Raw genomic sequence first — 55954 nt, forward strand, 5'->3', positions numbered from 1 at the left:
TCCAGCGCTGCCGCGACCCCCATCGCAAGGAGATGACATGAGGTTGGGACGGATCGGGGGCGTGGTCTCTGCCATCGCTCTCGCCGCGACCATGACGGCCTGTGGCTCCAGCCAGAAGACGGTCGACGCCGAGGCCTCCGCGTCCTCCGCCGCCGGCGGCGCCGGGGCGCTGATCGGCGTGACGATGCCGACCAAGTCGTCGGAGCGCTGGATCCACGACGGCGACAACGTCAAGTCGGCGCTGGAGAAGCTGGGCTACAAGGTCGACCTCCAGTACGCGGAGAACGACATCCCCACCCAGGCCAACCAGATCGAGAACCAGATCACCAAGGGCGCCAAGCTCCTGATCATCGCCTCGATCGACGGCACCGCGATCACCTCGCAGCTCCAGCAGGCCGCTGACAACAAGATCCCGGTCATCGCCTACGACCGGCTGATCCGCAACAGCCCCAACGTGGACTACTACGCCACCTTCGACAACTTCAAGGTCGGCGTGCAGCAGGCCACCTCGCTGCTCAAGGGCCTCGGCGTCGAGGACGGCAAGAAGGGCCCGTTCAACGTCGAGCTGTTCGGCGGCTCCCCCGACGACAACAACGCCACGTTCTTCTGGAACGGCGCCATGTCGGTGCTCCAGCCGAAGATCGACGACGGCACCATCGTCGTGAAGAGCAAGCAGACCGACTTCAAGCAGGCCGCCATCCTGCGCTGGGACCCGGCGACGGCCCAGAAGCGCATGGAGGACATCCTCACCAGCACCTACGGCAGCGCCAAGGTCGACGGCGTGCTCTCGCCGTACGACGGTCTGTCCATCGGCATCCTGTCGGCGCTCAAGAGCTCCGGCTACGGCACCAGCGGCCAGCCCTACCCGATCGTGACCGGCCAGGACGCCGAGCTCGCCTCGGTCAAGTCCATCATCGCCGACGAGCAGTACTCCACGATCTTCAAGGACACCCGCAAGCTCGCCGAGCAGACGGTGAAGATGGCCGACGCCGTGCTGAAGGGCGGCCAGCCCGAGGTCAACAACACCAAGGACTACGACAACGGCAACAAGGTCGTCCCGTCGTACCTGCTCGACCCGGTGATCGTCGACAAGTCCAACTACAAGGAGATCATCGTCGGCGGCAACTACTACACCGAGGACCAGCTCCAGTAAGGGCCCTGCCCCCGGGGACCGCGCGTCCCCGGGGGCTTCCCTGAGCTGAGCGAGGGGCATATGACCGAGCACATCTTGCGGATGGTCGGGATCACCAAGACCTTCCCCGGCGTCAAGGCGCTCCAGGACGTCAACCTGTCCGTCCGGCGGGGCGAGATCCACGCCATCTGCGGCGAGAACGGCGCCGGCAAGTCGACGCTGATGAAGGTGCTGTCCGGGGTCTACCCGCACGGCACGTACGAGGGCGAGATCGTCTTCGAGGGCGAGCGGGTCGAGTTCGGCGGCATCCGCGACAGCGAGCACGCCGGCATCGTCATCATCCACCAGGAGCTGGCACTCAGCCCGCAGCTGTCGATCGCGGAGAACATCTTCCTCGGCAACGAGCGCGCCAAGCGCGGGATCATCGACTGGAACCGCACCAACTACGAGGCCGCCGCGCTGATGAAGCGGGTCGGCCTGCGCGAGAACCCGACCACCCCGATCTACGACATCGGCGTGGGCAAGCAGCAGCTCGTGGAGATCGCCAAGGCGCTGTCGAAGGAGGTCAAGCTCCTCATCCTCGACGAGCCGACCGCGGCGCTCAACGACGACGACTCCGCGCACCTGCTGGACCTGCTGCGCGGCCTGCGGGAGGAGGGCATCACCTGTGTGATCATCTCCCACAAGCTCAACGAGGTCACCGCGATCGCCGACTCCGTCACGATCATCCGCGACGGCCGCACGATCGAGACGCTCGACATGGCGACCGACGACGTGACCGAGGACCGCATCATCTCGGGCATGGTCGGCCGCGCGCTGGACAACCGCTTCCCGCCGCACGAGCCGTCGATCGGCGAGGAGGTGCTGCGCATCGAGGACTGGACCGTCCACAGCCCGAGCCAGCCCGGCCGCAAGGTCGTCGACGGCGCCGGGCTCACCGTGCGCCGCGGCGAGATCGTGGGCCTGGCCGGGCTGATGGGCGCCGGCCGCACCGAGCTGGCGATGAGCGTCTTCGGGCGGACCTACGGGGTCAACATCTCCGGCAGGATCTTCAAGGACGGCAAGCCGGTCGTGATCCGCAACGTCCAGGACGCGATCAGGCACGGCATCGCGTACGCGACCGAGGACCGCAAGCGGTACGGCCTCAACCTCATCGACGACATCAAGCGCAACATCAGCGCGGCCGGGCTCAAGGGCCTGGCCAGGCGAGGCTGGGTCAACGAGAACGAGGAGTACAAGGTCGCCGAGGGCTTCCACAAGAGCATGAACATCAAGGCGCCCACCGTGAACAGCGTGGTCGGAAAGCTGAGCGGCGGGAACCAGCAGAAGGTCGTGCTCTCCAAGTGGATCCTCACCGAGCCGGACGTGCTGATCCTCGACGAGCCCACCCGCGGCATCGACGTCGGTGCCAAGTACGAGATCTACACGATCATCAACCGCCTCGCCGACCAGGGCAAGGCCGTGCTGGTGATCTCCAGTGAGTTGCCTGAGCTGCTCGGCCTGTGCGACCGCATCTACACGCTTTCCGAGGGTCGCATCACCGGGGAGGTGGCGCGCGAGGACGCCACCCAGGAACGGCTCATGTACCTCATGACCAAGGGACAGGAGAAGCTCTCATGAGCAGCATCACGCCCGCGGACGTGCCCGCCGGCACGGCTACCGGCGCGAAGGGCGTCGACGGGGAAGGACCACGCCGGCCGGGCAGGGTGTCGCTCGGCGGGGTGTCGCTGAACCTGCGCTCCAGCGGCATCTACATCGCGTTCGCGCTCATCATCGTGCTGTTCTCGGTGCTCACCGACGGCGCGCTGCTGCAGCCGCAGAACATCTCGAACATCATCGTCCAGAACTCCTACGTCCTGATCCTCGCGATCGGGATGATCCTCGTCATCATCGCCGGGCACATCGACCTGTCGGTCGGCTCGGTGGTGGCCGTGACCGGAGCGCTGGCCGCCGTGCTCATGGTCAACATGGGCGTGGCCTGGCCGCTCGCCCTGCTGATCACGCTGGTCGCGGGCGCGCTCATCGGCGCGTGGCAGGGCTACTGGATCGCCTACTTCGGCATCCCGGCGTTCATCGTGACGCTGGCCGGCATGCTGCTGTTCCGGGCGCTGACCCTCACGGTGCTGGGCAACCAGGGCATCGGCCCGTTCCCCGACCAGGTCCGCACCCTGGCCAACGGCTTCACCAACGGCTACCTCGGCAACATCGGCCTCGGCCCGCTCGGCGGCGCCGACCTGTTCAGCCTGCTGATCGGCCTGATCGCGATCGCCGGCATGGTGATCTCCCAGCTCCGCACCCGCAACGCCCGCAAGGGCTACGGCCAGTCCGTCGAGCCGATGGCCCTGTTCGCGCTCAAGATGACGGCCGGCGCCGCGGTGATCCTCTTCCTGGTCGTGCAGCTCGCCAGGTTCAAGAACCTGCCGTGGGTGCTCGTGCTGCTCGCGGTGCTGGTGCTCGGCTACTCGATGCTGGCCGGCCGCACGGTCTTCGGCCGCCAGATCTACGCCATCGGCGGCAACCTCCAGGCGGCGGTCATGTCCGGCGTCAAGGTCAAGTCGGTCGTCTTCTGGATCTTCGTCAACATGGGCGTGCTGTCGGCGATCGCCGGCATCATCTTCGCCGGCCGGCTCAACCAGGCCGGTCCGACGGCGGGCAACAGCTTCGAGCTGGACGCCATCGCGGCGGCGTTCATCGGCGGCGCGGCCGTGCAGGGCGGCGTCGGCAAGGTGGCCGGCGCGATCACCGGCGGCCTGATCATGGCGGTCATCAACAACGGCATGTCGCTGATCGGCTCGCCCAGCGAGCGGGTCATGCTCGTCAAGGGCGCGGTGCTCCTGGCGGCGGTCGCGTTCGACGTCTGGACCAAGCGCCGGGCGGGCGGAACGCGCTGAGCACGACCCTGTCCGTGATCTTGTCCGCGACCCCGAGCGCCAGCGAGAGGAGACGCCCGTGACGGCATCCAAGCGCCGTCTGCCGGTCATGGCCGACGTGGCCAAGGAGGCGGGCGTGTCGCACCAGACGGTGTCCCGGGTGCTCAACGACCATCCGAACGTCCGGGCCGACACCCGGGCGCGGGTGGAGGCGGCGATCACCCGGCTGGGCTACCGGCGCAACCTGGTCGCCCGCGCCCTGGTGACCAAGCGGTCGCGGACGCTCGGCGTGGTGAGCTTCGACACCACGCTGTACGGCCCGGCCAGCACGGTGTACGGCATCGAGCAGGCGGCGCGGACCGCGGGCTACTTCGTCAGCATCGTGAGCCTGAAGTCGATCGACGCGGCCAGCGTCCGCGACGCCATCGACTACCTGGCCGAGCAGGGCGTGGACGGGGTCGTGGTGGTCGCGCCGCAGCGCTCGGCCGCCCAGGCGCTGGAGAGCCTGCCGTCCGGGATGCCGGCGGTCGCGGTCGAGGGCGGCTCGCACCGGGACGACATCCCGGTGGTCTGCATCGACCAGGCCGAGGGCGCCAGGCTCGCCACCCGCCACCTGCTGGAGCTGGGCCACGAGACCGTCTGGCACGTCAGCGGCCCGTCCGACTGGCTGGAGACCGAGGGCCGGCTGGCGGGCTGGCGGACCGCTCTGGCGGAGGCGGGCCGGCCCGCGCCCGAGCCGCTGACCGGCGACTGGAGCCCGCGGGCCGGCTACGAGGCGGGGCGCAGCCTCGCCGCGATGGACGGCGTCACCGCGGTCTTCGCGGCCAACGACCAGATGGCGCTCGGGGTGCTGCGCGCCCTCAGCGAAGGGGGCGTGCGGGTGCCGGAGCAGATCAGCGTGGTGGGCTTCGACGACATCCCGGAGTCGGAGTTCTTCTCGCCGCCGTTGACCACGGTCAGGCAGGACTTCGACGTGGTGGGCCGGCACTGCATCGAGGTGCTGCTGCGGCAGGTCGAAGGCGGGCGCGGCGCGCGCGGGCGCCTGGTCGTGCCGCCCCGCCTGGTGGTGCGTTCCAGCACGGCCCGCGCACGCGGACGTTCTGCCGGTAGATGATGGGCATGCCACCGGAATTCCCCCTGGAGAGCAATGTGAACGCTAACACTTATGTGGTAGGAGTCGACTTCGGCACGCTGTCCGGACGCGCGGTCGTCGTCCGGGTCGGCGACGGCGCGGAGCTCGGCAGCGCCGTCCACGAGTACGCCCACCGCGTCATCGAGCGCGAGCTGCCCGGCTCCGGTGTGCGGCTCGGCCCCGACTGGGCGCTGCAGGCGCCGCAGGACTGGCTGGAGGTGCTGAAGAGCGCGGTGCCCGCCGCGCTCGCCGCCGCCGGCGTGCCCGCCGAGCAGGTCGTCGGCATCGGCACCGACTTCACCGCCTGCACCGTGCTGCCGGCCACGGCCGACGGCACGCCGCTCTGCGTCGAGACCCCCGAGCTGCCGCACGCCTGGCCCAAGCTGTGGAAGCACCACGCCGCCCAGCCGCACGCCGACCGCATCAACGAGCTGGCCGCGCGCCGCGGCGAGAGCTGGCTGCCGCGCTACGGCGGCAAGATCTCCTCCGAGTGGGAGTTCGCCAAGGCGTTGCAGGTCCTGGAGGAGGCCCCCGACGTCTACGCGCGGGCCGAGCGCTGGATCGAGGCCGCCGACTGGATCATCTGGCAGCTCACCGGCGTCGAGAGCCGCAACATCTGCACCGCCGGCTACAAGGGCGTCTTCCAGGACGGCGCCTACCCGTCGAAGGAGTTCCTCGCCGAGCTCAACCCCGGCTTCGCCGGGTTCGTGGACAAGCTCGCCACCGGAAAGGTCGGCGCCGACGAGAACGGCGTCACGCTCGCCCCGCTCGGCGGCCTGGCCGGCCGGCTGGGCGCCGAGGCGGCCGGCTGGACCGGCCTGCCCGAGGGCATCGCGGTCGCCGTCGGCAACGTGGACGCGCATGTCACGGCCGCCGCCGCGGACGCCGTGCGTCCCGGCCAGATGGTCGCCATCATGGGCACCTCCACCTGCCACATCATGCCCAGCGACCGGCTCGCCGAGGTGCCCGGCATGTGCGGCGTCGTCCGCGACGGCATCGTCCCCGGCCTGTGGGGCTACGAGGCGGGACAGTCGGCGGTCGGCGACATCTTCGCCTGGTACGTCGACAGCTGCGGCCTCGGCCACGAGGAGCTGACCGCGCTCGCCGAGAAGCAGAAGGTCGGTGAGCACGGCCTGGTGGCGCTCGACTGGTTCGGCGGCAACCGCTCGGTGCTCGTGGACCACAACCTCTCCGGCGTCATCGTCGGCCAGACCCTGGCCACGCGGCCGGAGGACGTCTACCGCGCGCTCATCGAGTCCACCGCGTACGGCGCCCGCATGATCGTCGAGACGTTCGAGCGGGCCGGCGTGCCGGTCGAGGAGTTCGTCGTCGCCGGCGGGCTGCTGAAGAACCCCTTCCTCATGCAGATCTACGCCGACGTGCTGCGCCGGCCGCTGTCGGTGATCGGCTCCGACCAGGGGCCCGCGCTCGGCTCGGCCATCCACGCCGCGGTCGCCGCCGGCGCCTACCCGGGCATCGAGGAGGCGGCGGCGGCCATGGGCAAGCGGACCGAGGCGGCGTACACGCCGGACCCGGACCGCGCCGACGCCTACGACCGGCTCTACGCCGAGTACCGCAGGCTCCACGACTTCTTCGGAGACGGCCGCATGCTCCACACGCTGCGCGCCATCAGGAACGAGGCCCAGGCATGACCGACCCCCGCAAAGTAGTCGCCGAGCTGCACGCCGAGCTCGTGCGTTACGACCTCGTCGTGTGGACGGCCGGCAACGTCTCCGGCCGCGTCCCCGGCGAGGACCTGTTCGTCATCAAGCCCTCCGGCGTCTCCTACGACGAGCTGACCCCGGAGAACATGGTGGTGTGCGACCTCGACGGCAACCTGGTCGAGGGCGAGCACGCCCCCTCCAGCGACACCGCCGCGCACGCCTACGTCTACCGCAACATGCCCGAGGTCGGCGGCGTCGTGCACACCCACTCGACGTACGCCTCGGCCTGGGCCGCCCGCGGCGAGGCGATCCCGTGCGTGCTCACCGCCATGGCCGACGAGTTCGGCGGCGAGATCCCCGTCGGCCCGTTCGCGCTGATCGGCGACGACTCGATCGGGCAGGGCATCGTCGAGACGCTCAAGGGCCACCGCTCCAAGGCGGTCCTCATGCAGAACCACGGCGTGTTCACCATCGGCAAGGACGCCAAGGCGGCGGTGAAGGCCGCCGTGATGTGCGAGGACGTGGCCCGTACCGTGCACGTGGCCCGCCAGCTCGGCGACCCCCTGCCCATCGCCCAGGACGACATCGACCGCCTGTACGACCGTTACCAGAACGTCTACGGACAGAGGAGCCCGCGTTGAAGATCTGGTTTCTGACCGGCAGCCAGGGGCTGTACGGCGAGGACACGCTCCGCCAGGTGGCCGAGCAGTCCCAGCGCATCGCCGAGCAGCTGCCCGTCCCGGTCGAGTGGAAGCCCGTGCTCACGGACGCCGCCGCGATCCGGCGCGTGATGCTGGAGGCCAACGCGGACGACTCGTGCGCCGGCGTGATCGCCTGGATGCACACCTTCTCCCCGGCCAAGATGTGGATCGCCGGGCTCGACGCGCTGCGCAAGCCGCTGCTGCACCTGCACACCCAGGCCAATGTCGAGCTCCCGTGGAGCACCATCGACATGGACTTCATGAACCTCAACCAGGCCGCGCACGGCGACCGCGAGTTCGGGTTCGTGCAGACCCGGCTCGGCGTGCCGCGCAAGACCGTGGCCGGGCACGTCAGCGACCCGGCCGTGGGCGGGCGCATCGAGGCGTGGGCGCGCGCCGCCACGGGCCTCGCCGAGGTGCGCCAGCTCAAGCTGGTGCGGTTCGGCGACAACATGCGCGACGTGGCCGTCACCGAGGGCGACAAGGTCGAGGCGCAGCTGCGCTTCGGCGTCTCGGTCAACACCTACGGCGTCAACGACCTGGTGGAGGCCGTGGACGCGGCCTCCGACGCGGACGTGGCCGCGCTGGTCAAGGAGTACGAGGAGCAGTACCGGGTGGTCCCCGAGCTGCTCGGCGACCGGAGCGAGTCGCTGCGCTACGCGGCCAGGATCGAGCTGGGCCTGCGCGGCTTCCTGGAGGCCGGCGGCTACCGGGCCTTCACCACGAACTTCGAGGACCTCGGCGGCCTGCGCCAGCTTCCCGGCCTGGCCGTGCAGCGCCTCATGGCCGACGGCTACGGCTTCGGCGGCGAGGGCGACTGGAAGACGTCGGTGCTGCTGCGCACGCTGAAGTCGATGGCCCCGTCGGGCGGCACGTCCTTCATGGAGGACTACACCTACGACCTCACGCCCGGCAACGAGCTGATCCTGGGCGCGCACATGCTGGAGGTCTGCCCGTCGATCGCCGCGGACACGCCGTCCTGCGAGATCCACCCGCTCGGCATCGGCGGCAGGGAGGACCCGGTGCGGCTGGTGTTCGACGCCGCTCCCGGCCCCGGCATCGTGGTCGGCCTGGCCGACATGGGCGACCGGTTCCGCCTGGTCGCCAACGAGATCGACGTCGTGGCGCCGCCGCAGCCGCTGCCGAAGCTGCCCGTGGCCCGCGCGGTGTGGCAGCCCCGTCCGAACCTGCGTACGTCCACCGAGTCGTGGCTCACCGCGGGCGCGCCGCACCACACGGTGCTCACCATGGCGGTCACCCGCGAGGAGCTGACGGACCTGGCCGAGATGTTGGGCGTGGAGCTGGTGTTCATCGACGCCGACACCACGACCGAGCGGTTCGCCAAGGAGCTGCGCTGGAACCAGGCGTACTACCGCCTGGCCCAGGGCTTCTAACCGTCCTCGGCGGGTCTCTTCGGGGCGTTCCTGCGCTGCTCCTCGGCGCGTTCGCGGCAGCGGCGCAGGAACTCCTCGTCGTCATCGGGGCTGGTGGCGGCGAAGCGGCCGGGGCGGTCGTACTCGGGGAAGGCGCTCGGCGGCGCCGGCGCCCGCCGCTCCGGGCGGCCGGCCAGCAGCCACACGAGCGAGCCGACGAGCGGCGCGAGGAAAACGATCACCAGCCACAGGATCTTGGGCAGGTTGCGGCAGAGCGGCTCCGGCGTGGTGATCACGTCGAACAGGCAGTAGAGCCACAACACGAGCGTGACCAGGCTTATGGCCTCGTACAGGTAAAGCACGGCGCACCTCCGTCAGCGGCCAGACGAAACTAGCGGCACCTGACCGGGCTGACAAGCGGTGGCTGTGGGAAGGTAAGGCCGTGACGCTGAGCAATTGGGCGGGAAACACCGCATTCCGGGCAAGTGACGTCCATCACCCCTCCTCACTTGACGAACTGCGCCGGCTCGTCGCGGACAGCACCCGCGTACGGGCGCTCGGGAGCGGGCACTCGTTCAACGACGTCGCCGACACCACGGGCGACCTCGTCGTCCTCGACCGGATGCCGGACGCCGTCGAGATCGACAGCGCCGCCGCCCGGGTCCGGGTGCCGGCGCGCACGACGTACGCGCGGCTCGCCCGGCAGCTCGACGCCCACGGCCTCGCGCTGGCCAACCTGGCCTCGCTGCCGCACATCTCCGTCGCGGGTTCGGTCGCGACCGGCACCCACGGCTCGGGCGACGCCATCCCGAGCCTCGCCGCCGCCGTCTCCTCGCTCGACCTCGTCACCGCCGACGGCTCGACGCTCACCCTCGCCCGCGGCGACGCCGACTTCCCCGGCGCGGTGGTGGCGCTGGGCGCGCTCGGCGTCGTCACCTCGCTCACCCTCGACGTGGTGCCCGCCTTCGAGGTGCGCCAGTACGTCCGCGAGGGCCTGCCGGTCGAGGCGCTGGCCCACTTCGACGACATCATGGCCGCCGGCTACAGCGTCAGCCTCTTCACCGACTGGCGCGAGACCCGCGTCTGGCTCAAGCGCACCGGCGAGCCGTCCGACCTGCCCGCCGACTGGTACGGCACCCGCCCCGCCGACGGCCCCCGCCACCCGCTGCCCGGCATGCCCGCCGACCCCTGCACCACGCAGCTCGGCGTGCCCGGCCCCTGGCACGAGCGGCTGCCGCATTTCCGCGCCGACTTCGAGCCCAGCGGCGCGGGCGACGAGCTGCAGTCGGAGCTCATCCTGCCGCGCGAGCACGCGGTCGAGGCGCTGCGTGCGCTGTTCGCCATCGGCGAGCGCATCCGGCCGGTGCTGCACATCTCCGAGGTGCGCACCGTGGCCGCCGACGACCTGTGGCTCAGCCCCTTCCACGGGCGCGACAGCGTCGGCATCCACTTCACCTGGCTCAAGGACCCGGAGGGCGTGCGGCCCGTGCTGGAGCTGGTGGAGGAGACGCTGGCGCCGTACGAGCCGCGGCCGCACTGGGGCAAGCTGTTCACCCGGTGGCCCTCCTGCCCGGAGCGGTTCCGGTCGCTGGCCGCGCGGCTGGACCCCAAGGGCAAGTTCGCCAACGACTTCACCGGCCGCCTGCTGGGGGAGTAGCCCTACCGCGCGGGGAGTAGCCCGCCGGGCGCGGGCTGCGTCCACGGGCGTAGCCGCCCACCGGTCGCGGGGACGATGTGCCGGGGCCGCCCGTAGGCGATCGTCAGAGGCATGAGCGATCACCCCTTCAGGTTCGGCGCGGTCGCCGGACGAGCCCCCGACTGGTCCGGCCTGGCCCGGCGGGCCGAGGACCTCGGCTACGCCACGCTGCTGGTGCCCGACACGCTCGGCACGTTCTCGCCGTTCAGCGCCGCCGCCGCGGCGGCCGCGGTCACCAGCAGGCTGCGGGTGGGGACGTACGTGCTGAGCGTCGCCAACCGCACGCCGCGCGCCGTCGCCTGGGAGGCCGCGACGCTGCGGGAGCTGTCCGGCGGGCGCTTCGAGCTGGGCCTCGGCGCCGGCAGGCCGGACGCCGCGCACGACGCCGCCGAGCTGGGCCTGCCCTTCGGCCCGGCCGGCGCGCGGGTGCGCAGGCTCGCCGACACGATCGACGCGGTCGCCGCGGAGGCGAAGGACGTGCCGATCCTCGTCGCCGCCTCCGGCACCCGGCTGCTGCGGCTGGCCGCCGCCAGGGCGGACACGGTCGCGCTCGGCGTCCCGCCGCACGCCACGGAGGAGCAGGTGGCGGCCAAGCTCGACGAGCTGTACGAGCTGGCCGGCGACCGCTTCCACGACCTGGAGCTCGGCATGAACCTGGCCGCCGCCGGCGCCGAGCCGCCCGCCTGGCTCGGCCCCCTCGGCCCCGACGCCACCGGCGTGCTGCGCGGCACGCCTGCGCAAATGGCTGACGTGCTGCGCCGCCGCAGGGACCGGCTCGGGGTGTCGTACGTCACGGTCAACGCGGCCTGCCTGGAGGCGTTCGCCCCCGTCGTCGAACTCCTCGCCGGAACCTGACGGAACCTGACAGGTACGTCCGCCAGCATGGACGCCATGACCGCAAAGGGAACCTTCGACACCGCGAACTGGGACGCCAAGCAGCCCTACGAGGAGCGCGACGGTGTCACGCTCGGCCTCGTCACCATGACGAAGACCTTCCACGGCGACCTCACCGGCACCAGCCTCGTCACGCTGATGATCGCCACGACCCCCGTGGAGGACTCCCGCTCGTACGTGGCGCTGGAACGCATCGAGGGCGCCCTGCACGGCCGGTCCGGCAGCTTCGTCGTCCAGCACAACGCGGTCAGCGACCGGGGCGCGCACGCGCTGCGCGTGTCGGTGGTGCCGGACTCGGCGACCGGGGAGCTGACCGGCCTGCGCGGCGAGATGCAGATCGTCATCGGCCCCGACGGCGGCCACTCCTACACCTTCGACTACACCCTTTGATGGCGTTCCTGGGCGGCTCCCGGTAGTGTACCGACCGGCCGGTACGCCAACCGCCGGGAGGAGTCACGCCATGTGGGACCCCGAACTCGCCGAGCTGCGCCGGCGCAGGGAGCTGGCCGAGCGCATGGGAGGCGAGGAGCGCGTCGCCCGCCAGCACGCCACCGGCCGCCTCACCGTGCGCGAGCGGCTGGCCGCGCTGACCGACTCCTGGCAGGAGATCGGCGCGCTGACCGGCCGGGCCGCCGGTGCGGACTTCACGCCGTCCAACGTCATCATCGGCCGGGCCCGCCTCGACGGCCGCAGGATCGTGGTCTCCGGCGACGACTTCACCGTACGCGGCGGGGCCGCCGACGCCGCCATCCACGACAAGCAGATCCTGGCCGAGCGCATGGCGGGCGAAATGCGCGTCCCGCTCGTGCGGCTCATCGACGGCACGGGCGGCGGCGGCAGCGTCAAGCAGCTGGAGGAGTTCGGGCGCACCTACGTCCCGTACAACCCGGGGTGGGACCAGGTGGTGGCCAACCTCGGCCGGATCCCGGTGATCTCCCTGGCCCTCGGCCCGGTGGCCGGGCTCGGCGCGGCCCGCCTGGTCACCTCGCACGTCTCGATCATGGTGAAGGAGCTGTCCCAGGTCTTCATCGCCGGCCCCGCCGTGGTCGAGGCGGGGATGGGGGAGAGCGTGGGCAAGGAGGAGCTCGGCGGCTGGCGGGTCGCCGCCGCGGCCGGCACGGTCGACCTGGTCGCGGGCACCGAGGAGGAGGCGTTCGCGCTCACCCGGCGGGTGCTGTCGTACCTGCCGCAGAACGCCTGGCAGCCGCCCCCGGTCACGCCGTCCGCCGACGCGCCCGACCGGACCGCTCCCGAGCTGCGCGAGCTCGTGCCGCGCGAGCGCCGCCGCCCCTACGACACGCGCCGCGCGCTCGATCTGGTCTTCGACACCGGCAGCGTCCTGGAGCTCGGCCGCCGCTTCGCCCCCTCCGTGATCACCGCCTTGGCGCGCCTGGACGGCCGTCCCGTGGCGGTCCTCGCCTCCGATCCCCGCGTCTACGGCGGCGGCATGACCGCTCAGGGCTCCGACAAGCTGGCGCGCTTCGTCGACCTGGCCGAGACCTTCCACCTGCCGGTGGTGCACCTGGTGGACCAGCCGGGCTTCGTCATCGGCACGGCCGCCGAGCGGGCCGGCACGATCCGCCGCGGCGCCCGCGCGCTCGCCGCCGTCTACCAGTCGACGGTCCCGTGGGCCTCGGTGCTGGTCCGCCGCGTCTTCGGCGTCGCCGGGGCCGCACACCGGCCGCACGACCGCTACACCTTCCGGGTGGCCTGGCCGTCCGGCGACTGGGGCTCGCTGCCGATCGAGGGCGGCCTGGAGGTCGCCTTCAAGCGCCTGCTCGCCGAGGCGGGCGAGGACGCGGCGGCGCTCAAGGCGGAGATCGCCGAGCGGCTGGAGGCGGTGCGCTCGCCGTTCCGTACGGCGGAGGCGTTCCTGGTCGAGGACATCATCGACCCCGCCGACACCCGCCCGCTGCTGACCGACTGGGTGAAGGACGCCTACGCGGCCCTCGAACCGGGCCCCCGCTCCACCACCCGCCCCTGAGCCGGTCAGCCGCGCGGCCGGTGCACGACCTTGTCGGTCGAGCGGCCGGGATAGACGACGAGCAGGTGCTCCTCGCGCGGCGCGTCGGGGTCGTCCTCGTCCCAGGGCAGCGTGCGGGCGTGGACGCGCAGCCGGTAGTGGCCGGGACCGGCGACGGCCAGGTCAGGCAGCGGCCCGGCCGCCCCGCCGCCGCCGCCCTGAGGGTAGACCGGCACGACCAGGCGGCCGCTGCGGCTGGCCAGGCCCACCTCGACCACCTGCTTCCAGCCGGTGAGCCGGAGCGGCGGGGCGCGGTCGAATGCCTTGACCGTCAGGCACATCACGTTCTCCTCGGACGTCACGATGGCGGCGGTGCCGCCCACGGCGTCGATGAACCCGTCCTCGCCGGCGTCGAAGATGTCGGCGACGTCGTCGCCGTCGCCGTAGATGTTCCCGGGATCGCCCGCGCTGTCGTCGCCGTCGTCGAAGACGGCGTAGCCGCCGCCTTCCGACAGCATGTACGCGGCCGTGCCCTGCCGCCTGGCTCGCGCCCCGGGCCAGGGGTCGGCGCACCGGGCGTTGGCCGCGGCCTTCCAGGCGGTCTCCTGCCGGTCGTACTCGGCCTGCTGGCGGCGGACTTCGGCGTTCTGCCGGGCGACGATACCGGGACACAGGTACTCCAGGGCCGTGGCCAGCTCGATGGCCTCGGCCGTGCCGCCCGTCCGCTCGTGCAGCTCCTGCCGTTCGCGGTCGCCGGCCAGCGCGCACGCCTGGGAGCCGTAGGCGAGGATGCGCTGGTCGGCCACGTCCTCGGGGAACATCGTGTCCGCCGCGAACGTCGAGCCCCTGGCCAGGCAGAGGAACGACCGCCGCCGCTCCTCGGGCCCGAGGCCGGCCGCGGGCCGGAGCCGGTCGCGGCAGCCCTCGTCCGCGGCCGTGTAGGTGAGCCGGGCGTCCCCCTCGGCGCCGACCGCGACGATCGGCAGCCCGAGCAGGACGACGGCGGCGGCGAGCAGCCGCGGCCTCCGCCCGGTTCCCGGCGTCGGGACGTCCTGCCGGGGCGCGGCGAGCTCGTGCGCAGTGCGTGCCGCCCACACGACGATCAGCCCGTCGAGCGCGTGCACCGCGAGCGACAGGCCGTCGAAGGCGTCCCGTCCGACCTGGAGCAGCGTGTGGACCTGCGGGACGAGGAGAGCGGTCCAGCCGATGGCGATCGTGACGGCGCTGAACCGCCCGTCGCGTCCCTGCCCGGCGAGGATCATCGCCTTGCAGCCGAGGGTCGCCATCACCACCAGGAGCGACGCCGTCAGCAGCGGGACCTCGGCGAACGGCCGCAGCGCCGCGCCCAGGACCCCGGTCAGGCCGAGCCCGAGTGCGACGATCCGGAACCGGGCCGACACCCCGCCGAGGGCCCGCACCAGCAGGACCAAGGTGGCGGCCCACACGGCCCGGCTCGCGGCGTACTCCGCGACGTCGGACACCTCGTCGAGGAGTTCCCAGAGCAGCAGGTCGCCGGCCACGTCCGTGTAGAGCAGGCGTCGCAGCCACACCACGTCACGCGGCGGCACCCCGGTGCGCGGCGAGGCCGGGCCGCGCAGGATCTGCCACAGCGCCCACGCGTTGAGCAGGCCGATCGCCGCGGCCAGGAGCCGGACCCCGTCGTCCCGCGGCCAGACGACCGTCGTCGCGACGAAGGTGAACCACCGCCCGTCGTCGTACCAGGCGGCGACGGCGACGGCAGTCAGGTAGAGCGCGACGGCGACGGCGGCCGGGCGCCCGAAGCGGTGGCGGGCGACGGCGGCCCTGAGTAAGGCGATGATGCGGATGATCTTAACGCTCCCCGGGCGGGGGCGAACGGAACAAGGCCCGTCCGATCGGACGGGCCTTGTTTTCTGTGGAGCTATGGGGATTCGAACCCCAGACCTCCTCCATGCCATGGAGGCGCGCTACCAACTGCGCTATAGCCCCTTGCGGTGAGTACGAGTGTATCGGACTCACCGACCACCCTGGACCTGCCTACGCCAGCAGGGCCCGCAGGATCTGCTCGGCGTGCGTCCACAGCAGGGAGCCGCCCGCGCCCGGGATCAGGTGGCGGCGGGCGCCGCGGATCCGCTGGGACAGGGTGAAGCCCTGGTCGGGGGAGTGGTGCAGGTCGAGGTCGCCGTACCAGAGGTCGACCGGGACGGGGACCTCCGCGAGCGGGAACGGCCAGGGGCTCATGGCGAGCACGCTGTCGCGGGCGTAGCCGGCCGGGCCCTGGGCGAAGGCCTCGGTCATGGCCTGGCGGTAGGCGCGGGCGAAGTCGGGCCGCTCGTAGATCTCCCGGTCCACGGCGGGACTGTTGGGGACGATCATGTCCCAGAGGGCGTCGGGGGTGAGGGAGGAGAAGAACTTCTCGGCGGCGGCCGGGTCGGCGGCGACCGTCTCGACCAGCTCGCGGAAGTGGCCGGGCAGCACCTCGGTCATGGTGGCGACCTCGTCGGCGCCCGAGACGATCGCCACCCGGCGCACGCCCGGGACGAACGCGCAGGCCAGCGCGAACGGGGCGCCCTGCGAGAAGCCGACCACGCGCGGCGCGTCGAGGCCGAGGGCGGCGACGTCGGCGGCCCAGGAGGTCAGGGTGCGGCCGGGATCGGGGTCGGAGGAGCCGAGGCCGGGCCGGTCGAGGGAGATGAGGCGGACGCCGAGCTCGTCCACGACGTCCGCGCCGAAGCCGAGCCACCGGCTCGTGCCCGCCCCCGGGCAGAGCACGACCGGCGTCCCGGTGGCCGGGCCCCATTCGGCGCGGGCCAGGCGGCGGCCGTCGGGCAGGACGCTCTCGGCGAGCCGGGCCGGTGGGGTGATCAGGTCGTGCCGTGTCATGCCTGATACCTTGCTCGGCCCGGCCGGCTCCTCGCAAATCGTTTTCCGCGCCCGGTCAGCCGACGCTCAGCCGACGGTCAGCCGACCGCACGGGCCTTGTCGATGAGCGTCGTCAGCTCGCTCACCATCGGGTCCTCCGCCAGGGAGGCGAGCCGGGTGGAGTGCTCGGCGAGGTCCGGCAGGTCCAGCCCGAACGCCTGCCGCTCCCGCAGGTACATCGCGAACGCCGCCACCAGCACGTCCACCTGGAGCCGTACCGGCGTGCCCTTGTCCCACACGCCCTTCGCCAGGTCGGCGGCCCGCAGCGACTTGCCGGCCTCCGACGCCTCGCGGGTGTCGGGGTCCTGCCAGCGGACCGTGGCCTGGGCGAGCTGCCCGCGCGCCCCCGGCTTGAGCTTGAGCGCGTAGAGGGCGGTCACCGCGTGGCCGGGGCCGATCTCGCCGCCGTCGCGGCTGTCGTCGCGGAACTCCTCGGTGGTCAGGGCGCGGTTCTCGTAGCCGACGAGGCGGTAGGTGTCGACGACGGACGGGTTGAAGACCACCTGGGCCTTGGCGTCGCGGGCGCGCAGCTCGATGGTGGCCGTGAGCTGGGTGGTGAAGAGCTTGTCCGCGTCCTGCTGGGAGCTGACGTACACGGCCATGCCGTCGCCGTTGTCGGCGAGCTGCTCCATCAGGGTGTCGCCGTACTCGCGGCCGACGCCGACGGTGAGCAGCGTGACCTGGCGGGCCGCGTACTCCTTGGCCTGGGCGAGGATGCCCTGCCACGCGGTCTCGCCCTGGTTGGCGAGGCCGTCGGAGAGCAGGATGACCCGGTTGGTGGCGGCGGGGCGGAACGCCTTGGCCGCCTCCTGGTAGCCGGCGACCAGACCGCTCTCCAGGTTCGTGCCGCCCTCGACGTCGAGCCGGTCCACGGCGGCCGACAGCTCGGCGCGGGCGGTGAGCGGGGTCATCGAGGCCAGCACCTCGGCCTCGTCGCTGAAGGCCACGATCGACACCTGGTCGCCGGGCGCGAGCTGGTCGAGCAGCGTGCGCAGCGAGGACTTCACCAGGTCGAGGCGGCCGGGCTCGGCCATCGAGCCGGACACGTCGACCACGAAGGTGAGGTTGACCGGCCGGCGCGCGGCGGCCTCGGTGGCGCGGGTCTGCAGGCCCACCCGCAGCACGGCCTCGTCCCGGTGGCCGGGCAGCAGGGCGCCGTCCACGTGCACCGCGAACCCGTCGTCCGGCGGCTGCTCGTAGTCCTGGCGGAAGGCGTTGACCCACTCCTCGGGGCGGATCCGGTCCGGCTCGGGCCAGCGGCCCTCCTGCAGGGCGCGGCGGGCGTAGCCGTACGAGGCGGTGTCCACGTCCAGCGCGAACGTGGAGATCTGAGCCGTGGCCGTCTCCTGCTCGTCCTTCGCCGACGACTCCGGCCGGGCGGGGCCCTGGGACGCGGCGGGCGCGTTGGCGCGCTCGGCGCTCCCCGCGCTGCCGCCGGAGCCGCCGCACCCGGCGAGCACGAGGACGGCGACCAGTCCGGAGCCGATCACTAACGGGCGGATTCTCATTCCTCAACCACCTCCGACCCCTTACGACGGCGGCTGACCGGTGGTTGGCCGGGGCGGTGACGTAAGCGAGCACAAACCGCGATCGATACGTGATCAGTTGTGACAATCGGTGCAAATGAGATAGACCTGGCTGGCATGCGCGTCTACCTCGGTATAGCCGCGAAGCACGGGGAGATCCCTCTTCCTGTCCTGGAGAAGGCCCGTAGCGTCATCGAGCTCGCCTTCCCGGTGCCCCCGGACGTCATCCGCGGCCGGGAATGGCACGGCAGGGGGGTCTCCCTGCTCGGCTGGACCAACGAGCCCGACGACCTCCGTCAGCCGCCGCTGCTGTCCGAGCACGGCGGCCGGGTCATCGGGCTGCACGGCCACCTGGCCGACCCCGCCGACGTCGCCCGGCTGCCCCGCGACCCCGGCGACCCGCTGGGCGGCTGCTTCTCCTCCTGGTACGCGCGCGACGGCGAGCTGGGCGCGAGCACGGCGATCAACCGGGTGTGCCCCGTCTTCCACGCCGAGACGCCCGACCTGTACCTCATCGGCAGCCGCGCCCTGCTCGTGCACCTGATGGCCCAGCCGGGCGACCGCGTCGAGCACGACGTCCTGGCGCTCCAGACGATGGTCAGGCAGGGGTTCTTCCTGTCGGACGAGACGCCGTACAAAGGGGTGTCGGCGCTGCGGCCGAGCACGCGCGTCGAGGTACGCGACGGCCGGCGGGTGATCGTCGAGACCCCGCTGCCGCAGGCGGCGCCGCCCCCGGCGAGCCGCCGGGCCAAGCGGGCGGCCGTGGACGAGCTGGCCGACGCGCTGCTCGCCACCGTCGAGCCGCTGCGCTCCCTGGGCGAGCCGGTCAACCTGGCGCTGACCGGCGGGCGCGACACCCGCGTCCTGGCGGCGCTGCTGCACGCCGCGCAGGTGCCGTTCCGGGTGACGACGAACGGCCTCGACACCCACCCCGACGTGATCATCGCGCGGCGGATCGCCGCCGAGCTGAAGGTCGAGCACACGGTCATCGCGCCGCCGCAGACGGCCGCCAAGGACGCCGTGCTGGTGGAGCACCCGCTGGCCCGCGCCTGGGAGACGCTGCGCACGTGCGAGGGCATGACCTCGGCGTACGAGTCGATCGTGAGCTACCTGCCGTACTCCGGCAAGCCCACCATGTCCGGGCAGAGCGGCGAGACGCTGCGCGCGGGCAGCCTCAACCTCCTGCAGACCGACCTCGGCGACAAGGCCCTGCTGCGCCGGATCACCACGACCTTCTGCAAGGACGACAAGCTGTTCACCGCCGAGGCCAACGAGCACGCCCGCGAGCTGGCCCGCCCCTGGCAGGAGCGGCCCGACCGGCTGGAGGCGCTCGACCACATCTACATCTGGTACAAGGTCGGCCGGTGGCAGGCCAGCGCGCGGGCCGGCGCCCTGCGCCGGGGCGATCCGGTGCGGCCGTTCCTGGACAACCGGGTGGTGCGCGCGGCGCTCGCCCTCGACCAGCGCTGGCGGCTGTCGGAAGAGGTGATCTACCAGCTCGTCGTGCGCTTCGCGCCCCGCCTGCGTGACGTGCCGATCGAGGGCAAGCCGTGGCGCTTCGCGGAGGGCATGACCCGGCGACTGCCGTGGACGCACGTCCCGCCGCCCGCCATGCCGACCGTGAAGACCGGCGGCGGCTGGAGCTGGCGGACCAGCCCCGGGCCCGCGCTCACGGACGTGCTGCGCCGGCAGGTGCTCGGCAGCCTCGACGCGCTCGCGCCCATCGTGAACCCCGACGAGGCGCGGGCCCTGTTCGCCGACCCGGTGGTCAAGAAGCCCGCGCTCGCCTGGCACCTCTACACCGTGAGCGCCCTGCTCACCGGGCTCTACCCCGGCAAGCAGCCCGAGGGACTGGAGCCGATCACGGTCTCCAGGCCGGATCCCGGCCGATGAGGCCGAGGAACCGCTCCAGCGCGGGCGCGTCCGCCGGCACGGCGACCTCCTCGCCGAACGCGCCCCGCGCCCGGCCGATCGGCGCCATGTCCTTGGCGAAGGCCAGCAGCCTGGCCGCGGTCGCCTCCTCCACCTCGTAGCCGCGGCCGGTCGCCCGGGAGAGGTCCCAGCCGTGGGCGACCAGGTCGGTGAGCGCCATGTGGGCGAGGACGGTGCGCGGCAGCCCGCCCATAGCCTCGCTGACGCCCTCCCACGACTCCGGCTTGTCCCAGGCGATCAGCATGCGCTCGACCCGCTCGGGGAAGTCGCCGGTGTACTCCTTCGGAGGCAGGAACCCGCCGCCGCCCGCGACCGACTCGAACAGTGAGGCGCCCCACTCCAGGTGGTTGATCAGCCCCCGGACGTCGAACTCCTGGCACGGCGTGGGCCGGCCGAACTCCTCCTCGGGGATGCTGGTGACCAGGTCGGCGGTGCGCTGGGCGGCCCCGCGCAGCATCGGCAGCAACTCTTCTCTCATGAGCTACAGGATGCCAGCGCCCGGTCCTCCTCCGTGATCCGAATCGTGAGAAGAACCGCGTTGACCGCCGTGAAGACCAGCGCGGTGAGCCAGGCGGTGTGGACGAGCGGCAGCGCCACCCCCTCCGCCACGACGGCCACGTAGTTGGGGTGCCGCACCCACCGGTACGGCCCGCCGCTCACCAGCGGCAGCCCCGGCACCACGACCACCCGCGTGTTCCACTGCCGCCCCAGCGTCCCGATGCACCACCAGCGCAGCGCCTGCGCGAGCAGCACCACGGCGAGCATCGGCCAGCCCAGCGCCGGCACGAACGGCCGCCCGAGCAGCCACACCTCGGCCGGCGCGGCCACCAGGAGCGCCACGTGCGCCGCCACGATCCAGGGGTAGTGGCGCCTGCCGTGCTCGACGCCGCCCCGCGCCCGCGCCCACGCCAGGTTGCGCCTGGCCACGACCAGCTCGGCCAGCCGTTCCATGACGACCAGCCCGATCAGCACCAGGTAGGCGTTCACCAGTGCAGCAGGAGCAGCTCGGCGGAGAAGCCCGGCCCCAGGGCCATCAGCACCGCGGGCGCCCCCGGCCGGCCGCGCGTCTCCTGCAGCACGTTGAGCACCGACACCGACGACAGGTTGCCGTGCCGGCGCAGCGAGCGCCAGGTCACCTCGACCGCCTTGGGCGGCAGGCCCAGCGTCTCCACGATCTTCTCGATGACCTTGGGGCCGCCGGGGTGGCAGATCCAGGTGCCCACCTGGTCGGGGGTCAGGCCGTAGTCGGCGAGGAAGGCCCGGATGTCGCCCGCCAGCACCTCCTCGACGAAACTGGTCAGGTCGGCGTCCAGGACGAGGCGGAAGCCGTGGTCGCCGACCTCCCAGCCCATCAGGTGCTCGGTGCCGGGATACAGGCGGCTGCGGGTCGCCACGACCTCCGGCCCCCGTCCGCGCCCGGTCGCCACGACGGCTCCCGCGGCGTCGCCGAACAGGCCGCTCGCGACGAGGTTCGCGATCGAGGTGTCGTCCCGCTGGATGGTGAGCGAGCACAGCTCCAGGCACACCAGGACCGCGACGTGGTCCGGCCAGCCGCGCAGGTAGTCGTACAGGCGGGACAGGCCCGACGCCCCGGCCGCGCACCCCAGGCCGAAGACCGGCAGCCGCTTGACGTCCGGCCGCAGCCCCATGCGTTTGGCCAGCCGCGCGTCCAGGGAGGGCGTGGCCAGGCCCGTGGTCGAGCAGAACAACAGGTGGTCGACCCGCTTCGGCTCCACGCCCGCCTGGTCGAGCGCGGCCGTCAGCGCCCGCTCGGTCAGGTCGAGGCCGAGCTCCACGTACGCGTCGTTGGCCCGGCCGAAGGAGTCGAGCTTGGCGTAGTCCTCCAGCGGGAGCGCGAGACTGCGGCCCGTCACGCCGGTCGCCTCGTGGAAGCGCCGCAGGAGGTCCTCGTCGCAATGGGTCAGACGGGCGAACGCCTCGGTGATCTCCGCCTGCTCGTAGCGGTGATCGGGGAGAACCGTCTGTACCGCCGTGATATGCATGCACTTCCTCTGCCGCTGGAGGAGCCCGGCTAACATGCGCTCATGCTCCTCCCCGACCCGGCCCGGCCGCACCGGGTCGCCGCGCTGGCCTTCGACGGGATGGCGCCCTTCGAGCTGGGCTGCGTGGTGGAGCTGTTCGGGCTGCCCCGGCCGGAGCTGGCCGAGCTCGGCGTGCCCTGGTACGACCTCAGGGTGTGCGCGGCGTCCCCGGAGCCGCTGCGCGTGGTGGGCGGCTTCACCATGAGCGCCGAGCACGGGCTCGACGTGCTGGCCGAGGCCGACACGGTGATCGTCCCCGGGGTGGCGGACGTGCGCGGGCCGGTGCCGGACCCGCTCGTGGCCGCGCTGCGCCGGGCGCACGGGCGCGGCGCGCGGCTCGTGTCGATCTGCTCGGGCGCCTTCGCGCTGGCCGCCGCCGGGCTGCTCGACGGCCGTCCGGCCACCACCCACTGGAGGTACGCCGCCCTGCTCCAGGAGCGCTTCCCCGCCGTCCGGGTCAACCCGTCGGTCCTGTACGTGGACGACGGCGACGTGCTGACCAGCGCGGGCAGCGCCGCCGGGCTCGACCTGCTGATCCACCTCGTCCGCACCGACCACGGCCCGCGCGTCGCCAACACGGTCGCCCGCCGCCTGGTCGTGCCGCCGCACCGGGAGGGCGGGCAGGCCCAGTTCATCGAGGCGGCGGTCACGCCGGCCGGCGGCGACGACGCGGTGGCGCGGGCGATGGCGTGGGCCCTGGAGCACCTGGCCCGGCCGATCACCGTGGCCGACCTGGCGCACGTGGCGACCATGTCGCAGCGCTCGTTCATCAGGCACTTCCACCGGCGGACCGGCACCAGCCCGCTGCGGTGGGTGATCGCGCAGCGGGTGGCGGCCAGCCTGCCGATGCTGGAGTCCACGGGGGTTTCGGTGGAGGAGATCGGGGCGGCGGTGGGGTTCGAGAGCGCGGTGACGTTCCGGCGTCACTTCACCAGGGCCATGCGGACGTCGCCGTCCGCCTACCGCAGGACGTTCGCCGGGGGCTCCGGTCAGGGCAGCAGGCCCGCGACGAGCGCGCGAAGCCCCCGGTCGTAGGTGTCCCTCGCGGTGAGCTCCGCCCACCGCGGCCCCACCTCGGCCAGGCGCGGGAACGCGCCCGCGTCCAGCTCCGCGAACACCCGCTCCCGGTAGGTGCTCCCGCCCTCCGCCCGCCGCCCGGCCGCCGCCGCCCTGGCGCCGATCTCGCCGGCGGTGTAGTGCCAGATGATCCGGTACGCCGAGACCGCGTCCTCCATCGCCAGCCCCGCCGCCAGGGCCGCATCGATGATCTTCTCCGGGTACCAGAGCCCGCCGACGGACAGCAGGTCGTCGGCGCGCAGCACGTCCACGATCCACGGGCAGCCGGCCAGCGCCTCGCGCATCGCGGTGGCCACGGCGACGACGCGCTCGCGCGGCTCACCCGGCAGCTCCTCCTCGGCCGGGCGGGCGTGGCCCGTCGCGTAGTCGTCGAGGAGAAGCAGGAGGAGCTCCTCCTTGTCGCGTACGTGGTGGTAGAGGGCCATGGCCGTGCTGCCGACCTCGCGGGCGAGGCGGCGCATGGTCAGGCTCGCCACGCCGTCCTCCTCGATGACCCGGTGGGCGGCGGTCACGATGTCGGCCCTGGAGATCTTCGGCGGGCGGCCGGTGCGCGCTGGCATCCTGTCATGTTACTTTCTATACATGTATAAAAACTCCTTCGCGAGCCGGGCGGCCGTGGGGGCGCTCGCGTACGGCGTCGCCGTCGGCACGCTGCAGATGACCGTGGTGGTGCCGCTGCTGCCCCGGCTGGCGCACGAGCTCGCCGCCTCGCCCGCCTCCGTCTCCTGGACGCTCACCGCCGGGCTCCTGTCCGGCGCGGTCGCCATCCCGCTGCTGTCCCGCCTCGGCGACCTGTACGGGCGGCGGATGATGTCCCTGGTCGCCCTCGCGCTGCTCGTGGCCGGATCGGTGCTCAGCGCCGTGTCGGACACGCTCGCGCCCATGATCGCGGGACGCGTGCTGCAAGGGCTGGCCGCGCCGCTGCTCCCGCTCGCCATCGGCCTGGTCAGGCAGGCGCTGCCCGCCGAGCGGCTGCCGTCGGCCATCGGGGTGCTGAGCGCCACCATCGGCGTGGGCAGCGGCGGCGGCATGATCGTCGCGGGGCTGGTCGACGGGGACAGGCGGACCGTGTTCTGGCTGCTCGCCGGGCTGGCGGCGCTGGCGTTCGTCCTGGTCGCGGCCACTGTGCGGGAGGGGCTGCGGATGCAGGGGCGGCCGGGGGAGCGGCTGGACCTCATCGGGGCGGTGCTCGTCTCGGGCTGGCTCGTCTGCCTCCTGCTCGCGCTCAGCAAGGGCGCCGAGTGGGGCTGGACGTCGCCGGTCACCCTGGCGCTGCTGGCCGCAGCCGTGGCGGTGGCGGCCTGCTGGGTGGCCGCCGCGCGCCGGGCGCCGTCCCCGCTGATCGAGATCCCGATGCTGCTGCACCGGAGCACCGTGGGGGCCACGGTGGCGTCGTTCCTGATCGGGTTCGCGCTGTTCGCCGCGATCACCACGGTGTCGGCGTACGCGCAGGGCACGCTCGGCGCGTCCGTGCTCCAGGTGGGGCTGTACCTGCTGCCGACGACGGTCCTGATGCTCGCGGTCTCCGTGCTGGCCGGCCCGCTGATGCGCCGCTTCGCCCCCGCCACGCTGGTCGCGGGCGGCTCGGCGCTGGTGACGCTCGCCGCCGCCTGGCTCGCCGTGCTGCGCGGCGGCGGACCGGGACTCTACGCCGCCACGGCCGTGCTCGGCCTCGGCGTCGGACTCGGTTACGCGGCGCTCGGCACCATGGCCGTCCAGCACGTCGAACCCGCCAGGACCGCGGCGGCCGGAGGCGTCAACGCGCTGGTGAGGGTGCTCGGCAGCAGCCTGGCCGGAGCGGTGGGCGCGGTGGTCCTGGCCGCCGGCGGCCCCGGCTGGGCCTTCACCCTCGCCGCGGGGGCGGCGCTGGTCGCGGCTCTCTTCGCCGCCGTACACGGAAGGGTGCGCATCGCATGACCGGGGACCGGCGGCTCGTCGCCTGGGGTGACGAGCTGATCAAGCTGCACGACGGCTTCCGCCGCGATCTCGCCGCCCTGCGCGCCGGGCTGCGTGGAGCGGGCGGGGGCGAGTTGCGTACGCACTGCCTGGCGTTCTGCGACGCCCTGCACGCCCACCACGAGGGCGAGGACGCCACGTTGTTCCCGCACCTGGCCGCCGAGCATCCCGATCTGGCGGAGGTCCTGCGCCGGCTCGGCGCCGAGCACCGGGTGGTGGCCCGGCTCCTGGAGCGCGTCCGGCGGCTGCTGGACGAGGAAGGGGCGGGGGAGGGCGTCGCGGACGAGGTGGAGCGGCTGACCCGCGAGCTGGAGGCTCACCTGGACTACGAGGAGGAGCACCTGGTTCCCGTGCTCAACCGGATGACCGCGCTGCCTGACGGCGTCTGATCGCTGGCCATTTCGAACTGGCGTTCGTATAATGGGGACATGGATCTCACGCCGAAGGACCTTCCCGAGCTCTGGCGGCCGCCGATCGTTCTTCGCGCCGGCGCGGCGCGCTATCTGCTCGCCTGGGGTGACGACGCCGCGGGCGAACGATGGGGTTTCCTGCTGTGGCCGCCGCGGGCGCGGCCGGCGGACGACGGCGTCGCGCACGAGGGGCAGGCGCGCTGGGTGCCGTGGGAGGACATCCGCCCGGTCGCGGGCGAGGACTACAGCACCGTTCCGGTGGCGGACGCGTTGCTGTGAGGTGAGAAGAGGACACAACCTGGCCGCTTCGGCTGGCACGGTGGTGGTCGAGCGGGCCGCCGGCCGTGCCCGCTCGACGACCACCGATCCGCAAGGAGCGATCATGTCCGTCGACGCCGTGACCCACCTCAACTTCCGTGGCGACGCCCGCGAGGCGCTCGCCTTCTATCAGTCCGTGTTCGGCGGCGACGTGGTCGCCGTCACCTACAAGGACGCCGGGAACGTCCAGGACCCCGCCGAGGCCGACCAGGTCATGTGGGGCCAGGTGAGCGCCCCCAACGGGTTCCGCGTGATGGCCTACGACGTGCCGTCGGGCCAGCCGTGGGACCAGGGCCAGAACGCGTTCTTCCTCTCGCTGCGCGGCCAGGACGCCGACGAGGTGACCGCGTACTGGGAGAAGCTCGCCGTCGGGGCGAGCGTGCTGCGGCCGTTCGAACCCGCCGCGTGGGCGACGCTCTACGGCATGCTGAAGGACCGCTTCGGCGTCACCTGGGTGGTGGACGTCGTCAGCCCGTACGTGCCGTCCTGACCCCCGCGGCGAGGGTCAGGCGGGGACGCGGCCGACGCCGGCCAGGATGCCGGACCGCACATAGTCGTGCTCCCCGCCGGGCGCGCCGTCCGGCCTCCAGTCGGCGACCGGCACCACGCCGGGCCCGACCAGCTCCAGCCCGTCGAAGAAGGCGGCGATCTGGCCGTGGTCACGCCGCGCGAGGCCGCCGGAGGGCGTGTTGGCGTAGACCTGGCGCCCGGCCTGCACGGCGTCCTCGCCGGCGTCGCCCGCGTACAGGTGCGACAGCACGAGATGCCCGCCGGGCCGCAGCCGCTCCCGCACCCGCGCCGTGATGCGCCCGGCCTCGGCGTCGTCGGGGACGAAGTGCAGCACGGCGACCATGAGGACGGCGAACGGCTGCGACAGGTCCAGGTGCCCGGCCACGCGCGGGTCGTCGAAGATCGCGTCGGGGTCCTTGAGATCGCCCCGCACGACGATGACGTCGGGGTCCGTGGCGAGCAGGGCGCGGGCGTGGGTGAGGACGATCGGGTCGTTGTCCACGTACACGACCCGCGAGCCCGGCCCGTGCCGCCGGGCGACCTGGTGGACGTTGTCCTGCGTCGGCAGCCCGGCGCCGATGTCCAGGAACTGGCGCACGCCCGCCTCGGCCAGCATGCGCACCGCCCGCCCGAGGAAGGCGCGGTTGGCGAGGGCGATCTCGCGGGCGTCGTTGCCGAGCCGCCGGCCGAGCTCGATCATCTGCTCGGCGGCCTCGCGGTCCACGGCGAAGTTGTCCCGGCCGCCGAGGTAGTAGTCGTACATGCGGGCGACGCTCGGCACGCTGGGGTCGATCCCGTCCGGCACGCGGTCCGTCTCGGTCATGTCCCGACTGTAGGTCCAAGCCGGACGCGGCGGAAGATCACACCCGCCGGAACGTGTGCCGGTACGCCAGCGGCGCCACCCCCACCGCCGCGTGCAGGTGCTGGCGCAGCGAGACCGCCGTGCCGAACCCGGCCCGCCTGGCCACCTCCTCCACCCCGAGGTCGGTGGTCTCCAGCAGGTGCCGGGCGTGCTGCACCCGCTGGGCGGCCAGCCACCTGGCCGGGCTCACCCCGGTCTCCTCGCGGAAGCGCCGGGTGAAGGTGCGCACGCTCATCCTCGCGTGCCCGGCGAGGGCGTTGAGGTCGAGCGGGCGGTCGAGGTGGGCGAGCATCCACTCCCGGGTGGCGCCCAGGCCGCCGGCCGTCTCGTCCGGCAGCGGCCGCTCGACGTACTGGGCCTGGCCGCCGTCCCGCCACGGCGGCATCACGCACCGGCGGGCGGTGCGGTTGGCCACCTCGCTGCCGTGGTCGCGCCTGATGACGTGCAGGCACAGGTCCATGCCGGCGGCCACGCCGGCCGAGGTCAGCACGTCGCCGTCGTCCACGAACAGCACGTCGGGGTCCAGCCTCACCTGCGGGAACAGCTCCGCGAACCGGGGCGCCTCCCGCCAGTGCGTGGTGGCCGGACGGCCGTCGAGGAGCCCGGCCGCGGCCAGCACGAACGCCCCCGTGCAGATCGACATCACCCGCGGCCGGTCGCGCAGGGCGGCGCGCAGCTCGGCCGAGAGCGTGCCGTCCTTGAGCACCCGGCCCGCGTGGATGCCGGGCACGAGGACGGTGTCGGCCGTGTCGAGCACGTCGAGGTCATGGTCGGGCTGCACGCTGTAGCCCGCCGAGCAGCGCACCGGCCGCCGGCCCTCGGAGCAGGTCACCACCTCGTACAGCTTCTCGCCGCCGGGGGTCTCCGCGGCCCAGAAGACCTGGCCGGGGATGCCGAAGTCGAGAGGGGCGAAGTGGTTGAGCGCGACCACGGCGATACGATGACGGCGCATGGCCGGATTCTTGCACATATTGGCTTTCCGGCCACTCGTCCCCGTACTGGCAGAACCCCCAGGATTGCCGCATGACCTCCAGCACCACCCCCGCCCGCGCCCCCGTCGCCGGGCCGGCCCGCCGCGGCCCGCACCGCGCCTGGTACGTCGCGGCCGTCGCCTTCGTGGCGATCCTGGGCGCGGCCGGGTTCCGCGCCACGCCGGGCGTGCTCATCACGCCGCTGCGCGCGGAGTTCGGCTGGTCCACCGGCACCGTATCGCTGGCGGTGTCGGTCAACCTGGTCCTGTACGGCCTCACGGCACCTTTCGCCGCCGCGCTCATGGACCGGTTCGGCATGCGCCGCGTGGTCGCGCTGGCCCTGCTGCTGATCGCGGCGGGCAGCGGGCTGACCGTGTTCATGACCGCGAGCTGGCACCTCCTGCTGTTCTGGGGCATCTTCGTCGGGCTCGGGACGGGCTCGATGGCGCTGGTGTTCGCCGCGACCGTGGTCGACCGCTGGTTCGTCAGGCACCGGGGGCTGGTCACCGGCATCCTCACGGCGGCCGGGGCGACCGGGCAGCTCATCTTCCTGCCCGTCCTCGCCCAGCTCGCCGAGGGGCCCGGCTGGCGCTGGGCCTCGCTCGCGGTCGCCGGGGCGGCGCTGGCGGTGGTGCCGTTCGTGTGGTGGCTGCTGCGCGACCGCCCCGAGGACGTCGGCACGACGGCGCTCGGCGCCGAGCCCGGCCAGGAGCGCCCCGCCCCGGGCGGCGGCAACGCGGCGTTCCGGGCGCTCGCCGTGCTCGGCCGGGCGGCTCGTACGCGCCCGTTCTGGCTGCTCGCGGGCGGCTTCGCGATCTGCGGCGCGAGCACGAACGGCCTGGTCGGCACCCACTTCATCCCCGCCGCGCACGACCACGGCATGGCCGAGCCCGTCGCGGCCGGGCTGCTCGCCGTCATCGGGATCTTCGACATCGCCGGCACCGTCGCCTCGGGCTGGCTCAGCGACAGGATCGACCCGAAGGTGCTGCTCGGCCTCTACTACGGGCTGCGCGGGCTGTCGCTGATGGTGCTGCCCAGCCTGTTCGCGGCCACGACCGAGCCCAGCATGCTGATCTTCATCATCTTCTACGGCCTGGACTGGGTGGCCACCGTGCCGCCCACCGTGGCGCTGTGCCGCCGCGTCTACGGCGCGGACGGGGCCGTGGTGTTCGGCTGGGTGTTCGCCTCCCACCAGGTGGGGGCCGCGTTCGCCGCCGTCGCCGCCGGGCTCACCCGTGACCACCTCGGCGCCTACGACCTCGCCTGGTACGGGGCGGGCGCGCTCTGCCTCCTCGCCGCCGGCATGTCCCTGGCGATCAGGCATGCTAGGACCCGATGAACGAAGATTTGTACGTGCTGCCGCTGGTCGTCAGGATCGAGCGGGCCACGCCCCCCGAACGCACCGACGCGCTGGAGGCCGCCGCCATGGCGGTGCTCGGCCTGCTCGACGACCCGGGGGAGTGGTCCGCCGAGCTGGACGCCTGGCAGTCCACCGGGAAGATCCGCAAGGTCGTGCGCAGGGCCCGCGGCGCCGAGTGGCGGCGGGCCGTCGCGCTGCCCGGCCGCACGGTCGAGCACCGCACGGCCGAGGTCCGCGTCCATCCGCCGGTGCCGCTGGACGACTGGCCGCGCGACCTCGCCCGGCTGCAGGTCGGGGGCACCGAGCTGAGCGACGCCCACGAGCCGCCGCCCGCCGTCCCGCCGGTCCTGTGGGCCAACCCCGGCCTGGAGATGACCGCGGGCAAGGCCATGGCGCAGGCCGGGCACGCGGCCCAGCTCGCCTGGTGGGCGAGCGACGCCGCCGGGCGCGCGGCCTGGCGGGCCGCGGGGCTCGCCGTCTCGGTCCGCACCGCCCCGGCGCGGGACGACTTCGACGCCATGGTCGCGGCCGGGCTGCCGGTCGTCCGCGACGCCGGGTTCACCGAGATCGAGCCGGGCTCGTGCACGTTCGTCGCCGACGCGCCCTGGCTCCGGGGCCGGGTCGCTAGATCGTGAAGATGTCGGCCAGCACGCCGCCGGCCGCGGTGATCCGGGCCGGCGACGGGCTGTCGTAGACGACCATCAGCCGGCCGTCGGCCAGCCGCGCCAGCCCTTCAGGGTGGTCGCAGCCGGCCCCGTACGGCAGGTCTATGACGACCTCCAGCTCACCCGCGGGCACCACGCCCGACCGCCGCCCCGGCCACCAGCGCCGCACGTGCACCGGCCCGTCGAGCGCCATGGACGGCCCGGTGAGCAGCAGCAGGCCGCAGCCGTCGGGATCGCCGTCCGGGTCGCCGTCGGGGCACAGGTCCCGCACGCCGAGCCCGCCGAGGTCGAGGAAGTGCTTGCGGTACGGCTCGCGCAGCCGCAGCCGCCCCCGTCCCGTCTCCTCCAGCCGCAGCTCCAGCACCACCGCCCAGCCGCGCAGGACCGGGCCGCGCAGCCCGAGGTAGACCCGCTCGCCCACCACGGCGATGCCCTCGACGTCGAGGCCGTTGTCCTTGCCGGGAATCGACAGGAACGGCCCGAGATGCGGGTCGTCGCGCAGGTGCGCCGCGAGGCCGCGCTCCCCGGACAGCACCGCCCCCGCGCCGGGCTCCTCGCCGTGCAGCGGCAGCCGGGCGAGGATGTAGCGGTTCTCCTCCCTGACCAGGGTAGCCAGGCGGGCGGCGGCCTTGGCCGGGTCCTTCGACTTGACCCGCTTGCGCTTCAGGCTGTGCGAGCCGACCACCCACAGGTGCCCGCCGGCCCGCGCCATGCCCTCGATGTCGGCCTCGTCGTCGGGGCCGGCGGGGAGGTCGATGTAGTCCGCCAGGCGGAACGTGCGCTGGTCGCCGAAATGGTCGCCGGTCCAGGCCAGGTGCTCGAAGGAGGCGGTCTCGTCGCCGGCCACCCAGAGGCCGTGGGGGCTCTGGCGGAGCGCCGAGAGGTTCGTATGGGTCTGGGACGCCCGCGAGGCGTGATCGAAGCGGAGCTCCACCTGTTGCACGACGCCATGATTGCACTTCGGTCGCATCACCTACGGAATGGCGGGATATGTCGTACGCTCCCGTCGTGCTCGATGGGGAAGATGAGATCAAGGGTTCCCGTGTGAGAACCGCGACCAAGGCCAGAACCCTTATTTCTCCGCCCAAACGCTCCCGCATCGGTGACATCCGCATGCGGGTGGTGTACCGGGGCCTCGCCGTGGCCGCCGCCGTCGCGGCGGCGGCCGTGGCGGTGGTCGTGGTGCTCCCGTCGGAGCCGGACGAGGTCGTCGCGGGGCCGGTAACCGCGCCGCCGGCCGCGCAGCCCTCGTCCGGCCCCTCCGCGCCGGCGTCCCCGTTAGCCTCGGCGTCGGTGTCTTCCTCGGCGTCGTCCTCGGCTTCCCCGTCGGAGGCCGTGACCCCGGCCGCGCCCGCCGCCCAGGTCACGCCGACCCCCAGCACGTCCCTGGCTCCCGGCTACACCGCCATGGAGGCCCTGTACGCCGACCCCCGCGTCCCCAAGCTCACCGCGAAGGTCAAGCGCATGCGGCTCCCGGCCCCCTCCCGCCGGGTGACCAAGGACCGGCGGAGCGGCCTCGCCGTGCCGAAGCTGCCGAAGCCCTGGAAGACGTACGGGCCGGCGCCGTTCACCACCAGGCAGGTGCTGCCGCGGCTGCGCGGCGGCGCGGTGCGGGGCATGTTCGTCACCTGCCCGCTGCCGATCATGGAACAGAAGTCGCCGCGCGACACCGCGCTGCTCGCCGCCCGCTGGACGCTCAACCACCACCCCAAGGGCGCGCGCATCCACTGGCTGGCCTCGCAGCCGGTCAAGCGCGGCTGGCTGCTCGTCTACCGCGTCACGTACGGCAAGCGCTCCTCGCGCGCGGCGGTGGTCGTGGTGGACGGGGGAATGTCCAAGCCGGGTTTGGCGTTCGTGACAGTGCCTGACGCGCAGCGCAAGCAGTGGAGCGACATCGCCCGCGTGGCCTCGGGGGTGCGTGTTCTAGGCTAGAAGGATCATGGTGGCGGCGATGTGGGGAGTGGACGCCGTGGAACGCTCTGGATCGCCGCAGGCACCAGGCAAGGGCAAGGGCAAGCCGCCCTGGCGCTCGGAGGGGCTGCCCGGCACGCCCGGCGGCCGACCCAAGATCAACTGGTGGCGGTTCGTCGTCACGCTGCTGGTCGTGTACGCGGGCTTCTTCGTCGTGTCGTCGTTCGTCGACAACGAATCCGTCGAGACCATCTCCTACACCGAGTTCACCGCCCAGGTCGACGCCAAGAACGTCAAGGACATCTCCGCCCAGGGCCTGTCGGTCGAGGGTGACCTGAGGAACGCGGCGAAGAACCCCGACGGCGGCGCCACGTACACCCGGTTCTCCACCGAGATCCCCGCCTTCGCCAACACCGACCAGCTCGACCAGCAGCTCCGCACCGGCCAGGTCGAGATCACCTCCAAGCCCCTCACCCGCGGCTTCTTCTCCAACCTGCTGCTGTCGCTGCTGCCCGTGCTGCTGCTGGCCGGCCTCTGGATCTGGATCATGCGGCGCGGCGCCAGCATGATGGGCGGCGGCGGGCTCGGCGGGCTCGGCAAGTCCAAGGCGGCCAAGCCGGTCGAGGCCGGGCAGGTGCGGGTCACCTTCGACGACGTCGCCGGCATCGACGAGGTCGAGAACGAGCTGGTCGAGATCGTCGACTACCTCAAGGACCCGGGCAAATACCGCAGGCTGGGCGCCAAGCTGCCCAAGGGCGTGCTGCTCGCCGGCCCGCCCGGCACCGGCAAGACGCTGCTGGCCAGGGCCGTCGCGGGCGAGGCCAAGGTCCCCTACTTCTCCGCCTCCGCCTCCGAGTTCATCGAGATGATCGTCGGCGTGGGCGCCTCGCGCGTACGCGACCTGTTCGAGGAGGCGCGCAAGGTGGCGCCGTCGATCGTGTTCATCGACGAGATCGACGCCATCGGCCGGGCCAGGGGCGGCGCGGGCGGCATCGGCGGCCACGACGAGCGCGAGCAGACCCTCAACCAGATCCTCACCGAGATGGACGGCTTCTCCGGGGCCGAGGGCGTCATCGTCATCGGCGCCACCAACCGTCCCGAGATCCTCGACCCGGCGCTGCTGCGCCCCGGCCGGTTCGACCGGACCGTGCAGGTGGGCCTGCCTGACGCCGCCGGGCGCACCGCCATCCTCGGCGTGCACACCCGTGGCGTCCCGCTGGACCCCGAGGTCAGCCTCGACCAGCTCGCCAAGACCACGCCCGGCATGACCGGCGCCGACCTGGCCAACCTCGTCAACGAGTCGGCCCTGCTCGCCGCCAAGCGCGGCAAGGAGAAGGTCACCAGGTCCGACTTCACCGACGCGCTGGAGAAGCTGCAGCTCGGCGCGGCCCGCAGCATCGTGATGCCGGAGGAGGAGCGCACCCGCACCGCCTTCCACGAGGCCGGTCACGCGCTGCTCGGCATGCTGCAGCCCGGCGCCGACCCGGTCAGGAAGATCTCGATCATCCCGCGCGGGCGCGCGCTCGGCGTGACGCTGTCCACCCCCGACACCGACCGCTACGCCTACGACGAGCAGTACCTCCGCGGCCGCATCACCGGCGCGCTCGGCGGCATGGCGGCCGAGCAGGTCGTCTTCGGCGTCATCACCACCGGCGCCGAGAACGACCTCGAACAGGTCACCATGATCGCCCGGGGCATGGTGGGCCGCTGGGGCATGTCGGAGAAGGTCGGCCCGCTCACCATCCTGCCCAACGACGGCTCGCAGCCGCAGGCCAGCGCCGCCACCCTCGCCACCGTCGACGAGGAGGCGCGGCGCATCGTGGAGCAGTGCTACGAGCGCGCCGTCCAGGTGCTCACCGACAACCGCGACAAGCTGGACGCGATCGTCGCGGCGCTGCTGGAGCACGAGACGCTGGACGAGGCCGACGCCTACGCCGCGGCCGGTCTGGCCGGCCAGCCGAAGGCCGACGTCACCTCCTGACTTTCCCGAGAATTAGCACAAAGCGGGCGTTGCTCCGCGGCGTCACGGGAACCTGTAGCGTCAGGAGCCTTCGAGCGCCGAGGATCGGAGGAGAGCCGTGACGCCGTACGACGAACTCCTCGACCAGCAGCTGCTCGAACAGCTCGGCCGGCCGGGCCTGGAGCAGACGGCCGCCATGCTCGGCACCGACGAGGACAAGGCCCGCGACGTCGTCCAGGCCGTCACCGGCGTCATCATCGGCGGCCTCGCCCGCAACGTGCAGTACCCCGACGGGGCCGACGCCCTGCGCGGTGCGCTGGAGGACCACGTCGACGCCGACCCCTTCGACGGCGACGTGGCCTCGCTCACCCGCGACGGCCACAGCATCCTCGGCCACGTGCTCGGCGGTCAGGGCACCGAGGCGGCCGCGACCGGGCTGGGGCGGCTGTTCGGCGTCGACACCGGCGCCATGATGAAGCTGCTGCCGCTGATCGCGCCCATGGTGATGTACCTGCTGGCCACCCGGGCGGACGGCCGCGACCTCGACGCGGACGCCCTGGTCGACGACCTCGAACGCGAGCGCGCCGCCCTGCCCGACACCCGCCGCGAGCTCCTCGACGAGTTGCTCGACCACATCTTCGGGCCGGGCCCGGGACGTCCGGGGATCTACGGCGGACTGCCCGGCACATCCCTCCCCGACTGGTGACCGGTAGGCTTGTCCGGTGATCGTTCTGGCCTCCGCCTCTCCCGCCCGTCTGGCCCTGCTGCGCCATGCCGGCCTCGACCCCAAGGTGATCGTCAGCGGGGTCGACGAGGACGCCTACTCCGCGCACAGCCCGGCCGCGCTCAGCCTCGTGCTCGCGAGGGCCAAGGCCGAAGCCGTCGCGAGCGGGCTCGACCAGGGCGTGGTCATCGGCTGCGACTCCATCCTTGAGCTCGACGGCCGCCCCTACGGCAAGCCGGCCTCCGAGGAGGAGGTCGTGGAACGGTGGCGGCTCATGCGCGGCCGCACCGGCCGCCTCGTGACCGGCCACTGCGTCATCGACGTCGCCGCCGGACGGCAGGTCGCCGAGGTGGCGACCACCGTGGTGCGCTTCGGGCAGCCGTCCGAGGAGGAGATCGCCGCCTACGCCGCCACCGGCGAACCGCTCGGCCTGGCCGGGGCGTTCAGCATCGAGGGGCGCGGCGGCTGGTTCGTCGAGGGCATCGAGGGCGACCACGGCAACGTGCTCGGCCTGTCGCTGCCGCTGCTGCGCGACCTGCTCGCCGAGCTCGGCTACGCGGTGACGGCGTTCTGGCGCTAGCCTGCCGGTCATGCGATCAATGCGTGACTTCTCGGCCGGTATCGGCTTCTTTCTCAAGGGGTTCGGCTGGGTGGCCAGGAACGGCCGGTGGTGGGGGTTCGGGCTGATCCCCGCGCTCATCGCGTTCGCTCTCTACGTGGTCGCGCTGATCTTCCTGGGCACGTACGCGTTCGAGCTGGCCGAGTTCCTGACCCCGTTCGCCGACTCCTGGAGCTGGCAGGGGGCCTTCCGCACCCTGGTCGGGATCGTGCTGTTCGCCGGCGGGCTGGCGCTGGCGGTGGTGACGTTCACGGCGGTCACGCTCGCCATCGGCGAGCCGTTCTACGAGCGGCTGTCGGCGGCGGCCGACCCGCTGGACAACGAGATCGAGCAGCCGTGGTGGCGCACCCTGCCGCGCTCGATCAGGGACAGCCTCGTGACGCTCTTCTATGTGCTGCTGTTCACCGTGCCGCTGTTCGTGCTGGGGTTCGTACCGGTGCTGGGGCAGACCGTGGTGCCGGTGCTGGGGGCGGCGGTGTCCGGGTTCTTCCTGACCGTCGAGCTCACGACGCTGGCGCTGGAGCGGCGGGGTGTGGCACGCAAGGAACGCTTCCGGCTGCTGCGCGCGAACCTGGGGGTGACGCTGGGGTTCGGGGTGGCGGTGTTCGTCCTGTTCCTGGTGCCGTTCGTGGCGGTGATCGCCATGCCGGCCGCCGTAGCCGGCGCCGCCCTCCTGGTCCGCCACCACATCGCCCCCACCACCTCCGCCACCACCCCCTGACCCGCGCCGGGTGTGGGGCGCCCGCGGTCCAGGGCGCCGGCACTTGTGCGGGTGTTGTCCACAGGGGCAGCCCGTCGCCCGCACGCTTGTCCCCAGAATCGCCTTCGGCTCATTCCGGGCCCGCGCTTCCGGGCACCCTAACGGTCCATGACGACCAACACCTCCCCGCCCCCGCCCCCCTTCACCTCTCCCTCGACCCCCGCTTCCTCCTCGCCCTTCCTCACCCTCACCAGCCCGTCGGACATCCTGGCCGCCGTCCCCTATCTCGTCGGCTTCCACCCCTCCGAGAGCCTGGTCGCGGTGGGCTTGGAGCACGGCAAGGCCGTGATGGTGGTCCGCTGGGACCTCCCCATGCCCCCGGGCACCCTCGACGCCCTGGAGACCATGTTCATGCGGGAGAAGGTGACCGAGATGGTCGCCATCGGCTACGGCCCCGGGGAGTCCGTCACCCCCGCCGTGGACGAGGTCAGACGGGTGGCGGCCCGGGCCGGCGTCCGCGTGGGGGAGGCACTGCGCGCCCACGCCGGCCGCTACTGGTCCTACGTCTGCACCCTCCCGTCCTGCTGCCCCGCCCAGGGCACCCCGTACGACCCCGGAAGCAGCCGCATCGCCGCCGAGGCCACCGTGCGCGGCCTGGTCGCCCTCCCCGATCGCGAAACCCTCGAACGCACCCTCGCCCCGGTCACAGGCCCGGTCAGGCTGGCGATGCGCCGCGCCACGTCCGACGCGGCGGGCGAGGTCAAGGCCGCGCTGGCGGCGGCCACCAACCTCGACGCCTTCACCCGAGGCTTCGTGGCGGAGGGCCTGGCCCGCGTCCGCAAAGCCCTGGCGACCCACGAGGAGGGCGGGCGGCTCACCGACCTGGAGGCCGCCAGGCTGGGCCTCGACCTCGCCCTCGTACGGATCCGCGACGAGGCCTGGACACTCATGCAGGACTCCCACGTCGCGCTGTGGAAAGACCTCACCCGCCGCCTGGAGCCGCGCTTCGCACCACCGGCCGCGTCCCTGCTGGCGATGGCGGCCTGGCGGTCGGGCGACAGCATCCTGGCCACCGTCGCCCTCGAACGCGCCCTGGCGATCGACCCGGGCTACTCGATGGCCAACCTGCTCATGCACGCGGTCCAGAACCTGCTCTCACCCGCGATCCTGCGCGACCGCATGCCGACCCCCGCCGAGCTCGACACCGCCATGGGCGCGGCCCACGCGGGCTGGCTCCTGCCCTTGTCGGGCCTCCTGCTGGACGACGAAACACCCATCCCAGGAGACTGAGCCCTCTCCGCTCCAGCGACGAGCGGCGGCCCAGTGACGAGCGGCGGCTGGGCGACGAGCGGCGGCCCAGTGACGAAGGGCGGCTCAGTGACGAAGGGCGGCTCAGTGACGAAGGGCGGCTCAGTGACGAAGGGCGGCTCAGTGACGAAGGGCGGCTCAGTGACGAAGGGCGGCGAAGAACAAGCGGGGAATCACCCGAGCCCACACCGAGAAACACACCTCACACAAGGGCCGCCGATCCCCGCCCGTGCCGCCCTCATGAGATCCCGAATCCTTTGAATCAGCCGAGGCCCGAGCACGCGGCCGACCGAAACCACACCGACTGACCGAGACTAGAGCGAGCCTTCTTCGCGGCGGCGGCGTTCGTTGAATGCCCTCATGCGGGGCGGATATCCAGTGAGCTGGACGTCGTACACCGGCAGCGCCAGATTACGGGCGACCTTGTGAATCACCGCGGGAGCCCCGACCCGGCGCCTGGTCCACTCGCCGTCGTCGGCGACGGCCACGGCGGTCGTGTCGGTGGCGAACGTCTCCGGCTCGACGTAGAACTCGACGCCGCGCCGGGAACGGGCGAATGCGATCAGCGCCTCGATGTCGGCGTCTGTCGCCTCACGGTCGAACTTCGCGACCTTCGGGCCGCGCCATCGACGAAGGCCATACCGGTCTCGCCATCTCATAGGTCCTTTTTATATCGTCTGGCGCTTTCGCGCGTAGGAGAAAAAGATCTTTTCAGGGGGTGATCTCGGGGACAGCTCGGGGTTTCTCCTGATGCCCGCCGCCCCGTCCGGTGACGCAGTATGGAAAGACACCACGGATCAGTGAAGGAGAGGCATGGCGACTATGGCTGGGGTACCGACAACCCCCGGGCCGGGACAGGTGCCGCCAGCTCACCTGCGCGTCACCAACCAGGACCGCGAGCATGTGGTCGAGCACGTCAAGGCGGCGTACGCGGAGGGCCGGTTCGACAAGCTCGAATTCGACGACCGGCTTGAGCGGGCGATGACGGCACGCACCCACGGCGACCTGATGCCCATCATGACCGAGCTGTACGGCACGCAGGCGGTGCCGCGGCTCGCTCCGCGACCTGCTCCCGCCTACCCGACGCGGCCGGCGGGGGCCGTGGAGAGCAACGAACGCCTCGGCGCCGCGGCCGGCCACCTGCTCCTGGCGCTGGGCTTCCCGATCGTCGGCCCGCTGATCCTGCTGCTCGCCGCGGGCAAGACGTCGCCGTACATCCGGCAGCACGCCGTGGAATCGCTCAACTTCGGGCTGACGGTGGTCGGGGCGTCGATCCTGCTCCCGTTCACGATCATCGGTGTGGTGCTGCTGCCCGTGATCTGGGTGGGGGCGTTCGTCCTCTCGATCGTCGCCGGCGTCAACGCGCTTACCGAGGGCAACTACCGCTACCCGCTGACGGTCCGTCTGGTCAAATAGGCCAAGCTCCTCAGACTCACGCCGCTGGGCCGAGTCGGCAGGTCACGCGCCGATCCGGGCGCGTGCTCATACGACCTGCGGGGGTGGTCGTATGTGCCCCGCGCGGGCGCGCTGCTTCGCCGGCCGTCTTCGTGAGGGCCTTGGCGACTCGCGCGAAATGGGGGCGCGCGCGGGGCGGGGCTCGCTGCGGCAGCGAACGGGGGGTTAGCGGGCCAGGACCTGGTACTTCACGTGCATCACGCCGGCGTTCGTGCTGCCGATGGCGGAGAAGGCGGCGGCGGACAGGTCGAGGCAACGGCCGCCGACGTACGGGCCGCGGTCGTTGATGCGGACGGTGACCGACCTGCCGTTGTTCGGGTTGATCACCCGGACCTTGCTGCCCAGAGGGAGAGTCTTGTGTGCGGCCGTCATGGCGGACGGGTTGAAGCGCTCGCCGCTGGCGGTCATCTGGGGCTCGTCGTAGTACGAGGCGCCACAGGAGCCGGAGGAGAGGACCTTCGCCTTGGGCTTCTTGGCGACGGGCTTGGCCGGCTTGGGGGCGGCGGGCCGTGAGGTCTTGCCGCTGGACGCGCTCGGGGCCGTAGTGGCGGGCGAGGCACCCGCTGCCTCTGCGTCCTGCGACCCCGTACTGTCCGGCCTTGTTGCCTGCGGGGTGGGGGTTCGGGGGGACGTGGCCTGCGGGTGCGAGGTGGCGGCGGTCGCGGGGTTCGGGTTCGCGGCGGCCGGCGGCTCCGGAGCCGGGGAGAGGGGCTTCGGGCTCGACTGGCGGCCCGCCTCGTTCGGGGTCTTCGCCGCGGCGGTGCCGGTTTCGGCGAGGGGCTTGGCGGCGGTCGCGGCGCGCTTGGCGGAGTCGTCGTTGGCGACTGCCGCGTACGCGGAGGCCGAGGCGGTGGCGATGACGGCGGCACCCGCTGCGACGGCGGTCCAGCGGCGCCTGCCGGTGAGGAACGGCTTGTGGGAATGCTGGCCCAAGGTAAACCACGGTCCTGGCTAGGGGATAGGGAAGGGAAAGGCCGGTCCGGGCGGGGGTGGGGGCGTACGGCGGCCGTTTCCGTCGGCGCGGCGGGGGATGCCGCGCGGTGAGGACGAACATACGGGACAAACAGCTAGTAAAGACAACTTAATGCGGAATCTAGTGACATATCTCACTTTGATTCAAGATCGCATTAAAGGTCAACTTCGCGCTATCGATCTCCGAATTTCGCAGATTTCTCGATCGGTACGGCTTGATTGCAAAAGAGGGGCTTGATCAGGGCGAATGGAGGCGGTGTGTCGCGGTGGTGAAGGGCTACTGGGGCAAAACTCCGGGCTGGGTTGCGGGCATACGGAGAAAAGCCGGAAGGCGAGGAAAAGGCTGTCGAAGTGCTTGTCCGTCGGGCGCGGGAGCCAGGAACCATCCGCAGGAACCACCCGCAGGAACCATCCGCAGGAACCCCTGCAGGTTCGGGATCCTCAAGGAATCACCCGCAGGTTCGGGGCCCAGGAACCCTCGCCGCCGATACCAGGTGTCAGGAGGGCGTGGATGCGGGCGGCCCTTCGTGGATGCGCCGCTGCCCCTGGCATCCCTCGCTCACAAGCCACTCCTGGCGGCTGAGGCCCGCCGCCCTCGCAGGGTGGGCCAGGGGCGTCTGGAGGGTTCCCGTCACTGGCGGCGGGCGAGCGTGGGGCAGGGACCCCGGTGGAAGCGGTCAGAGCATGAGAGAGCGGACCGTGTCCACCGTGTCGGCGTCCTCCACCCGCTTGTCCGGCCGGTAACGCAGCACCCGCGCGAACCGCAGCGCCATCCCGCCCGGATAGCGCGGCGAGCGCTGCACCCCGTCGAAGGCGATCTCCACGACCAGCTCGGGGCGCAGCCGTACCGTCCAGTCGTCCGTCGGCCCCTCGGCCAGCTCCAGGAAGCGCTCGGTCTGCCAGGCCAGCAGCTCGTCCGTCAGGCCCTTGAAGGTCTTGCCGAGCATCACGAAGCCGCCCTCCGGGTCGCGCGCCCCCAGGTGCAGGTTGGACAGCTTGCCCTCGCGCCGGCCGTGGCCCCACTCGGCGGCCAGCACCACCAGGTCGAGCGTGTGCCGCGGCTTGACCTTGATCCAGCCCGCCCCGCGCCGCCCGGCCGCGTAGGGCGACCCCAGCGCCTTCACCACCAGGCCCTCGTGCCCGGCCTTGACCACGTCCTTGAAGAACCGCTCGGCCTCCGCCACGTCGCCCGTCACCAGGTGCGGCGTCAGCAGGGTCGGCGGCACGGCCCGGGCCAGCGCCTCCTGGCGCTCGGTGTAGGGGAGGTCGAGGAGGTCGTCGCCGTCGGCGCGCAGCGCGTCGAAGAAGAACACGCTGAGCGGCGTCTGCTCGCGCAACTGCTCGACGTTGAGCTTGCTGGAGACCCGCGCGGCGGTCACCTGGAACGGGTGCGGGCGGCCGTCGGGGCGCAGCGCGATCACCTCGCCGTCCAGCACCAGGTCGTCCGACGGCATCTTCAGCACGGCCTCGACCAGCTCGGGAACCTGCGCGGTGATGTCGTCGAGCGTACGGGTGAAGACGCGGACCTCCTCGCCGGACCGGTGGGCCTGCACCCGGATGCCGTCCAGCTTCCACTCCAGCGAAGCGGGCGCGCCCGCCTTGTCCAGGGCGGCGGCGACGTTGGGCGCGCTGCCGGCCAGCATGGGGGAGACCGGCCGGCCGACCTCCAGGCGGAAGGCGTGCAGCGCCTCCACCCCGCCGCCCAGCGCCGCCGCGCCGACGGCGGGCAGCCAGCCGCGCAGCGTCAGCGCCCGCCGGACGTCGGCGGACGGGGCGCCGGACGCCTTGGCCACCGCCTCGATCATGACGCCGTCGAGCGCGCCCTGCCGCAGCTCCCCGTGGAGCAGGCGGCGCATGAACTGCTGCTCCTGGCTGGTCAGCCCGGCGAACAGCTCGCTCACCAGCGCCTTGCGCGCCGCCTGGGAGCCGGGGCCGGACACGGCCTTGATCCGGGTCAGCAGCGCGTCGACCGTGGTCAGGGTGGCGGTGGCGACGAGCTTGGGCTGGGGGATGTCCTCCAGGGTGCGCCAGCCGACCCCTACCTGGCGCTGGGGCAGCTCGCCCGACAGGTAGGAGATGGCGATCTCCGCCTCGTCCGGGCCGACCCGGCCCAGCAGCTCCGCCAGATGTGCGATCTTGCCCAGCCTGGCGGACGTGCGCGTCACCGCCTCGGAAACTCGGACCACGTCGATCAGAAGCACACGCCTATCGTGCCTCACGCGGCCGACATTCCCTACCGGGCCCTCCCGGGCGCCCACCGGCCGGCCCGAGACGGGCGCCCACCGGCTGGCCGTGAGACGGGCGCCCACCGGCTGGCCGTGAGACGGGCGCCCATCGGCCGGCCGTGAGACGGGCGCCCGCCGGCCGGCCGCGACGCGGGCGCCCACCGGCCGGCCGTCACGGGCCGGCCGGTGGGCGGGCGGAGACCTACCTGACGCCGAGCAGGTCGACGACGAAGATGAGGGTCTCGTTCGGCTTGATGGCGGCGCCCGCGCCGCGGCTGCCGTAGCCGAGGTGCGGCGGGATGACCAGCTTGCGCCGTCCGCCGACCTTCATGCCGGCGACGCCCTGGTCCCAGCCCGCGATGACGCGCCCGCCGCCGAGCGGGAACTCGAAGGCGTCCCCCCGGTTCCAGGACGCGTCGAACTCCTCCCCGGTGGAGAAGGCCACGCCGACGTAGTGGACGCGGACGTTGTGGCCGGGCTTGGCCTCGGGGCCGTCGCCCTCGACCAGGTCGACGATCTCAAGATCCTTGGGCGGGGTGCCCCCGGGGAAGTCGATCTCGGGCTTCTCGAGTGCCACGAAAGTGCTCCTGTCGGCGACTTGATGGTGTGATTCGGACCCGACGACTCTATGCGCTCGGGATATCGTCCTCGTTCATGGCCGCCCTGAGTCCTGATGCGATCCTGCTCACCGGCCGCGTGGCCGTCGTCACCGGGGGAGCCCGAGGCATCGGGCTGGCCGTCGCCGAGACCTTCGCCGCCTTCGGCGCGCACGTGGCCGTCTGCGACCGCGACAAGCCGCCGTTCGGGGAGCCGGCCATGACGCTCGACGTGCGCGACCCGGTGGCGGCGGAGGTGTTCGCGCGTGCGGTGGGCGAGCGCTGGGGGCGGGTGGACGTGCTGGTCAACAACGCGGGCGGCACCTTCCACGCTCCGTTCGAGAGCGTGTCGCCGCGTGGCGAGCGTGCGTTGATCGAGGAGAACTTCACCCAGCTCACGGCCATGATCCGCAGGCTGCTGCCGCTGATGCGGCCGGGCTCGTCGATCATCAACGTGACGTCGAGCGAGGCGCACCAGGCGGCGCCGGGGTTCGCCGTGTACGCGGCCATGAAGGCGGCCGTGGAGAGCCTGACCCGGTCCCTGGCGCTGGAGCTGGCGCCGCGCGGCGTCCGGGTCAACGCCATCGCGCCCGACGCCCTGCCCACCGAGGGCGAGGAGGGCGTACGGGAGCGCATGCTGGCCGACGGCTCCCTGCCCTACGAGCCGGTACGCCTCCCGCCCCTCGGGCGGCTGGGCGAGCCTGTGGAGGCGGCGGGGGCGGCCGTGTTCCTGGCGGGGGACCTGGCCAGGTTCGTCACGGGCACGACCGTGCACGTGGACGGCGGCATCCACGCGGCCGGAGGCTGGCGCCGCACCTGAACCACGCGCTCACCAGCTCGTGTGCAGGGGCATGCCCTCCGCGTACCCGGACGAGCTCTGCAGGCCCACCACGGCCCGCTCGTGGAACTCCTCCAGGGTCGAGGCCCCGGCGTACGTGCACGCCGACCGCAGCCCCGCCACGATCGCGTCGATCTGGTCCTCCACGCTGGGCCGTTTCGGGTCCAGGTACATCCTGGACGTGGAGATGCCCTCCTCGAACAGCGCCTTCCTGGCCCGCTCGAACGCCGAGTCCTCGGCCGTCCGCAGCCGCACCGCGCGCGCCGAGGCCATGCCGAAGTTCTCCTTGTACTTGCGGCCGTCGGCGTCCACGCGGGTGTCGCCGGGCGACTCGTACGTCCCCGCGAACCACGACCCGATCATCACGTTGGACGCCCCGGCGGCGAGGGCGAGCGCCACGTCGCGCGGGTGGCGCACGCCGCCGTCCGCCCACACGTGCCGGCCCAGCCGGCGGGCCTCGGCGGCGCACTCCAGCACGGCGGAGAACTGGGGACGTCCCACGCCGGTCATCATCCGGGTGGTGCACATCGCGCCCGGCCCCACGCCGACCTTGAGGATGTCGGCCCCGGCCTCGACGAGGTCGCGTACGCCGTCGGCGGTCACCACGTTCCCCGCCGCGACGGGCACGCCGGGGTCGAGGGCCCGCACGGCACGCAGCGCGGAGATCATCTTCTCCTGGTGGCCGTGCGCGGTGTCCACGACCAGGCAGTCGATGCCGGCCTCCAGCAGCTCCTTGGCCTTGGAGGCCACGTCGCCGTTGACGCCGACGGCGGCGGCGACGCGCAGCCGTCCCCCGTCGTCCACGGCGGGCTGGTAGAGGGTGGCGCGCAGGGCGCCGGTGCGGGTGAGGATGCCGACCAGGCGGCCGTCGCCGTCCACGATGGGCGCGAGGCGGTGGCGGCCGTCGTGCAGCCGGTCGAACGCCTCCCGGGGGTCGAGCCCGGCGGGCAGCGTCAGCAGCTCGCTGGACATGACGTTGGAGAGCTGCGTGAACATGTCCACGCCCTGGCAGTCGGCCTCGGTGACGACGCCGACCGGCCGGTTGTCCCAGTCCACGACGATGACCGCGCCGTGCGCCCGCTTGGGCAGCAGTTGCAGCGCCTCGCCGACGGTCTCGTGCGGGGTGAGGGTGAGGGGCGTGTCGTGGACGAGGTCGCGGCCCTTCACCCATGCGACGACGTCCGCCACGACGTCCAGGGGGATGTCCTGCGGGATGACGGCGATGCCGCCGCGCCTGGCCACGGTCTCGGCCATGCGGCGGCCGGCGACCGCGGTCATGTTCGCCACGACGAGGGGGATGGTGGTGCCCGTGCCGTCGCCGGTGGACAGGTCGACCGCGAGCCGTGATCCGATCGCGGAACGCGACGGGACCATGAACACGTCGCTGTAGGTCAGATCGTGCCGAGGCTGGACATCGTTAAGAAATTTCACGTTCATCCATCTTATGTCGTATGTGCTCCACCTGGAGTTTGCCCGTTCGCGGGGGCCTTATGATCGGCCCGGACACTTTTGCGAGGGGGAGGGTCCCGTGAACGTCACCGAGCGGGCCGAGCTGACGGTCGTCGGCTGGGTCGTACGCACCAGCAACGCCGACGAGATGGACCCGGCACGCGCCAGACTGCCCGCACTGTGGCAGCGCGCGGGCGCGCCGGGGGTCTTCGCGCACGTGCCGGGGCGGATCGACGAAAACCTTTACGCGGTTTTGACCGACTACGAGAGCGACCACAACGGCGCCTACACCCAGATCGTCGGCGTCGGGGTGCGCACCGCGCCGCGGCTGCCCGAGGGCATGGTGGCCGTACGCGTGCCAGCCGGGCAGGCGCTGCTGGTCGAGGCGCGGGGGCAGCTTCCCCAGGCGCTGGTGGAGGCGTGGCAGCGGGTGTGGAAGCACACCGAGTCCGGCGGCGTCCCGCCGCGCGCGTTCACGACGGACGTCGAGGTGCACCACCCCGACGGCGTCGACCTCTACCTCGCGATCTAGCGCGCCACCGCGGGCGCGCTCACCAGGCGCGCAGTGAGATCGGGAACGACGTCACGCCCCTGACGAAGGCGTTCGGCAGGATGCGCGGGCCGCGCTCGTCGGCCCATTCCGCCTCCCGCACCCGCGCCACCCACTCCTCGAAGAAGATCCGCAGCTCCAGCCGGGCCAGTGCTGCTCCCAGGCAGAAGTGCGCGCCGAGGCCGAAGGCGAGGTGCCCGCCGGGTTTCCTCGTCACGTCGAAGGCGTCCGGGTCGTCGAAGACCTCCGGGTCGCGGTTGGCGGAGCCGTACATCAGCAGCACCTGCGCGCCCCGGGGGATCGGCGTGCCGCGCAGGACGGTGTCGCGGGTGGCCGACCGGCACATGTTGAGCACCGGCGTGGTCCACCGGATGAACTCCTCGACCGCCCTCTCCATCAGGGAGGGGTCCGCGCGCAGCAGCCGCCACTGGTCGGGGTGGCGGATCAGCGCGTCGATGGCCGTGGCGATCACCGTCCTGGTGGTCTCGGCGCCGCCGTCGAGCAGCAGCAGCGCGTCGTTCGCCAGGCGTTCGTCGTCGTAGTCGGGGCTCGCGGCCCACAGCGACAGCAGGTCCTCGCGCGGGCGTTCGCGGCGCTCGGCGGCCAGCTCCAGGACGGCCTGGGCGTACTCGGCGGCCGCCACCACGGCGTCGTGGGTGACGTACCGCAGGCCGCCGCCCGACACGATCGTCGTCTCCGACCAGTGCTTGAGCCGCGGCCAGTCCTCGTCGGGGAAGCCGAGCAGCCGGCCGATCATCCGGGCCGGCAGCGGGGCCGCGAGCGCGTCCACCGCGTCCACCGTGCCCTCCTCCAGGGCTCGGCCCAGTTGCTCGGCGACGACCGCGCGCACCTGTTCTGCGTAGGCGTCGCGGACGTGGCGCGGGGTGAAGCGGCGGTAGATCAGGCGGCGGCGGGCCGCGTGCTCGGGGTCGTCCAGGCCGATCATGGACGGCTCGGACGGGAGCTGCGGGCGGTAGCCGCCGGTGCTCGTCCAGAGACCCGGGTCCCGCTCGACGGCCGAGACGTCGGCGTGCCGCGAGACTCCCCAGAGGCCGTTGGGCTCGTCGTGATGGACGGGGGAGTGCTCGCGCAGCCAGGCGTAGACCGGGGCAGGGTCCCCGGCGTACAAGTCGCCGTCGAGCAGGTCGACGATCACCCGAGGACTCCTTGGCCGCGTAGCTTGTCCGCCTCCTCCTGCGACAGGCCCCAGTCGGACAGGTCCGTCAGGCGGGTGGCGGGGGAGAGGTCCTGCTCGGGCACGCCCAGCAGGCGCGGCGCGGGCCGGGGCTGGATGAGCCCGCCGACCTCGGTGAAGGAGTCGCGGGCGACGTTGTGCGGATGGGCGGCGGCCTCGGGCATGGACAGCACGGGCGACACGCACGCGTCCGAGCCGTCGAACAGCTTCTCCCACTCGGCCCGGGTCCGCTTCCTGAACTCCTCGGTGAGCCGGGCCCGCAGCGCGGGCCACTGCGCCCGGTCGTCGCGGTCGGGCAGGTCGGTCAGGCCCATGAGCTCGACCATGGCCTTCCAGAACTGCGGCTCCAGCGAGCCCACCGCCAGGTACTCGCCGTCGGCGGTCTCGTACGTGTCGTACTGGGGGGCGCCGGTGTCGAGCAGGTTCGTGCCGCGCGGCCCCCAGAAGCCGCTCTGCACGCCCTGGTAGAACATCGCGAACAGGACCGCCGCGCCGTCCACCATGGCCGCGTCGATGACCCGGCCCTTGCCGGTGCGCTCCCGTTCGAACAGCGCCAGCAGCACACCGTAGGCGAGCATGAGGCCGCCGCCGGCGAAGTCGCCGAGGATGTTGATCGGCGGGGTGGGCTTGCCGCCCTCGCGGCCGAGCATCGACAGCACGCCGGAGATCGCGATGTAGTCGATGTCGTGGCCGGCCGTGGACGCCAGCGGCCCGTCCTGGCCCCAGCCGGTCATCCGGCCGTAGACCAGCCGCTCGTTGACGGCGTGCAGGTCGTCGGGGCCGATGCCGAGCCGCTCCGCGACGCCCGGCCGGAACACCTCGATCACCACGTCGGCGTGCCGCGCCAGCTCCTTGAAGGCGGCCACGCCCTCGGGCGACTTCAGATCCAGCCCGATCGAGCGCTTGCCACGGTCCATCACATCCGTGCGCGGCCGGTCCGAGACCGCCTTGACCCGGTCCACCCGCAGCACCTCGGCCCCGTGGTCGGCCAGCATCATCCCGGCGAAAGGCCCCGGGGCCAGCCCGGCGAGCTCCAGCACGCGCACACCGGCCAGCGGGCCGCGACGTCCATCAGTCATACCCCCAGTAGAACAACATTCGGTCATCTGGTGCAAGCAGCCTTCGCGAGCTTCCCTCGCGTGCCCCATCAGGTATGGGAAACTTGCCCACTGTTCGTGGTGGTCTACAGGGGACGGACATGGTATCGGAGAGCAACCGGCTCATCGCCAGGCGCTACGAGTTAGTGCGCGAGCTGGGCCGCGGGGGGATGGGCGTGGTCTGGGAAGGCCGGGACACGCTGCTGAACCGTCAGGTGGCCATCAAGGAAGTCGTGCTGCCCGACGGGCTGCCGGCCGGCGACCGGGAACGTCAGCTCATGCGTACCGTCCGCGAGGCCCGCACCGCCGCCAAGCTCAACCATCCCGGCGTCGTCGCCGTCTACGACGTCGTCGAGGAGGGCGGCCGGCCCTGGATCGTCATGGAGCTGCTGAGCTGCCCCACGGTCGAGCAGGTCGTGCTCAGCACGGGCGCGCTGCCGATCCGCGAGGCCGCCGACGTCGGCCGCCAGGTGCTGTCGGCGCTGCGCGCCGCGCACGAGGCCGGCATCCTGCACCGGGACGTCAAGCCGAGCAACATCCTCATGACCGAGGACGGCCGGGCGGTGCTCACCGACTTCGGCATCGCCACGGTCGAGGGCGACGCCTCGCTCACCCGCACCGGCATGGTCACCGGCTCGCCCAGCTTCCTCGCCCCCGAGCGGGTGCGCGCCGACGCCGCGGGACCGGCCTCCGACCTGTGGTCGCTCGGCGCGACGCTGTACGCGTGCCTGGTCGGCCGCTCGCCGTTCGAGCGGGGCGAGGCCATGGCCACGCTCAACGCGCTGCTCAACGAGGAGCCCGACTACCGGCGCATCCCGCCCGCCATGCACCCGGTGCTCCGCGGCCTGCTGCAGAAGGAGCCCGAGCAGCGGCTGAGCGCCGAGGAGGCCGACCGGCTGCTGACCGAGCTCGCCGCCACCTCCCGCCCCGCCTACGACGACGACGCCGACGAGCCCAGGCGCGGGCGCGGCGGACGGGGCCGGACCCTGCTCGCGGCGGCCACGGTCGCCGTCGTGGTGGTCGGCGCGGGGACGTTCGGCTACTTCAGGTTCGCCACGCCCGCCGAGGGCGCGCCGCGCGCCAGCACCGCGCCCGCCGCCGCGACCGCCCCGCTCACCCCCGTCCCGACGTCGGCCACGCCCACGCCCAGCGCGACCCCCTCGGCCAGGCCGAGCGTCACGCGGGCGGCGGCGCCGCTCGTACGGGCCTGGCGATCGCCCGACGGCTGGACGATCCTGCGGCCCTACGGCTGGCGGGGGGCGCGGCGGGAGGCGTACACGGAGTGGACGCGCCGCGACCGCAACGCCCACTTCGGGGTGCAGGCCGTCTACAGCAGCACCGACCCCGCCGAGCTGATGATCACCACCCGCGACGAGCTGCGGCAGAGCGCCGAGGACGTCGTCACCCGGGGCCGCCGCACCGTCGACCACCAAGGCGTCAGGGCGCTGGAGTGGGAGCTCACCTACACGGCGGGCGCCGAGGGCGGCGCGCCCTGGGTCACGCCCGGCGCCCGCTACCGCGAGCTGCGCAGGGCCGTGGTCGTCGGCGACACGGCCTACGTGCTGTCCTGGACCGTCGCGGAGGGCCAATGGGCGCGCAGCCAGCGGCTGATGCGGCAGGTGATCAACAGCTTTACGGTGAGGGCATGAGCCCCTGGACCCTGCTCGCCCTGCCGCCGCTACCCGAGACGTTCATCCGCAGCCTGCTCGCCCCGCTCGGCGACCGGGTGGACGTGCGGGTGCCCGCCGCCCGCGAGCGTGACGCGCTCCTCGCGGCGCTGCCGGACGCCGAGATCGTGCTCGGCGACTGGACGGGCACGCTCGTCCTCGACGGCGCGGCGGTCGCCGCCGCGCCCCGGCTGGCCTTCGTCCAGCAGCCCTCGGTCGGCGTGGACGGCCACGACCTCGCCGCGCTGACGGCGGCCGGGGTGCCGCTGGCGAACACGCCGGGCGTCAGCGCCGTCGCCGTCTCCGAATGGTGCCTCGCGGCCGCCCTGGCGCTGGCGCGCCGGCTCGTCGCGGGCGACGCCGCCGTGCGGGCCGGGGAGTGGCCGCAGCAGAGTCTGCGGCCGTACGAGCTGCGCGGCCGGAGCGTCGGCGTCGTCGGGTACGGCCCGATCGGCGTGGCCTGCGCCGAGTTGTTCCGCGCGCTCGGCTGCGAGGTCCGCTTCTGGACCCGCACCCCCCGCGAGGACCCCGCCTACCAGGACCTCGGCGCGCTCCTCGCGGGCAGCGACGTCGTGATGGTCGTCATCGCGCTGTCGGAGGAGACCACGCACCTCGTCGACCCGGCCCTGATGAAGCCCGGCGCGCTGCTCGTCAACGCCGCCCGCGGCGAGGTCGTCGACCAGGCCGCGCTGGTGCGGGCGCTGCGCTCGGGCCACCTGGCCGGGGCCGCGCTGGACGTCTTCGAGACCGAGCCGCCGCCGCCCGGCGACCCCCTGCGCGAGCTGCCGAACGTGCTGCTCAGCCCGCATGTCGCGGGCGTCACCCCCGAGGCGAGTGGCCGGCTGCTGACCGCCGTCGTGGACAACCTCCGCGCCGCCGTCGAGGGCCGCGAACTGGCCGGCGTGGTGAACGGCCTGCCGCCCACGGTCCGCAGGAAGTCAACGGGAATGACTACCCGATAACGGATTCACCTGGCACGATAAACAGTTTTCGTGTCTTTAACGACCCCGGTCTGGCCCGAGCCGCGAGCGGGAGATACCGTGCTGACGGACGATCTCTACCAGCTCAAGGGGGTGCTTTGGTGACGACGACGATGTCGACACACCGACGGGCAGTAGAGCAGATCAGGCAGTCGTACGCGGAGATCCCCGGCGGCGCCGCGCCCCGGCTGGCCAAGTCGACGTCGAACCTCTTCAGGTTCCGCGACTCCGGCCGCACCGCGAAGCTGTCGGCACGCGACCTGGACGAGGTCATCAGCGTGGACCCCGAGACCATGACGGCCGAGGTCCAGGGCATGACCACCTACGAGCACCTGGTCGAGGCCACGCTGCCGCACGGGCTCATGCCGTACGTGGTGCCCCAGCTCAAGACCATCACGCTCGGCGGCGCCGTCACCGGTCTCGGCATCGAGTCGACCAGCTTCAGGGACGGCCTGCCCCACGAGTCGGTCGAGGAGCTGGAGATCCTCACCGGCGACGGGCGGGTGATCGTGGCGCGCGAGGACAACGAGCACCGCGAGCTGTTCCGCTCCTTCCCCAACTCCTACGGCACGCTCGGCTACGCCCTGCGCATCAGGATCAAGCTCCGCAAGGTCCAGCCGTACGTGCATCTCACCCACGTCAGGTTCACCGACGCCGCCAAGTGCATGCTCGCCATGCAGGAGATCTGCGAGAGCATGGTCCACGACGGCGAGCGGGTCGACTTCGTGGACGGCGTCTTCTTCGACCCCGGCGAGATGTACATCACCCTCGGCCGCTTCGCCGAGCGCGCGCCCTACGTCTCCGACTACACCGGCATGCGCATCTACTACCAGTCGATCAGGCAGCGCAACCGCGACTGGCTGACCATCCACGACTACCTGTGGCGCTGGGACACCGACTGGTTCTGGTGCTCGCGCGCCTTCGGCGTGCAGCAGCCCGTGGTCCGCTCGCTCATGCCGCGCCGCTGGATGCGCTCCGACGTCTACCGCCGCCTGGTCGCGCTCGACCGGAAGTACGGCGTGACCGCCCGCGTCGACCGCTGGCGCGACCAGCCCGTCCACGAGTCGGTCATCCAGGACGTCGAGGTGCCCGTCGAGCGCGGCGCCGAGTTCCTGGAGTTCTTCCACGACAAGGTGGGCATGACCCCGGTGTGGATGTGCCCGCTCCGGGCCGGCTCCCGCTGGCCGCTCTATCCCCTGGAGCCGGGCCGGCTGTACGTCAACTTCGGCTTCTGGGGTATGGTGCCGCTGCCACGGGGACAGTTCGACGGTTACTACAACCGGCTGATCGAGAACGCCGTGCACGATCTCGACGGCCACAAGTCGCTCTACTCGACGTCCTTCTACGACCCCGAGCAGTTCTGGCAGTTGTACAACGGCGATGCCTACTGGCCGGTCAAGCAGGAATACGACCCGAACGGACGCCTGCTGGACCTGTACGACAAGTGTGTACGGGGAAGGTGAGTCGATGGCTCTCGCAACCATCTTCGAGAAAATCGTCGGCAAGGACGCCAACATCGCGTTCATGGCCTACGACGGCAGCAAGGCGGGGCCGGACGCGGCCGACCTCGCGCTCGAGGTCAAGTCGCCGATCGCGGTGGCCTACCTGGCGCAGGCCCCGGGGGAGCTGGGCCTGGCCAGAGCCTACATTTCCGGCCACATCGACGTGCACGGCGACATGTACACCCTGCTCGACCGCATGTGGAACATCACCACCAACGACCTGAGCACCGCCGAGAAGGTCGCCGCGGTGCGGGCGCTCGGGGTCAAGCCGCTGCTCATGCGGGTCCCGCCCCCGCCGCAGGAGATGCGGCAGAGCACGCTGGCCAGGCTGGGGTCCCGGCACGCCAAGCAGCGCGACGCCGAGGCCATCCACCACCACTACGACGTCTCCAACCGGTTCTACCGGTGGGTGCTCGGGCCGTCGATGGCGTACACCTGCGCGGCCTTCCCCGAGGAGAGCTCCTCACTTGAGGAGGCCCAGTTCGCCAAGTTCGACCTGGTGGCGCGCAAGCTCGGCCTCAAGGAGGGCATGCGCCTGCTCGACGTCGGCTGCGGCTGGGGCGGCATGGTCATCCACGCCGCCAAGCACTACGGCGTCAAGGCGCTCGGCGTGACGCTGAGCAAGCAGCAGGCCGAGTGGGCGCAGAAGGCCATCGCCGACGAGGGGCTGCAGGACCTCGCCGAGGTCCGCTTCATGGACTACCGCGACGTACGGGAGACCGGCTTCGACGCGGTCAGCTCCATCGGCCTGACCGAGCACATCGGCAAGGACAACGTGCCGGCGTACTTCGAGTTCCTGTACGGCAAGCTCAAGCCGGGCGGCCGGCTGCTCAACCACTGCATCACCCGCCCGACGGGCAAGGAGAAGACCTTCAACAAGGGCGGCTTCATCAACCGCTACGTCTTCCCCGACGGCGAGCTGGAGTCAGTGGGCTGGCTGATCCGCCAGATGGAGGACCTCGGCTTCGAGATCCGCCACGAGGAGAACCTCCGCGAGCACTACGCCAAGACCCTCCGCCACTGGTGCGACAACCTCGACGCCAACTGGGAGGACGCGGTCCAGGAGGTCGGCATGGGCACCGCCCGCGTCTGGGCGCTGTACATGGCCGGCTGCATCGTGGGCTTCGAGCGCAACAAGGTCCAGCTCCACCAGGTGCTGGCGGTCAAGCTGGACGACCAGGGCCGCTCCGGCATGCCGCTGCGCCCGGCCCGCGACTGGCCCTGACCTTTCCGCCCGCGGCCGGGAGGCCGTCCTTCACGGCGCCTGGGTGACGTCGAGGACGGCCTTTCCCGCGACGCGCCGCTCCAGCAGCGCCGTGGCGGCCTCACCGACCCGTTCCCAGGACCCCCGCCAGCTCACCTCCGGCGACAGCCGGCCCGACGCCACGAAGGCGAGCAGCGTGGCGAGGTCGGGTCCCGGCTCGCGTACGTCGCCGAACGAGCTCACCGTCTTCGCCGGGCCGAGCGAGAACAGCGAGTACGGCGCGAGGACAGCAGGCTCGCCCGAGGCCCAGCCGATGGCCTGGATGTCGCCGCCGGGCGCGAGCAACTGCCAGGCGGCGGCGAGCTGAGGGCCGCCGACGTTGTCGAGGATCAGGTCCACGGGCTCGCCGACGCCGTCCAGGCCGATCACCACCTCGGCCGCGCCGAGTTCGGCCAGGCCGGCGGCACGGGACGGGGAGCCGACCGAGGCGATGACGTGCGCGCCGCCGAGCGCGGCGAGCTGGACCGCGTAGCGGCCGACGCCGCCCGCGGCGCCGGTGACGAGCACGCGGCGGCCGAGGATGGGGCGGGTGCGCAGGGTGCGCAGCGCGGTGAGGCCGGCCATCGGGAGCGCGGCGGCGGCGGCCAGGTCCACGCCGTCGGGGACGGCGGCCACGGCCGTGACGTCCACCGCCATCCGCTGCGCCCACGCCCCCTCCCCGAACGCCACCACGCGCGTGCCTGCGGCCGGGCCGGTGCCGTCCGTCGCCGCCTGCCGGACGGTCCCGGCCGCGTCGAACCCGTGGACGGTGCCGGGCGGGCGGCCGGCGGCGCCGATGACCTCGCCGCGGTTGAGCGAGACGTGGTGGACGTCGAGCACGAGCCGGCCGGGACCTGGCTCCGGCTCGGGCGCGGTGCCGAGGCGCAGGGCGCCGGGAGCGTCGGGATCGGTGACGAGAGCGCGCATGGTCGAGCTGCCTCCTTGGCGGCGAAGGGTAAGCGGACCGTCGGTCCGGATGGGTATGCACGCTAGCATAAACGGACCGACGGTCCGCGACAATGAGGGGGAGGAAGGACGTCATGACAGACGGGCGGACGGAGCAACTCGACGCCACGCGCGACCGGGCGGAGCAAGTCGGCGCCCCGCGCGACCGGACGGAGCGGGTCGGTGCCGGGCGCGAGCGAGTCGGCGCCGGGCGTGAGCGGGCGGAGCGGGTCGGTGCCGGGGGCGGGCGGGTGGAGCGGGGGGATGCCGCGCGTAATCGGGTGGCGGTGTTGCGGGCGACCGAGCGGCTGCTGGCGGAGGGCGGCGGCGACCACGTGTCCATCGACCGGGTCGCGGCGCTGGCCGGGGTCGGGAAGGGCACGGTGTTCCGGCGGTTCGGCAGCCGGGCCGGGCTGCTGCAGGCGCTGTTGGAGGAGCGCTCGAAGGACCTGCGGGAGGCGGTGGCGGGCGGCCCGCCGCCGCTCGGCCCCGGCGCGCCGGCCCGTGACCGGCTGCTCGCCTTCCTCGACGGCCTGGGCGCGATCGCCGAGGGGAACGCGATCCTGCTGGCGGCGCACGAGCAGGCGTGCGCCGAGGACAAGTACGACGACCCGAGCTACCGCTCCTGGCACGGGCACCTCAGCACCCTCATCGCGGAGGCCCGCCCGGAGCTGGACGCGGGCTTCGTGGCCCACGCCCTGCTGGCGGTCTTCGACGGGGCGCTGATCCGGCACGTGACGCCGCCGGAGGACCCGCGCAGGTTCACCCGCTCGGTGCGGAGCCTGGCCCTGGCGCTGCTGGGGGACGGAGAGGATGGCCGCCACCTCCGCGCCGAGGTGGCGGCCCGCGTGCCGGAGGACCGCTAGAGGGAGAGGGTCACTCCGGGTCCTCGGCCGGAGCGGCGTGCTTGCCGCGGCTCGGCCGCAGCTCGGCCGGCCTGGGCGTTTCCTTGCCCTCTTCTGGCTGGTCCTTGGGGGTGTGGGGCTTCTCGTGGCGGCCCACGCGACCTCCTTTGCCGTGCTCGGTTGCATGCGGTTACCGCAAGATTACAATCAGCACGGCCGAAAGGCGAACGCCGCGACCGGCGTCCGCCTTCCGGGGGGCGAAGGTCAGCGCAGCTCGCGCTTGAGGATCTTGCCCGTGGCCGTCATCGGCAGCGCGTCACGGAACTCGATGATCCGCGGATACTTGTAGGCCGCCATGTTCTCCTTGCACCAGGCGATGAGCTCGTCCTCGGTGATCGTGGCGCCCGGCGTCCTGATGACGTACGCCTTGATCTCCTCGCCGTGCGACTCGTGCGTCACGCCCACCACGGCGGCCAGCGAGACGGCCTCGTGGGTCATGAGGACCTCTTCGAGCTCGCGCGGGTAGACGTTGAAGCCGCCACGGATGATCATGTCCTTGGCGCGGTCGATGATGGCGTAGTAGCCGTCGGCGTCGCGCGTGGCGATGTCGCCGGTGCGGAACCAGCCGTCCCGCATGACCTCGGCGGTGGCCTCGGGGCGGCCGTAGTAGCCCTTCATGACGTTGTGGCCGCGGATGGCGATCTCGCCGGGGCCCTCGCCCTCGACCGTCTTCCAGTCGCCGTCCACGAGCTTCATCTCCACGCCCCAGATGGGGGTGCCGATGGTGCCCGGCTTGGCCGGCCGGCCCGGCTGGTTGAAGCTCGCCACCGGCGAGGTCTCCGACAGGCCGTAGCCCTCCAGGATGCCGATGCCGAAGGTCTGCTCGAAGTCCTTCAGCACCTCGACCGGCGAGGACGCGCCGCCCGCCACCGCGATCCGCAGCGTGTCCGGCACCTCGGCGCCCTCGGCGTGGATCTTGGTGAGCATGCCCCAGTACATGGTGGGGACGCCCGCGAAGAACGTCACGCCCTCCTTGCGCATGAGCTCCAGGGCCTCGCCCGGCTCGAAGCGCGGCATGAGCACGACGGTCGCGCCGCGCAGGAACCCGGTGTTCATGACGGTGGTCTGGCCGAAGGAGTGGAACATCGGAAGCACGCCCAGGTAGACGTCGCCGCCCTCGGTGGCCGGGAACATGCGGTCGCTGACGATGGCGTTCAT

At 72.5% G+C, this 55954-nt stretch carries 54 protein-coding genes and 1 tRNA gene (1 of these 55 running past the window's edge); 33 read left to right on the forward strand and 22 right to left on the reverse strand.

Annotated features, from left to right (window positions below; translation table 11 throughout):
- Positions 1-37 precede the first annotated feature (37 nt).
- The 7 genes from chvE to araA are packed head-to-tail and all read left to right on the forward strand — an operon-like array spanning position 38 to position 8893.
- Positions 38-1153, forward strand: a complete 1116-nt coding sequence (gene chvE, locus ABD292_RS44660; RefSeq protein WP_329592124.1) for a multiple monosaccharide ABC transporter substrate-binding protein — start codon at positions 38-40, stop codon at positions 1151-1153.
- Positions 1154-1213: 60 nt separating this feature from the next.
- Entirely contained in the window at positions 1214-2752 is a 1539-nt protein-coding gene (gene mmsA / locus ABD292_RS44665; protein WP_344218718.1) for a multiple monosaccharide ABC transporter ATP-binding protein, read from the forward strand.
- Positions 2749-4023 carry a multiple monosaccharide ABC transporter permease gene (mmsB, locus tag ABD292_RS44670; protein WP_344218720.1) on the forward strand — a complete coding sequence of 425 codons (1275 nt, stop codon included), beginning with the start codon at positions 2749-2751 and terminating at the stop codon, positions 4021-4023. The genes mmsA and mmsB overlap by 4 nt, the downstream gene beginning before the upstream one ends.
- Before the next feature lie 58 nt (positions 4024-4081).
- Complete coding sequence (locus ABD292_RS44675) at positions 4082-5116, forward strand: LacI family DNA-binding transcriptional regulator (protein WP_344218722.1); 1035 nt, start codon at positions 4082-4084, stop codon at positions 5114-5116.
- Between the two features lie 5 nt (positions 5117-5121).
- Positions 5122-6786 (forward strand): ribulokinase, encoded by a 1665-nt coding sequence (gene araB, locus ABD292_RS44680; RefSeq protein ID WP_344218724.1) that lies wholly within the window; start codon positions 5122-5124, stop codon positions 6784-6786.
- Positions 6783-7439, forward strand: a complete 657-nt coding sequence (locus tag ABD292_RS44685) for an L-ribulose-5-phosphate 4-epimerase (protein ID WP_344218726.1) — start codon at positions 6783-6785, stop codon at positions 7437-7439. Before araB ends, ABD292_RS44685 begins: the two co-directional genes overlap by 4 nt.
- On the forward strand, positions 7436-8893 hold the full coding sequence (gene araA, locus ABD292_RS44690; protein WP_344218728.1) for an L-arabinose isomerase: 1458 nt from the start codon (positions 7436-7438) through the stop codon (positions 8891-8893). The genes ABD292_RS44685 and araA overlap by 4 nt, the downstream gene beginning before the upstream one ends.
- On the opposite strand, the gene ABD292_RS44695 is transcribed toward araA, so the two are convergent.
- Positions 8890-9234 carry a PLD nuclease N-terminal domain-containing protein gene (locus ABD292_RS44695; RefSeq protein WP_344218730.1) on the reverse strand — a complete coding sequence of 115 codons (345 nt, stop codon included), beginning with the start codon at positions 9232-9234 and terminating at the stop codon, positions 8890-8892. The two genes, araA and ABD292_RS44695, sit on opposite strands and share 4 nt — an antisense overlap.
- 80 nt (positions 9235-9314) lie before the next feature.
- Between ABD292_RS44695 and ABD292_RS44700 the strand changes: the two genes are divergently transcribed.
- The 4 genes from ABD292_RS44700 to ABD292_RS44715 all read left to right on the forward strand — a co-directional run bounded on the left by ABD292_RS44700 (position 9315) and on the right by ABD292_RS44715 (position 13446).
- On the forward strand, positions 9315-10529 hold the full coding sequence (locus tag ABD292_RS44700) for an FAD-binding protein (RefSeq protein ID WP_344218732.1): 1215 nt from the start codon (positions 9315-9317) through the stop codon (positions 10527-10529).
- A gap of 111 nt (positions 10530-10640) precedes the next feature.
- A complete protein-coding gene (locus tag ABD292_RS44705; RefSeq protein WP_344218734.1) occupies positions 10641-11423 on the forward strand; it encodes an LLM class flavin-dependent oxidoreductase in 783 nt (260 codons plus the stop codon).
- Between the two features lie 36 nt (positions 11424-11459).
- Positions 11460-11852 carry a DUF3224 domain-containing protein gene (locus ABD292_RS44710; RefSeq protein WP_245775455.1) on the forward strand — a complete coding sequence of 131 codons (393 nt, stop codon included), beginning with the start codon at positions 11460-11462 and terminating at the stop codon, positions 11850-11852.
- A gap of 70 nt (positions 11853-11922) precedes the next feature.
- Entirely contained in the window at positions 11923-13446 is a 1524-nt protein-coding gene (locus ABD292_RS44715) for an acyl-CoA carboxylase subunit beta (protein WP_344218737.1), read from the forward strand.
- 5 nt (positions 13447-13451) lie between these two features.
- On the opposite strand, the gene ABD292_RS44720 is transcribed toward ABD292_RS44715, so the two are convergent.
- From ABD292_RS44720 to ABD292_RS44735, 4 genes are all read right to left on the reverse strand, one after another.
- Positions 13452-14978: a hypothetical protein gene (locus ABD292_RS44720; protein WP_344218739.1), complete on the reverse strand. Its 1527-nt coding sequence runs from the start codon at positions 14976-14978 to the stop codon at positions 13452-13454.
- A gap of 342 nt (positions 14979-15320) precedes the next feature.
- Positions 15321-15393, reverse strand: a tRNA-Ala gene (locus ABD292_RS44725).
- A 48-nt stretch (positions 15394-15441) separates the two neighbouring features.
- Positions 15442-16287, reverse strand: coding sequence for an alpha/beta fold hydrolase (locus tag ABD292_RS44730; protein WP_344218741.1), 846 nt, complete (start codon positions 16285-16287; stop codon positions 15442-15444).
- Positions 16288-16364: 77 nt separating this feature from the next.
- Positions 16365-17834 (reverse strand): vWA domain-containing protein, encoded by a 1470-nt coding sequence (locus ABD292_RS44735; protein ID WP_344218743.1) that lies wholly within the window; start codon positions 17832-17834, stop codon positions 16365-16367.
- Between the two features lie 135 nt (positions 17835-17969).
- Here ABD292_RS44735 and ABD292_RS44740 point away from each other — a divergent pair, with 135 nt between their 5' ends.
- Positions 17970-19745 (forward strand): asparagine synthase-related protein, encoded by a 1776-nt coding sequence (locus ABD292_RS44740; RefSeq protein WP_344218745.1) that lies wholly within the window; start codon positions 17970-17972, stop codon positions 19743-19745.
- On the opposite strand, the gene ABD292_RS44745 is transcribed toward ABD292_RS44740, so the two are convergent.
- From ABD292_RS44745 to ABD292_RS44755, 3 genes are read right to left on the reverse strand one after another with little or no spacing between them, the layout of a single operon-like run.
- Positions 19714-20262 (reverse strand): TIGR03086 family metal-binding protein, encoded by a 549-nt coding sequence (locus tag ABD292_RS44745; RefSeq protein ID WP_344218747.1) that lies wholly within the window; start codon positions 20260-20262, stop codon positions 19714-19716. The two genes, ABD292_RS44740 and ABD292_RS44745, sit on opposite strands and share 32 nt — an antisense overlap.
- Positions 20259-20771, reverse strand: a complete 513-nt coding sequence (locus ABD292_RS44750; RefSeq protein WP_344218749.1) for an isoprenylcysteine carboxyl methyltransferase family protein — start codon at positions 20769-20771, stop codon at positions 20259-20261. Before ABD292_RS44750 ends, ABD292_RS44745 begins: the two co-directional genes overlap by 4 nt.
- Positions 20768-21787 carry a type III polyketide synthase gene (locus ABD292_RS44755; RefSeq protein WP_344218751.1) on the reverse strand — a complete coding sequence of 340 codons (1020 nt, stop codon included), beginning with the start codon at positions 21785-21787 and terminating at the stop codon, positions 20768-20770. The genes ABD292_RS44750 and ABD292_RS44755 overlap by 4 nt, the downstream gene beginning before the upstream one ends.
- A gap of 42 nt (positions 21788-21829) precedes the next feature.
- Between ABD292_RS44755 and ftrA the strand changes: the two genes are divergently transcribed.
- Positions 21830-22861 (forward strand): transcriptional regulator FtrA, encoded by a 1032-nt coding sequence (gene ftrA / locus ABD292_RS44760; protein WP_344218753.1) that lies wholly within the window; start codon positions 21830-21832, stop codon positions 22859-22861.
- Here the strand turns inward: ftrA and ABD292_RS44765 are convergent.
- On the reverse strand, positions 22816-23463 hold the full coding sequence (locus ABD292_RS44765) for a TetR/AcrR family transcriptional regulator (RefSeq protein WP_344218755.1): 648 nt from the start codon (positions 23461-23463) through the stop codon (positions 22816-22818). The two genes, ftrA and ABD292_RS44765, sit on opposite strands and share 46 nt — an antisense overlap.
- A gap of 22 nt (positions 23464-23485) precedes the next feature.
- On the opposite strand from ABD292_RS44765, the gene ABD292_RS44770 reads away from it, so the two are divergent.
- From ABD292_RS44770 to ABD292_RS44785, 4 genes are all read left to right on the forward strand, one after another.
- Positions 23486-24820, forward strand: a complete 1335-nt coding sequence (locus ABD292_RS44770) for an MFS transporter (RefSeq protein WP_344218757.1) — start codon at positions 23486-23488, stop codon at positions 24818-24820.
- Positions 24817-25248 (forward strand): hemerythrin domain-containing protein, encoded by a 432-nt coding sequence (locus ABD292_RS44775; RefSeq protein WP_344218759.1) that lies wholly within the window; start codon positions 24817-24819, stop codon positions 25246-25248. The genes ABD292_RS44770 and ABD292_RS44775 overlap by 4 nt, the downstream gene beginning before the upstream one ends.
- Before the next feature lie 39 nt (positions 25249-25287).
- Complete coding sequence (locus tag ABD292_RS44780; RefSeq protein ID WP_344218761.1) at positions 25288-25548, forward strand: hypothetical protein; 261 nt, start codon at positions 25288-25290, stop codon at positions 25546-25548.
- 103 nt (positions 25549-25651) lie between these two features.
- Entirely contained in the window at positions 25652-26077 is a 426-nt protein-coding gene (locus ABD292_RS44785) for a VOC family protein (RefSeq protein WP_344218763.1), read from the forward strand.
- Between the two features lie 15 nt (positions 26078-26092).
- Here the strand turns inward: ABD292_RS44785 and ABD292_RS44790 are convergent, their stop codons facing one another.
- The gene (locus tag ABD292_RS44790; protein ID WP_344218765.1) at positions 26093-26920 is read right to left on the reverse strand and encodes an SAM-dependent methyltransferase; all 828 of its coding nucleotides are present in this window, start codon (positions 26918-26920) and stop codon (positions 26093-26095) included.
- 37 nt (positions 26921-26957) lie between these two features.
- Entirely contained in the window at positions 26958-27911 is a 954-nt protein-coding gene (locus ABD292_RS44795; protein ID WP_344218767.1) for a GlxA family transcriptional regulator, read from the reverse strand.
- Between the two features lie 71 nt (positions 27912-27982).
- On the opposite strand from ABD292_RS44795, the gene ABD292_RS44800 reads away from it, so the two are divergent.
- Together ABD292_RS44800 and ABD292_RS44805 are read left to right on the forward strand one after the other, a co-directional pair.
- Positions 27983-29269, forward strand: a complete 1287-nt coding sequence (locus tag ABD292_RS44800; protein ID WP_344218769.1) for an MFS transporter — start codon at positions 27983-27985, stop codon at positions 29267-29269.
- Entirely contained in the window at positions 29266-29925 is a 660-nt protein-coding gene (locus ABD292_RS44805; protein ID WP_344218771.1) for a peptidyl-tRNA hydrolase, read from the forward strand. Before ABD292_RS44800 ends, ABD292_RS44805 begins: the two co-directional genes overlap by 4 nt.
- Here ABD292_RS44805 and ABD292_RS44810 read toward each other — a convergent pair.
- Entirely contained in the window at positions 29915-30898 is a 984-nt protein-coding gene (locus ABD292_RS44810; RefSeq protein WP_344218773.1) for a DUF3616 domain-containing protein, read from the reverse strand. The two genes, ABD292_RS44805 and ABD292_RS44810, sit on opposite strands and share 11 nt — an antisense overlap.
- A 101-nt stretch (positions 30899-30999) precedes the next feature.
- On the opposite strand from ABD292_RS44810, the gene ABD292_RS44815 reads away from it, so the two are divergent.
- From ABD292_RS44815 to ABD292_RS44840, 6 genes are all read left to right on the forward strand, one after another.
- Positions 31000-31887 (forward strand): hypothetical protein, encoded by an 888-nt coding sequence (locus ABD292_RS44815; protein ID WP_344218775.1) that lies wholly within the window; start codon positions 31000-31002, stop codon positions 31885-31887.
- A gap of 37 nt (positions 31888-31924) precedes the next feature.
- Positions 31925-33847, forward strand: coding sequence for an ATP-dependent zinc metalloprotease FtsH (gene ftsH / locus ABD292_RS44820; protein ID WP_344218777.1), 1923 nt, complete (start codon positions 31925-31927; stop codon positions 33845-33847).
- Positions 33848-33944: 97 nt separating this feature from the next.
- Complete coding sequence (locus tag ABD292_RS44825; RefSeq protein ID WP_344218779.1) at positions 33945-34532, forward strand: DUF937 domain-containing protein; 588 nt, start codon at positions 33945-33947, stop codon at positions 34530-34532.
- 16 nt (positions 34533-34548) lie between these two features.
- A complete protein-coding gene (locus ABD292_RS44830; RefSeq protein WP_344218781.1) occupies positions 34549-35130 on the forward strand; it encodes a Maf family protein in 582 nt (193 codons plus the stop codon).
- A gap of 10 nt (positions 35131-35140) precedes the next feature.
- Positions 35141-35890, forward strand: coding sequence for an EI24 domain-containing protein (locus tag ABD292_RS44835; RefSeq protein ID WP_344218783.1), 750 nt, complete (start codon positions 35141-35143; stop codon positions 35888-35890).
- A gap of 147 nt (positions 35891-36037) precedes the next feature.
- Complete coding sequence (locus tag ABD292_RS44840) at positions 36038-37159, forward strand: DUF4192 domain-containing protein (RefSeq protein ID WP_344218785.1); 1122 nt, start codon at positions 36038-36040, stop codon at positions 37157-37159.
- 332 nt (positions 37160-37491) lie between these two features.
- Here ABD292_RS44840 and ABD292_RS44845 read toward each other — a convergent pair whose 3' ends face one another.
- Positions 37492-37836 (reverse strand): hypothetical protein, encoded by a 345-nt coding sequence (locus tag ABD292_RS44845; RefSeq protein ID WP_329592196.1) that lies wholly within the window; start codon positions 37834-37836, stop codon positions 37492-37494.
- A gap of 163 nt (positions 37837-37999) precedes the next feature.
- Between ABD292_RS44845 and ABD292_RS44850 the strand changes: the two genes are divergently transcribed.
- Positions 38000-38593: a DUF1707 and DUF4870 domain-containing protein gene (locus ABD292_RS44850; RefSeq protein ID WP_344218787.1), complete on the forward strand. Its 594-nt coding sequence runs from the start codon at positions 38000-38002 to the stop codon at positions 38591-38593.
- Positions 38594-38797: 204 nt separating this feature from the next.
- Here the strand turns inward: ABD292_RS44850 and ABD292_RS44855 are convergent, their stop codons facing one another.
- The 3 genes from ABD292_RS44855 to ABD292_RS44865 form a co-directional block, all read right to left on the reverse strand.
- A complete protein-coding gene (locus ABD292_RS44855; protein ID WP_344218789.1) occupies positions 38798-39565 on the reverse strand; it encodes a septal ring lytic transglycosylase RlpA family protein in 768 nt (255 codons plus the stop codon).
- Positions 39566-40281: 716 nt separating this feature from the next.
- Entirely contained in the window at positions 40282-41805 is a 1524-nt protein-coding gene (locus tag ABD292_RS44860; RefSeq protein WP_344218791.1) for an ATP-dependent DNA ligase, read from the reverse strand.
- Between the two features lie 226 nt (positions 41806-42031).
- Positions 42032-42406, reverse strand: coding sequence for an FKBP-type peptidyl-prolyl cis-trans isomerase (locus ABD292_RS44865; protein WP_344218793.1), 375 nt, complete (start codon positions 42404-42406; stop codon positions 42032-42034).
- Between the two features lie 77 nt (positions 42407-42483).
- On the opposite strand from ABD292_RS44865, the gene ABD292_RS44870 reads away from it, so the two are divergent.
- On the forward strand, positions 42484-43245 hold the full coding sequence (locus tag ABD292_RS44870) for an SDR family NAD(P)-dependent oxidoreductase (protein WP_344218795.1): 762 nt from the start codon (positions 42484-42486) through the stop codon (positions 43243-43245).
- A gap of 9 nt (positions 43246-43254) precedes the next feature.
- On the opposite strand, the gene ABD292_RS44875 is transcribed toward ABD292_RS44870, so the two are convergent.
- On the reverse strand, positions 43255-44694 hold the full coding sequence (locus tag ABD292_RS44875; RefSeq protein WP_344218797.1) for a GuaB1 family IMP dehydrogenase-related protein: 1440 nt from the start codon (positions 44692-44694) through the stop codon (positions 43255-43257).
- A gap of 97 nt (positions 44695-44791) precedes the next feature.
- On the opposite strand from ABD292_RS44875, the gene ABD292_RS44880 reads away from it, so the two are divergent.
- A complete protein-coding gene (locus ABD292_RS44880; RefSeq protein WP_344218799.1) occupies positions 44792-45244 on the forward strand; it encodes a GyrI-like domain-containing protein in 453 nt (150 codons plus the stop codon).
- A gap of 19 nt (positions 45245-45263) precedes the next feature.
- On the opposite strand, the gene ABD292_RS44885 is transcribed toward ABD292_RS44880, so the two are convergent.
- Entirely contained in the window at positions 45264-46418 is a 1155-nt protein-coding gene (locus ABD292_RS44885; protein WP_344218801.1) for a cytochrome P450, read from the reverse strand.
- The gene (locus ABD292_RS44890; RefSeq protein WP_344218803.1) at positions 46415-47536 is read right to left on the reverse strand and encodes a CaiB/BaiF CoA transferase family protein; all 1122 of its coding nucleotides are present in this window, start codon (positions 47534-47536) and stop codon (positions 46415-46417) included. Before ABD292_RS44890 ends, ABD292_RS44885 begins: the two co-directional genes overlap by 4 nt.
- Positions 47537-47655: 119 nt before the next feature.
- On the opposite strand from ABD292_RS44890, the gene ABD292_RS44895 reads away from it, so the two are divergent.
- The 4 genes from ABD292_RS44895 to ABD292_RS44910 all read left to right on the forward strand — a co-directional run bounded on the left by ABD292_RS44895 (position 47656) and on the right by ABD292_RS44910 (position 52928).
- Positions 47656-49203, forward strand: a complete 1548-nt coding sequence (locus ABD292_RS44895; RefSeq protein ID WP_344218805.1) for a serine/threonine-protein kinase — start codon at positions 47656-47658, stop codon at positions 49201-49203.
- Complete coding sequence (locus ABD292_RS44900) at positions 49200-50183, forward strand: NAD(P)-dependent oxidoreductase (RefSeq protein ID WP_344218807.1); 984 nt, start codon at positions 49200-49202, stop codon at positions 50181-50183. Before ABD292_RS44895 ends, ABD292_RS44900 begins: the two co-directional genes overlap by 4 nt.
- A 131-nt stretch (positions 50184-50314) precedes the next feature.
- Positions 50315-51664, forward strand: a complete 1350-nt coding sequence (locus tag ABD292_RS44905; RefSeq protein WP_344218809.1) for an FAD-binding oxidoreductase — start codon at positions 50315-50317, stop codon at positions 51662-51664.
- A 4-nt stretch (positions 51665-51668) separates the two neighbouring features.
- The gene (locus ABD292_RS44910; RefSeq protein WP_344218811.1) at positions 51669-52928 is read left to right on the forward strand and encodes a class I SAM-dependent methyltransferase; all 1260 of its coding nucleotides are present in this window, start codon (positions 51669-51671) and stop codon (positions 52926-52928) included.
- A gap of 30 nt (positions 52929-52958) precedes the next feature.
- Here the strand turns inward: ABD292_RS44910 and ABD292_RS44915 are convergent, their stop codons facing one another.
- On the reverse strand, positions 52959-53873 hold the full coding sequence (locus tag ABD292_RS44915) for a zinc-binding dehydrogenase (RefSeq protein WP_344218813.1): 915 nt from the start codon (positions 53871-53873) through the stop codon (positions 52959-52961).
- A 113-nt stretch (positions 53874-53986) separates the two neighbouring features.
- Between ABD292_RS44915 and ABD292_RS44920 the strand changes: the two genes are divergently transcribed.
- The gene (locus tag ABD292_RS44920; protein WP_344218815.1) at positions 53987-54757 is read left to right on the forward strand and encodes a TetR/AcrR family transcriptional regulator; all 771 of its coding nucleotides are present in this window, start codon (positions 53987-53989) and stop codon (positions 54755-54757) included.
- 10 nt (positions 54758-54767) lie between these two features.
- Here ABD292_RS44920 and ABD292_RS44925 read toward each other — a convergent pair whose 3' ends face one another.
- On the reverse strand, positions 54768-54893 hold the full coding sequence (locus ABD292_RS44925) for a hypothetical protein (RefSeq protein ID WP_344218817.1): 126 nt from the start codon (positions 54891-54893) through the stop codon (positions 54768-54770).
- A 107-nt stretch (positions 54894-55000) separates the two neighbouring features.
- A protein-coding gene (locus ABD292_RS44930; protein ID WP_344218819.1) for a long-chain-fatty-acid--CoA ligase crosses the window boundary here: on the reverse strand, positions 55001-55954 show its 3' portion. Its footprint extends 582 nt past the window's final position; the window shows 954 of its 1536 coding nt (coding positions 583-1536); its start codon lies off the right edge, out of view; the stop codon is at positions 55001-55003.

Source organism: Nonomuraea bangladeshensis (assembly GCF_039529455.1).
In the GTDB taxonomy this organism is placed as follows: Bacteria; Actinomycetota; Actinomycetes; order Streptosporangiales; family Streptosporangiaceae; genus Nonomuraea; species Nonomuraea bangladeshensis.

What these genes read in the sequence shown, in the direction of transcription:
- chvE (WP_329592124.1), top strand. Translation starts at nt 38, where the DNA reads ATGAGGTTGGGACGGATCGGGGGCGTGGTCTCTGCCATCGCTCTCGCC.
- mmsA (WP_344218718.1), top strand. Translation starts at nt 1,214, where the DNA reads ATGACCGAGCACATCTTGCGGATGGTCGGGATCACCAAGACCTTCCCC.
- mmsB (WP_344218720.1), top strand. Translation starts at nt 2,749, where the DNA reads ATGAGCAGCATCACGCCCGCGGACGTGCCCGCCGGCACGGCTACCGGC.
- araB (WP_344218724.1), top strand. Translation starts at nt 5,122, where the DNA reads ATGCCACCGGAATTCCCCCTGGAGAGCAATGTGAACGCTAACACTTAT.
- ABD292_RS44685 (WP_344218726.1), top strand. Translation starts at nt 6,783, where the DNA reads ATGACCGACCCCCGCAAAGTAGTCGCCGAGCTGCACGCCGAGCTCGTG.
- ABD292_RS44705 (WP_344218734.1), top strand. Translation starts at nt 10,641, where the DNA reads ATGAGCGATCACCCCTTCAGGTTCGGCGCGGTCGCCGGACGAGCCCCC.
- ABD292_RS44710 (WP_245775455.1), top strand. Translation starts at nt 11,460, where the DNA reads ATGACCGCAAAGGGAACCTTCGACACCGCGAACTGGGACGCCAAGCAG.
- ABD292_RS44715 (WP_344218737.1), top strand. Translation starts at nt 11,923, where the DNA reads ATGTGGGACCCCGAACTCGCCGAGCTGCGCCGGCGCAGGGAGCTGGCC.
- ABD292_RS44730 (WP_344218741.1), bottom strand. Translation starts at nt 16,287, where the DNA reads ATGACACGGCACGACCTGATCACCCCACCGGCCCGGCTCGCCGAGAGC.
- ABD292_RS44735 (WP_344218743.1), bottom strand. Translation starts at nt 17,834, where the DNA reads ATGAGAATCCGCCCGTTAGTGATCGGCTCCGGACTGGTCGCCGTCCTC.
- ABD292_RS44740 (WP_344218745.1), top strand. Translation starts at nt 17,970, where the DNA reads ATGCGCGTCTACCTCGGTATAGCCGCGAAGCACGGGGAGATCCCTCTT.
- ABD292_RS44745 (WP_344218747.1), bottom strand. Translation starts at nt 20,262, where the DNA reads ATGAGAGAAGAGTTGCTGCCGATGCTGCGCGGGGCCGCCCAGCGCACC.
- ABD292_RS44755 (WP_344218751.1), bottom strand. Translation starts at nt 21,787, where the DNA reads ATGCATATCACGGCGGTACAGACGGTTCTCCCCGATCACCGCTACGAG.
- ftrA (WP_344218753.1), top strand. Translation starts at nt 21,830, where the DNA reads ATGCTCCTCCCCGACCCGGCCCGGCCGCACCGGGTCGCCGCGCTGGCC.
- ABD292_RS44765 (WP_344218755.1), bottom strand. Translation starts at nt 23,463, where the DNA reads ATGCCAGCGCGCACCGGCCGCCCGCCGAAGATCTCCAGGGCCGACATC.
- ABD292_RS44770 (WP_344218757.1), top strand. Translation starts at nt 23,486, where the DNA reads ATGTATAAAAACTCCTTCGCGAGCCGGGCGGCCGTGGGGGCGCTCGCG.
- ABD292_RS44775 (WP_344218759.1), top strand. Translation starts at nt 24,817, where the DNA reads ATGACCGGGGACCGGCGGCTCGTCGCCTGGGGTGACGAGCTGATCAAG.
- ABD292_RS44780 (WP_344218761.1), top strand. Translation starts at nt 25,288, where the DNA reads ATGGATCTCACGCCGAAGGACCTTCCCGAGCTCTGGCGGCCGCCGATC.
- ABD292_RS44785 (WP_344218763.1), top strand. Translation starts at nt 25,652, where the DNA reads ATGTCCGTCGACGCCGTGACCCACCTCAACTTCCGTGGCGACGCCCGC.
- ABD292_RS44790 (WP_344218765.1), bottom strand. Translation starts at nt 26,920, where the DNA reads ATGACCGAGACGGACCGCGTGCCGGACGGGATCGACCCCAGCGTGCCG.
- ABD292_RS44795 (WP_344218767.1), bottom strand. Translation starts at nt 27,911, where the DNA reads ATGCGCCGTCATCGTATCGCCGTGGTCGCGCTCAACCACTTCGCCCCT.
- ABD292_RS44800 (WP_344218769.1), top strand. Translation starts at nt 27,983, where the DNA reads ATGACCTCCAGCACCACCCCCGCCCGCGCCCCCGTCGCCGGGCCGGCC.
- ABD292_RS44805 (WP_344218771.1), top strand. Translation starts at nt 29,266, where the DNA reads ATGAACGAAGATTTGTACGTGCTGCCGCTGGTCGTCAGGATCGAGCGG.
- ABD292_RS44835 (WP_344218783.1), top strand. Translation starts at nt 35,141, where the DNA reads ATGCGATCAATGCGTGACTTCTCGGCCGGTATCGGCTTCTTTCTCAAG.
- ABD292_RS44840 (WP_344218785.1), top strand. Translation starts at nt 36,038, where the DNA reads ATGACGACCAACACCTCCCCGCCCCCGCCCCCCTTCACCTCTCCCTCG.
- ABD292_RS44845 (WP_329592196.1), bottom strand. Translation starts at nt 37,836, where the DNA reads ATGAGATGGCGAGACCGGTATGGCCTTCGTCGATGGCGCGGCCCGAAG.
- ABD292_RS44850 (WP_344218787.1), top strand. Translation starts at nt 38,000, where the DNA reads ATGGCTGGGGTACCGACAACCCCCGGGCCGGGACAGGTGCCGCCAGCT.
- ABD292_RS44870 (WP_344218795.1), top strand. Translation starts at nt 42,484, where the DNA reads ATGGCCGCCCTGAGTCCTGATGCGATCCTGCTCACCGGCCGCGTGGCC.
- ABD292_RS44890 (WP_344218803.1), bottom strand. Translation starts at nt 47,536, where the DNA reads ATGACTGATGGACGTCGCGGCCCGCTGGCCGGTGTGCGCGTGCTGGAG.
- ABD292_RS44895 (WP_344218805.1), top strand. Translation starts at nt 47,656, where the DNA reads ATGGTATCGGAGAGCAACCGGCTCATCGCCAGGCGCTACGAGTTAGTG.
- ABD292_RS44900 (WP_344218807.1), top strand. Translation starts at nt 49,200, where the DNA reads ATGAGCCCCTGGACCCTGCTCGCCCTGCCGCCGCTACCCGAGACGTTC.
- ABD292_RS44905 (WP_344218809.1), top strand. Translation starts at nt 50,315, where the DNA reads ATGTCGACACACCGACGGGCAGTAGAGCAGATCAGGCAGTCGTACGCG.
- ABD292_RS44910 (WP_344218811.1), top strand. Translation starts at nt 51,669, where the DNA reads ATGGCTCTCGCAACCATCTTCGAGAAAATCGTCGGCAAGGACGCCAAC.
- ABD292_RS44915 (WP_344218813.1), bottom strand. Translation starts at nt 53,873, where the DNA reads ATGCGCGCTCTCGTCACCGATCCCGACGCTCCCGGCGCCCTGCGCCTC.
- ABD292_RS44920 (WP_344218815.1), top strand. Translation starts at nt 53,987, where the DNA reads ATGACAGACGGGCGGACGGAGCAACTCGACGCCACGCGCGACCGGGCG.